This is a genomic window from Knoellia sp. LjRoot47, from assembly GCF_964253435.1.
Lineage (GTDB): Bacteria > Actinomycetota > Actinomycetes > Actinomycetales > Dermatophilaceae > Knoellia.
In genome coordinates, this window is sequence record NZ_CAXUQS020000001.1 from 558,460 (window position 1) to 612,543 (window position 54,084).

Sequence of the window (54,084 nt, forward strand, 5' to 3'; positions counted from 1 at the left end):
GAGGACGACCGTCGCCGCGCCGGTGAGCGAGGTACGGGCGACGTCCTTGGTCGGGCGCTTGTCGGTGCCGGTGAAGTGACCGGTGAGCCACAGGATGATCGCCGCGAGGACGATGCCGATGACGACGGCGAGGATCGCGGTGATCCGCGGGTTGCCGTCGAGCGCGCCGATCGCCTCGTCACGCGAGCCGAGCTCGCCGAACGTCGCGGGGAGGTAGACCCACGCGGCGATGCCGGAGAGCACGGCCGCGATGGCCGCGGAGATGTAGAAGCCGCGGTTGATGGCGTCGAGCGCGCTCTCGCCGCCGCGGGCCTTCGTGATGAAGACACCGATGAGGGCCGTGATCGCACCGATCGCCGGGACGAGGAGCGGGAACACGAGGCCGTAGGCCCCGAAGGCCACGGAACCGAGGATGAGAGCGGCGACGAGCATCACGGCATACGACTCGAAGAGGTCGGCCGCCATGCCCGCGCAGTCGCCGACATTGTCGCCCACGTTGTCGGCGATCGTCGCGGCGTTGCGGGGGTCGTCCTCCGGGATGCCGGCCTCGACCTTGCCGACGAGGTCGGCGCCGACGTCGGCGGCCTTGGTGAAGATGCCACCGCCGACACGCATGAACATGGCGAGCAGGGCGGCGCCGAAGCCGAAGCCCTCGAGGACCTTGGGCGCGTCGGCCTTGTAGAGGAGGACGACGATCGAGGCGCCGAGCAGGCCGAGGCCGACGGTCGCCATGCCGACGGTGCCACCGGTGCGGAAGGCGATGCGCATGCCCTCGTCGCGACCGTTCTCACCCCGCGAGGCAGCAGCCACGCGGACGTTGGCCTTGGTGGCCAGCTTCATGCCGAGATAGCCGATCGAGGCGGAGAACAGCGCACCGACGATGAAGAACCCCGAGCGACCGAGCTTGACCCCCCAGTCGGGTGCCGGCAGGAGGAGCAGGAGCCCGAAGACGAGCACGACGAAGATGCCGAGCGTCTTGAACTGACGGGTGAGGTAGGCCTGGGCCCCCTCCTCGACAGCGGCGCCGATCTCGCGCATCTTGTCTGTTCCGGTGTCCGCACGTAGGACCTGCTGCCGGAACACGAAGCCCATGACGAGGGCGATCACGGCGATGACCGCGACCCCCACGACGAGCGTGACGTTCGATCCGGTGAGGTCCAGCGTGGAACTCGCCTCGGCTGGTGCGAGCGCGAGTGCAGCCATTCCATCCTCCTTGACGGGTGCGCGCCGTCGAGGCCCGGGACCGAATGCCCACAGGCAGGCGCGGGGTGGACCTTACCCGGTGACCCACGTCACAAGAAGGGCCGGGACCTCGGTGTGACTGCTCTCACCCCGGGTCGCGGTCGACGGTAGCGCCGCAGGTCAGGCGGTGGCGCCCGGGTCCGCGACGTCGTCGCCGAAGGCGGCGAGCGCGTCGTCGACGGAGTCGTGGAGGGGGAGCACCCGGTCGAGCCCGGTGATGCCGAAGAGGCGCAGGATGCGCTCGTCGGTGCAGACGACGCGCAGCGACCCGCCGACCTTGCGCAGGGCCTTGAGCCGGCCGACGAGCACACCGAGGCCGGTCGAGTCGATGAAGGTCACGCCCTGGAGGTCGACGACGACCCGGGTCTGTGCTTCGGCGACGCGCTCCTCGAGCGCGGACCGCAGCTGCGGCGCGGTGTAGACGTCGACCTCACCGGACACGGTCATGATGGCGACGTCTTCGCGGTCGGTCCTCGACAGGCTGAGCTTCACTGGGGCCGGCTCCTCGTTCTCACGCATCCGACTTTCGGATGTTTCCTCCGTGCAGCTCATTCGCGGCGGCCAGGGAGCCGGCAGCGGTGTCGGTGCACGGCCATACCGTAACCCCATGTCGTCATCCGCCGAGCCGACTGCGCTTCTTGCCGCCCTCGCGGCCGGGGAGCGCAGTACCCGCCTGCGCCACGTCGAGCACCTGCCCGCGCGCGCGGCGCAGGTGGCACCGTGGCCCGAGTGGGTCGCGACGCCCGTCCTCTCGAGCCTCACGGGCAGCGGCATCGCCCAGCCCTGGTCGCACCAGCGCGAGGCGATGGACCTCGCGCACGCCGGCTCGCACGTCGTCCTGTCGACCGGCACCGCCTCGGGCAAGAGCCTGGGCTACCTCGTGCCCGCGCTCTCTGCGGTGGTCGACGGGCTCGACGCGCCGACCGGCCGCGGGGCCACCGTCCTCTACGTCGCACCCACCAAGGCCCTGGCCGCCGACCAGCTCGCCCGGATCGAGGCGCTCGCGATACCCGGTGTGCGCGCGGCGACCTACGACGGCGACACCCCCACCGACGGGCGCCGCTGGATCCGCGAGCACGCCAACGTCATCCTCACCAACCCCGACCTGCTCCACCACTCGCTGCTGCCGGGGCATTCGCACTGGTCGCCGTTCCTGCGTGCCCTGCGCTACGTCGTCATCGACGAGTGCCACATCTACCGGGGTGTTTTCGGTTCGCACGTCGCGTCGGTGCTGCGGCGGCTGCGCCGGGTGGCGGGCCGCTACCGCTCGCAGCCCACCTTCGTGCTCGCCTCCGCGACCGTCTCCCACCCCGCGTCACACGCCTCAAGGCTCATCGGTATGCCGGTCAGTCCCGTCGAGGTCGACGGCTCACCTCGCGAGGCGCTCACCTTCGCCCTGTGGGAGCCACCGATGGTCGACGAGGCACGCCGGTCGGCGACGACGGAGGCGGCCGAGCTGCTCGCCGAGCTCGTGGAGCGCGACGTGCAGACCTTGGCGTTCGCCCGGAGCCGCGCCGGGGTGGAGGGCCTCGCGTCGTCGGCGCGTCGGCGCCTGGGGCAGGTGGGCGGGACGGCCGGGGCGACGGTCGCGGCATACAGGGGCGGTTATCTCCCGCAGGAGCGCCGCGAGCTCGAGCGCGCGCTGCGCGACGGTGAGCTGCGCGGGCTCGCGGCGACCAACGCGCTCGAGCTGGGAGTCGACATCAGCGGGCTCGACGCGGTCCTCATGGCGGGGTGGCCGGGGCGGCGGGCCAACCTCTGGCAGCAGGCCGGACGTGCAGGTCGGTCGGGGCGGGAGTCGCTGGCGTTGTTCATCGCCGCCGACGATCCGCTCGACACCTACCTGCTCGACCACCCCGAGGCGATCTTCGGGGCGCCGATCGAGTCGACGGTCATGGACCCGTCCAACCCGCACGTGCTCGCGCCGCACCTCGCCGCCGCCGCGCACGAGCTGCCGCTCACCGAGGCCGACCTGCCGATGTTCGGCACCGGAGCCCGCGGCGTGCTCGACCTGCTCGTCGAGCGCGGGATCCTGCGTCGACGGCCGACCGGCTGGTTCTGGGCTCGTGACGACCGGCCCGGCGACCACGTCAACCTGCGCGGGACCACCGAGGTCGTCTCGATCGTCGAGCGCCGCAGCGGTCGCGTGCTCGGCACCATCGACGAGGCCTCGGCGCACTCGCAGGTCCACACCGGAGCGGTGCACGTGCACCAGGGCGACCCGTTCGTCGTCACCGACCTCGACCTCGACGCGGCGACGGCGACGGTCGTGCGCGGCGACCCCGGTTGGAGCACGCACTCGCAGTCGCGCAGCTCGTTCGAGATCCTCGGCGCGCAGCGGACGCACCAGTGGGGTGAGGTCGAGGTCTGCTACGGCTCCGTGCGCGTCACCAACCAGGTCACGTCTTTCCTGCGACGACTCCCGTCGGGTGAGGTGCTCGGCACCCACCCGCTCGACCTGCCCGAGCGCTCGCTCGTGACCCGGGGCGTGTGGTGGACGATGCCGCTCGACCTCCTCGAGGCCGCAGGGATCGAGGAGGCTCACATCCCCGGCGCCGCGCACGCCGCCGAGCACGCGGCCATCGGCATGATGCCGCTCGTGGCGACCTCGGACCGCTGGGACATCGGCGGGGTCTCCACCGACCAGCACCCCGACACCGGGCTGCCGACGATCCTGGTCTACGACGGGTACCCCGGCGGCGCGGGCTTCGCCGAGCGAGCCCACACCGCGTTCGGCGAGTGGGTCGAGGCGACCCGCGACGCCATCGCGCGGTGCCGGTGCGAGCGGGGCTGCCCTTCGTGCGTCCAGTCACCCAAGTGCGGCAACGGCAACGAGCCGCTCGACAAGGACCGCGCCGTCCGGCTGCTCGACGTCGTCCTCATGTCGCGGCCCGGCTGAGTCGTGGCCGGCTGAGGTTCGGCCCTGCTGAGGTTGGGCCCGGCTGAGTCGCGGCCCGGCTGAGTCGCGGCTCGGCCCGGAGGTCGCGAATCGGGTGCGCTGATCAGCGAGAACGCCTCCAGATCGCGCTAGCCTCGCAGGCGTGATCATCCTCGGACTCATCCTCGTGCTGCTGGCCATCGCTGCTGGAATCCTCCTCTTCGAAGGGACCCGGGCGCTGACCGACGGCGTGGACATCGACGTGCTCAACGGCACCGTCAGCCTTCCCCCGCTGGCCCTGCTCATCACGGGAGCAGCGGTCATCACGATCTTCTGGCTCGGGTGGGCCCTCATGCGCGCGGGCATGCGGCGTGGGTCGCGACGCCGTCGTGAGGCCAAGGAGCAGGCCGCCCTGGCCGAGCAGCGTCGCGTCGATGACGAGCGGCGCATGCAGGAGGAGTTCGCGCAGCACGAGCGCAAGCTCGCCGAGGAGCGACAGCTCCGGGAGCAGGAGACGTCCACCTTGCGTCGCGACGCCGACCAGCGCGTCGAGGAGCAGCATCTCTCGACCGAGGAGGCGCGTCGTCGCGCCGAGATCGCCGAGGCGCGCAATGCCGAGGGCCAGAACGTCGAGGGCGCCCACTCCACCGGTCGCACCGGCGACGCGCGCGTCGCCGACGACTCGACGTCCTCGACCCGCGAACTCCCCCGCGAACCTCGCGCCTGAGCTTTCAATCCCGCACGCCTGACTGCCCGCGGCCAGCGCGGCAGAGCACCTGGATGGCCAGCCCCTGAACGACCGACCAGGCCTTGTCGGGCCCATGTTGCGATGTCGGCTGACACTGTCCGCGCGACGGCGCAGGATGGCACCGACAACGGCCCGGCAAGAACCACGTCTGACCACCTGAGCAAGGGGGCAGCCGAGCGATGGTCCTCGCGGGGAGTCGGGCACCCGACCTGAGCACCCCCGTCAGGGCGCGCGCATCGGCGCCGGTCCGGCTCGCGCTGACGCCGTGGCCACACGTGGGACCCCGGGCCAGCGGCCGGGGACGTCTTTGGCCACCCGGACCCTCAAGGACTCGGCGGTCTCCATGCGGCAGGACGTCAGGCGTGCGCCGTTGCGCGTCGCCAGGTCCGACGCTCGTGAGCACGGGTCGGCCGTGCCCTGCTGCAGGGCCGTCGCTCCGGCCAGCGCGGCGAGGTCGGCCGCTGCACGAGCGCGGTGGGCGGCAACTGCGGCGGACGCGACCTGGACTCCGGCGAGGATCACCACGAGGAGCACCCCCAAGGCGGCGGTGACGAGGACCGTCCCGGAGCCACGTTCCTCCCGCCGGGACTCGAGACCGACCCGGCGTCTCACGGCGAGTCCTCGGGCACGGCATGGGCCACACCATGTGGTCGAGCGCCGACGCCGAGCCCCGACAGCACCGCCGGGAGGTCTGCGCTCACCTCGGCCCGGACCCTCTCGGCGCCGACCTCGAACGAGATCCGCGCGCCGTCTGGCGCCTGGTCGGCGACCTGTCGCCGGACCTGCTCGACGTCCTCTCCCCTGGCAAGGAGGCGAGCTCCGGTCCGGGCGGCGTCGACGCACCGGAGGTGGTCCGTCAGTGCTGCCACCGCTCCGAGGCCCAGGGTGAGGACGAGGACGAGCGCCGGCAGGGCCACGGCGATCTCCGCCGTGACCATGCCGGCCTCGCGCCGTGCAGGTCGGGTCACGTGCCCGTGCCGAGGGCGGCGGTGATGACCTTGGCCAGCGCCGACTTCACCGGGCCGGACTTCACGACCACCATGAGGACCGCAGCGAACGCGCATGCGGCGAGCGTGCCCACGGCGTACTCCGCGGTCGTCATACCTGCCTCGGCGGACTGCTTGAGGTGCGCCAGTCGGCGCGAAAGACGGTGTGTCACAGGAGAGCTCCTCGATCGGTGCGGGGTGGTTCCCCGCGTCGACTCGAGTCCAGCCGACGGGTGGGCTGAGGGCCACCCACAAGATGCCGACCTGTGGACGGGCGGGCCTGCTCGGAGGAGGTGTGGACGACGGCGCCCGGTCTTGCGGCAGCGCCTGTCACTGCCGGATCGTCCTCCGTTGCGGCGGCGACAGGGTGCCCCGACGTGACTGGTTTCGGTGCAGCGACTGGTTGCGCTGGTGACGACGCCATGCACCCACCCCGTCCCCAGGAACCCGTCAGCCGGAGCCGAGGCTGACACCGGCGAGGTGGAGCACCACCGGCACGACCGTGGTGCCCACGAAGCCTGGGAGGAAGCAGACGCCCAGCGGGAGAACGAGCAGCACCCCTGCGCGCTGCACGGCCGTCTCCACGCGCGAGGCCTCTTCTCGGCGCATCCGCTGGGCCGCCGCGAGGACGACGCCCGCCGGGGCGGCGCCCGACTGCTCAGCCGCCTGCCATGCGAGCGATGCGGACTGCCAGCCGTCGCCGACGTGTCCCCATGACGTCGCGGCATCCTGCCCCCAGCGATGGGCGCTCGCAACGATGCGCAGCTGGCGTGCCACGGCCTCTGGCACTCGATCGGCGACCGCCTCGAGCGACTCGACCGGACCGAGCCCCGACCGCAGTGCCAGCGCACACAGGACGAGGGCGTCGGCCGCCTCGTCGACGGTGGGCCGGGCCGAAGCTCGTCGGGCACCGGTTGCGTCGACGCCGTCCGCTTCCACGTTCCCCTCGGCGGGTCCCTTCGGCTCCGCCGCCGACGGTCCGCCACGACCGGGCCACAGGAGCACGGCTGCGACGACGAGGACGAGGGCAGCAGCGAGCATCAGCCGATCTCCGCCGGACGCAGCGCCCGTCGCACCAGACGTCGCGACCAGAGCCACCCGACGCCGGTGAGAAGGCACCCCACCGCAGCGGCGACCAGAGGGGCGGGGCCGCCGTAGACGTCCGTGACGGGCAGGCCCAGCAGCACGGTCACCATAGGTCCGGACAGGGGCAGGACGGTGAGGAGCCACATGGAGGCGCGGGGACCTGCGGCGAGGACCGTGCGACGGTCGTCGGCGGCCGCCCGCTCGCGCAGGACGTCGGCCGAGGTACGGGCGGCGGGTGCTGCGGCGATCCCGAACTCGTCGGTGAGCTGCCACGCCGCGGCGAGGAATCTCAGGTCGGGGTCGCCCCGCGCCTCCTCGGCGAGGCACGAGCCGACGCCGTCACCCCGCGCGTCGACCTCGGCGAGCCGATCCGCCAGGTGGCCCATCTCGCGCCGGGACGCCCCCTCCCCGACCGTGCATGCCAGTCGCGCGGCCTCGGCGGACGGCAGCCCGGCGTCGAGGCCGACCGCGGCGAGCTCGGCGAAGTCGGCCACCCACCCGCGGCGTGCGCGTCCGAACCGCACCTCCCGCCCGAGCAACAGGCGCATCCGCCCGAAGGCCCGGGCACCACCGTCGGATGCTGCGTAAACAGGTCCGCCCGACGCATCCGGTCCACCCGCCGAGCCGGCCCTCGACGACGCGCTCCGCACCACTGGCCGACCACGCGGCCACAGCACGACCGCGAGGACGACGAGCGACACGACGAGCACCGTCATGCCACTCTCCCGGCACCGGCGCCAGGACCGGCGCCAGCACCGGCTCCAGCACCGGCGCCAGCACCGCTCCCCGAACCCACCACCGTCCCGATGCCCACCTCGTCAGCGCGACCAGGAGACGGGACAGGTCCAGCGACACCACCGCCGAGTCGGTCGTCGAGCAGCTGCTCGAGCCGCGCGGCTCCGGGTCCCCGCACGACCCGCTCGATCTCCGGCAATCCCGCCGCGAGAACCTCGCCCGACGCTCCCGCGCCCGTCGCCCCCGCGCCCGGCGTTTCCGCGATCACGCCCCCGCCTCCAGCACGCGCGCCCACCACGAACGCCTCGTCCACGACGACCTCGGACCCCGTCCAGCGGGTCACCCCGACCGCCCGAACGTGACGTAACCCGCCGGTCCGGCCGACGTCGACGACGACCTGCACCGCACCCCGCAGCTGGGCATGGACCGCCTCGCGTCGCAGGCCGGCGAGCGCACCGAGGGCCTCGATGCGCGCCGGCGTCTCGGCGAGACCGCTGGCGTGCAGGGTGCCCGCCCCTCCGTCGTGCCCGGTATTGAGGGCCGACAGGAGCTCGCGGACCTCTGCCCCGCGCACCTCACCGACGACGAGCCGGTCCGGGCGCATCCTCAGCCCCTGCCGGACGAGGTCGACCAGGGTCACGGCGCCCACGCCCTCGACGTTCGGCGAACGCCCCTGCAGACGCACGACGTGCGGGTGGGTCGGGTCGAGCTCGCGCACGTCCTCGACGACGACGATGCGCTGGTCCGGTGCGCAGTCCGCGAGCAGCGCCCCGAGCACGGTCGTCTTGCCGGCGCCGGTGCCACCGACGACCAGGAACGACAACCGGGCCGCGACCACCCGTGCCAGCACCGAAGCCAGCCCCGCGCCCACCGCCCCCAGCCGGCGCAGCCCGTCGACGCCGACGGGTTGGCGTTGCGACACCCGCAGGCTGAGATGTGTCCCCGACTCCGCGAGCGGCGGGAGGATCGCGTGCAGACGCACGCCGCCGGGCAGGACCCCGTCGACCCACGGCTGCGCCTCGTCGAGACGCCGCCGGGCCAGCCCCGCCAGACGGGTCGCGAGCGCGCGGGCGGCCACGGGCTCCACCACCTGACCCGTGGCCTCCAGACCGCCTCCACGATCGATCCAGACCGAGCCGTCACCGTTGACGAGGACGTCCGTGACGCCGGGCGCGCCGACCCACCGCTCCAGGGGTCCGAACCCAAGCACCCGCTCGCGCAGGAGCTCGCCCTCGGCCGCCGCGCCGTCCGCTCCGAGCTCGACGACGTCGCCCGCCAGCTCCGCGATGACCCCGGCATCGGGCGCACGCCCACCCCGGATCGCCGCCTCGACGCCGGGCCATCTCTCCTGGGCACCGGCCGAGCGGTCCACCGCACCGCCACTCACGCCGCACCACGCCCGAGCTGCTCCACGAGGTCGAGCACGACGCCGTCTGCCCTGTCGCGCAACGTCCCTCGCAGACCCGGCCAGTCACCGCGCTCCCCGTCGCGTCGCACGCGGGCGTCGTCACGCACGTGCGCGAGGTGGGCCACCCCGAGGTGCTCGATCACCTCCGCCAGCTCGGCCGACACCGCTCGCTCCCCGCGCGTCACCATCCCCACACGTGCCTCCCCGCCCGCCCCCGGGTCCGGCATCGACACCCTCGCCAACACCGCCTCGGCGTCCGCCAGCTGTCGGGCCCGCAGCCCCGCCACCACGTGCACGGCGTCAGCACCCTCGACGAGCCGCCCGGTCACCGCCACGTCCACCCGACCGTCGACCACCACTGGCACCTCCCCGCGCAACGACCCGACGACGTCGAGCACCGCCGAGTCGGGCACCACCTCACCTCGCCCACCGGCGGACAGCAAAGGCACCTCGCCGCACGGCAGCGCCGCCAGCAGCCGCGAGCACGACGCCGCCCCCCGCAATCGAGCAAGATCGGGCCATCGCAGCCCGGGCACGTGCTCGGTTCCGCAGGTCATGTCGAGCCCTCCCCCGCGGACGTCACCGTCGACGAGGACGCACTCGCCGAGGTGCAGCGACAGGCGCCAAGCGAGCGCGGCCGCCCAGGTCGAGGCACCCAGGCCACCGCTGGCGCCGAGGACCACGATCAGTGGAGCTGCGAGAGACGTCATGCGGCCACCGTGACCGCCGACGGACCCGGCCGACCACCCCACGAGAGGGATCTGTGGACAGGGCGGACGGCATACGAGGGCTGTGGACAACCGCGTCCCCAGCGCAGGAGGAAAGGCGACGGCCCCGGTCGGGGGGAGGACCGGGGCCGTCGGGTGGGCCGAGCTCCGGGGGGGGAGGAGCCGGACCACCCTTCGCTACGACCCCGAAGGGGAGCGATGCGTCAATCGTCGCCGATCCGGTCCCCCGGTGCAAGGCAAGGACGAAAACTCAACCAAATCTGGTCAGTGGGTAGTCATCACGACGATGACGCCCCTACCAGAGGGGCGTCATCCGCCGCGGGTGCTCGGGGCGACCAAGCGTGCATCTCATCGCCGTCGTACCGGGTCGAGCCCGGACGGACCGGTCCATCAGTGGACTGCCCGCGCGTGGGTACCCGTCGCGTCCCGCGGTTGTTCTCGAGATCGGATGGTTCCCGAGGGCCTGTCCGATGGCTCCTGTCTACTCTCCTGCGACAGGCACGACAAGACTTGACATTCGTCAGGTGAGGCGGCCGGCGAGCACCGCGTCGGCGATCCGCTCGCCCTCCTGTGCGCCCGCGACGATCGCGTCGCAGCAGTGCGTCAGCCAGAGCCCGACGCCTGCGGCGTCACCGCGCGTGTATGCCGTGAGCCCACCGAGGTAGGCCGGCCCACCTCCCGTGCCGTGCCCCATCTCGGGTACGGCGACGCCGGTGGGGTCCAGCCCTCCGGCCTGGATGACAGCGCGCTCGACGGCGCGGGCGACGACGCCGTTGCCGCGGGTGAACGGCCGTGCGGTGACGATCTCGGCGTGTGCGAGCGCGGCGACGATCGGCACCGGAAGGCTGGCGGCGTTGGCCAGCACCTCGACGACGCGGGCGAGCCGCTCCCGGGCCTCGGCGGCCGGCGGGGCGGCACCGATCTCGACGAACTCCCGGCTGTCCTCGCCGTCGAGCCGGGGACGGCCGAGCTCGGAGTCGGGGACGAGTCCGGCGGCTGCGGCGGTGTGGAGCCGGGCCAGCGCCTGCATCGGCGCGGTGAGGACGACCGGCCCGAGGCGTTCGGTCTCGGCGGTGGCGGCGATGACGCCGCGCATGACCTGTTCGACGGGGTCCATCTCGTCGTGCCAGGTCACGGCGCCGCGCATGAGGTCGCGGACGATCTCGACGGAGAGCCGGGCGCCGTCGAGCTCACCGCTGGCGCGGGCGCCGCGGACCCGCGACTCGGCCGCGGCCTCGGGGATGCGGCGGCGCAGGGCGTTGTGCCATCGGAGCTGCGTGCAGGCCTCGCGGGCCGCGTCGACCTTGTCGGCGACACCGGGCAGGGACGCGAGGGCGGTGACCGCGGAGGTCACCTCGGAAGGGGTCTGGGGCACGGCAGGCGGCCTCAGACGCTCTCGGGGGCGTCCGGCATACCGGCGTCGGGCGACGGCGCACCGGCGTCGGGCGGCGGCGCAGCAGCGTCGGCAGACGGCATACGGACGCCGGCGAGCTGGCGCGACTGGGCCACGACGCGGTCACGCGAGTCCCAGATGACGGCGTCCTCCTCGAAGAGCCCACCGATGACGTTGCGGGTCGTGATGCGCATGCGCAGCCAGCCCGGCGCCGGACGCGAGCGGACGTGGCCGGAGAACGCGATCGTCGGCGCCCAGCCCAGCGCGCCGAACGTGAACGTCACCGGCGGCATCGCGTCGAGGAAGAACGGCAGCGACAGCGCGTCGGGCTCGCGCCCATCGGCGAACCGGATCCACGCGCGCATCTCGCCGTCGCGGGCGGGCTGGCCGAGCGCCCAGCCGACCGTGGCGGGGTCGATGCGCATGTCGAGGCGGTCGAGGATCCGGATCTTCTCGGCGAACCCTCCGCGGGCGGCCGGGACGCAGACCTCGGGGTCGGGCAGCTCGGGCGGCGCCTCCATGAGGTGGACCGGCTCGCTGTTGGCGTCGAGGTCGGCGAAGGTCGCGGTGTGTCGCACACAGGTCGTCTCACCCTGGGTCAGCGTCACCTCGGCCGTGGAGAACGAGCGGCCGGTGCGCAGGACCTGCGTCTCGACGCGGGCCGGACCGGGCTGGGCTGCCGCGAGGAAGGTCGTGCTGAACGCGACCGGGTCCTGGTGGCTGTCGACGGCGTGGAGTGCCTCGGCCGCGGCCTTGGTCGCGAGCGACATGAGCAGCCCGCCGTTGACGGCCTCGCCGATGACCCAGCCCTCGCCGAGCTCGGCCCGTCCGTCAGTGAGGGTCAGGGCGTCGTCGAACTCGGTCATGGCTCGACAGCGTATGCCGTCGGCCCACCTCGTCCGTGCGGGTGTGGGCAGCGCCGCAGCCGCCTACCCTTGCGCCCATGACAGCGTCGTTCCACGTACCCACCGCCGTGGTCGTGGCCGGGGCGATGCTGCTCCTGGGGCTCGGCGTGTGGGCGGCCGGGCGCGGTCGGCGGCGTGGGTTCCTCTCGACGGTCGACCGCGTGACGTACTCGACGCTCCACACCGCCTCCCTCGCCTCGCGCCACCTCTCCGACGGGCTCACCCCCGAGGCCGCCGAACGCGCCGGGCGACACCTGCTCGCCATCCTCGGCGCCAGCTCGGTGGCGATCTGCGACGCCTCCGGCGTGCTGTCGTGGACCGGGCCCGGCGACCACCACGCACCCGACGCCCACGGCCACGCCTCCGAGAGCCGCACCTCCGCGGCGCCCTCGGTGCTCGGCTCCGACGTCATCACCTGCAGCGACCCGGACTGCCCGGTGCGCGCCGCCGTCACCGCCCCGCTCATCGCCGACGAACGCGTCGTCGGGACGCTCACGGCATACGCACCGGCTGCGTCCGCGGGTCTCGCGCGGGCGACCGGAGAGCTGGCCCGCTGGGTCTCGGCCGAGCTCGACGTCGCCGAGCTGGGGCGGGCGCGCACCCGCGCGATGGAGGCCGAGCTGCGGGCGCTGCGGGCCCAGATCAGCCCCCACTTCATCTACAACTCGCTCGGTGCCATTGCCTCGTTCGTGCGCACCGACCCCGAGCGGGCACGCGAGCTGCTGCTCGAGTTCGCCGACTTCACCCGCTACTCGCTGCGCCAGGGCGGGCCGTTCACGACGCTCGCGGAGGAGCTGCGCAACGTCGAGCGCTACCTCGTGCTCGAGCAGGCCCGCTTCGGCGAGCGGCTCCAGGTCTCCCTGCTCATCGCGCCGGAGGTGCTGCCCGTGCGCATCCCCTACCTCGCGGTGCAGCCGCTGGTGGAGAACGCCGTCCGTCACGGCCTTGCGTCCAAGGAGGGCATCGGCCACGTGACGATCAGCGCGTCGGACCAGGGCGGCGAGGCCGAGATCTCGGTCGACGACGACGGGGTGGGGACCTCGCCGGAGTCGGTGCAGCGGATCCTCGACGGGGTGTCCCGGGCGGACTCGATCGGGCTCGGCAACGTCGACGCCCGGCTGCGCCAGATCTACGGTGACGACTTCGGTCTCGTCGTGGAGACCGCCGAGGGCGCCGGGACGCGCGTGAGCTTCCGCGTCCCCAAGTACGCCCCCGGGGTTCACACCGAGTGACCCACACCGCCCCCTCGTCCGTGGATATCCTCGACGCCATGGCCAGTGCCGGCACCCTTCGAGCCCTCGTCGTCGACGACGAGCTCCCCGCCCTCTCGGAGGTGAGCTATCTCCTCGACTCCGACGACCGGGTCGGCGAGGTGCTCACCGCGACGAGCGGCACTGAGGCGCTGACCATGCTCGAGGAGCACGACGTCGACGTGATCTTCAGCGACATCTCCATGCCTGGGCTCGACGGCATCGCACTCGGGCGGGTGCTGGCCCGCTTCGCCTCTCCTCCGCAGCTCGTCTTCGTCACCGCGCACGACCAGCACGCTGTCGATGCCTTCGCGCTCGCCGCGACGGACTACGTCATGAAGCCGGTGCGTTCGGAACGACTGCGTGAGGCCGTCCGTCGCGTCGTGGCCAAGCAGGACGAGGCCGGTATGCCGGCCGCCCCAGAGCGCGGGGCCCCTCCCCTTCTCGAGTCCGGTGCGCCGGGTGTGGTGGCCGCCGGCTCCTCTTCCTCCTCCGACCTCGCGCCGGCCGAGGACGAGACGATCCCGGTCGAGCTCGGCGGGGTGACCCGCTTCATCAGCCGGTCGCAGATCCGGTGGGTCGAGGCGTCCGGCGACTACGCCCGGCTGCACACGGCCGACGGCAGCCACCTCGTGCGCATCCCGCTCGCCGTGCTCGAGGAGCGTTGGGGCCCAGCCGGATTCGTCCGCATCCACCGGTCCACTCTCGTCGCGCTCGGTCACGTCACCGAGGTCCGGATGGACCACGGGCGGTGCGCGGTCATGGTCGGCGACGTGGAGCTCCAGGTGAGCCGACGGCATACGAAGGGCCTGCGCGACGTGCTGCTGAGGCGACCCGGCTCGAGCGGCTGATGGTGCCCGAGCGCGGCGACACCCCGGCCCGGGTGCGGGTCACGAGCTCGCGGCGTGGGGCGCGCACGGCGCGGACCCGGCCGCTGTCCACCGACCTCGACGAGCAGACCGAGCTCGGGGACGTCTATCTCGACGGGCTGCGGCGGGCGCAGCTGCGGCTCGGGCTCACCGTGCTCGGGCTCATGGTGCTGGCGCTGGGTGGCTTCCCGGTGCTGCTGTCGCTCATCCCGTCGACGCGGACGATGACGCTGGCCGGCATTCCGCTGCCGTGGCTCGTGCTCGGGGTTCTCGTCTATCCGGCGGCGTGGCTGCTCGCGCGCGGCTACGTCCGGCAGGCGGAGCGGATCGAGGCGGAGTTCGCGGACATCATCGGGGCGGGGCGAGATGTCTGACACGTTGTCGGTCGTCGCGGTCGCGATCGTGTGCGTGACGACGGTCGTCGTCGGCGGGTTGGGGCTGCGGTTGTCGCGGCGGACCTCGGACTTCTACGTCGCGGGGCGGACGGTGTCGCCGAGGCTCAACGCGAGTGCGATCTCGGGCGAATACCTCTCTGCCGCTTCCTTTCTGGGGGTTGCCGGGCTGATCTACGACCAGGGCGTCGACCTGCTGTGGTTGCCGGTGGGCTACACGCTGGGCTACCTCGTGCTGCTCGTCATGGTGGCGGCGCCGATGCGGAGATCGGGGGCGTACACGCTGCCCGACTTCGCCGAGGCACGGCTGGGGTCGGTGTTCGTGCGGCGGCTCGCGGCGGTCCTCGTCGTGGCGATCGGCTGGATGTATCTCGTGCCGCAGTTCCAGGGAGCGGGGCTGGCACTGGAGCTCGTCACGGGAGCGCCGCAGTGGGTCGGGTCGCTGTTGGTGGCGGTCGTCGTGGCGGCCGCCGTCGGTGCCGGTGGGATGCGGTCGATCACGTTCGTTCAGGCAATGCAGTACTGGATCAAGCTGACCTGTCTGGCGGTGCCGGCGTTCGTGCTCCTGGCGCTCTGGTTGCGTTCTGGCGCAGGGCTGCCCAGCGTGTCGGACGCGTGGTCGCTGCCGTTCTCGCCGAAGTCCGCCGACGACCACCCCCACTACCGGACGGCGTCGATGATGCTCGCCCTCTGCCTCGGGACGATGGGGCTGCCGCACGTGCTCGTGCGCTACTACACGAACCCCGACGGGGTCGCGGCGCGGCGCACGACGGTGTCGGTGGTCGCGTTGCTCGGGGTCTTCTACCTCCTGCCCCCTGTGTATGCCGTCCTCGGGCGAGTGCACCTGCCGTCGCTGCCCGCGGGGGTCCGGTCCGACACGATCGTGCTCCAGCTGCCCGAGCGGGTGGTGTCTGGTCTTGGCGGGGACGTGCTGACGGCGATGTTGGCGGGTGGGGCTTTCGCTGCGCTGCTGTCGACGGCGTCGGGGCTGGCGATGTCGGTGACGGGGGTCCTGCACCAAGAGCTGCTGAGGCCCCAGTTGTCGCGGCTCACCGGAGGGGACGCGTTCGGGTTCGGTGGGTTCCGGCTGGCGGCGGTGGGTGCGGTGCTGGTGCCGTTCGTCGTGGCGCGCTACGTCGAGCAGATCGGGATCGCGACCACGGTCGGGTTTGCGTTCTCGTTGGCGGCGGCGACGTTCGCTCCGTTGTTGATGTTGGGGGTGTGGTGGCGGCGGCTGTCTCGGGTGGGGGCTGTGGCAGGGCTGGTCGTGGGTGCAGTGGCGGCGACCACGGCGGCGCTGACGACGTTCGTGGCGGGACCCCTGGACGGGTGGCCGGGCGCGCTGTTGGCGAACCCGGCGGCGTGGTGCACACCGTTGGCGTTCGCGACGGCGGTCATCGTGTCGTTGGCGACCCCGGCTTCGGTACCCCGCGACACGGCCCGGGTCATGGTCCGGCTCCACACGCCCGAACAGGTCCACCTGGCCCGCAGCCGCGTCCCCGACTGAGTCCAGGAACACGTCTGATCAGGGATGCCGACATTCGGTCATGCCGTACCGGGCCGGCGGGAGATCCGGTGGGTCGGTCTCGCTCGCGGACGCGGTCAAGACCGTGCAGGGGGATCGTGCTTGTCGTTGACGCCAGCGTCATTGCGGTCGCGTTGGCTGATGACGGCCCGGACGGAGATACCGCTCGCCTCCGGCTGCGCGGTGAGACGTTGCCCGCGCCAGAGCTGGTCGACCTCGACGTCACCTCGGTGCTGCGTCGTCAGAACCAGATGGGGATGCTCGACGGTCGCCGGGCAGGCTTGGCCATGACCGACCTGGGGGCGCTGCCGATGCACCGCGCCGGGCATCTGGCGCTGCTGCCGCGCTGCTGGGAGTGGCGGGACAACCTGACGACCTACGACGCCGCCTACGTCGCACTGGCCGAGGCGCTGGACGCAACACTGCTCACCGGCGACCGGCGACTCGCCAATGCGGCCGGCCCCACCTGCCCCATTGAACTGCTCAGAACGCTGCGCCGTTGAGCGAGGAGCATTCGTCCGCAAGTGCCGCAGACCGTGCTCGCCTCCTCACAGGGCGACGCGTTCATCTCCTCCGTTCAAAGGGGCGCACCTCGCCGAGAACGGCCCCGTGGTGGCCGTTGACGATCACTCGAGGTGACCCTCGCTTGGTCGAAACGAGGACGACCCGGCCGTGCCAAGGCACCATGACCGTCCTGTTGTCGAGCGAGAGCGACTCCACGTCGGCGCTGGTCCGTAGGACGACGTAGCGAATCCAGCGACCGCTCCACGGCCACCGAACCGCTCCCCCTTGGTCGTCCTGGATCCCGCCGCCGCCATCGACCGCGACCAGCCCGGGGTCAATCTCGGTATCCGCGGTCTCCGACAAGTGAAGGGCGGCCGGCAGTCGGGTGGGGCGTGGGGCGAGCAGGTCATCCTCGGCAGAAGCACCGCCGCCGCCAAGCAGATGCCAACTCGCGCCACGCTCGCTCAGGACCCACGTCTCAGACAGGACACAGCCGACCCCACGGCGGGCGAACAGGGTGACCGCCACGTCGCCTGCGACGTCGACCGCCATCGGAGCGAACCGACGACGCCGGCTCAACCGAGACACCGGTTGCAGATGCCCGGACTGAATCAACTGGACGCTCTCAGTGAACGCGTCGTAGGCCACGGCCACATGCTAGGAGGACAGTGACTCAACATCGCTCCATTGGGAGTGACGTCCGACGTTGCCGCTGTCGGTGTGGCTGAGGAGGCGAGCGTCGTACCGTCCCGTACATGCCACAGGGTCGGAGCGCCTTCGTGGCTACAGTCGCGGCAGCCCGTCGGGGACACTGGGGGAACACCGACCGTAGTTCCGACAAGGAGTCACTGATGACCGAGGGAACCGTCCGTTGGTTCGATACCGAGCGGGGGTTCGGCTTCATCGCCCTCGGGCAGGATGACGCAGAGGACCTGTACGTGCATGCGTCCGAGGTCGTCAGCGACGATGCGGTGAAGCTGCTCCGCGAAGGACAGGTGGTCGAGTTCGAGATCGGCGAGGGGGACCGAGGTCCGCAGGCACGCCGCGTCCGGGTCACGGCCGACCGAGCCGCCGATACACCACTGGGCGTGCTTGGCACCGTCGCCTGGTACGAGCCCGCCAAGGGGTACGGCTTCATCACCCCAGACGAGGGTGAGACGCAGATCTTCGTGCACAGCTCAGCCATCGTGGGAGGTGGCGTGGTCTCGGAGGGGCAGCGGGTGGCGTTCCTCGTCATCGACGGGGAAAAGGGGCCGCAGGCTGACCATTTGCTCCCCCTGGCCGCCCAGGCCGCGCAGCAGGCTGTGGCGCATGACGGGGCGGACGGCACGGTCTCCTGGTACGACGGGGTCAAGGGCTTCGGGTTCATCGCCCCCGACTCGGGCGGCCCCGACCTCTTCGTCCACGTGCGGGAGCTGGCCGATGGGCTCGCCGAGCTCAGCGAGGGGGAACGGGTGACGTACGAGATCGTCGAGAGCGAGAAAGGCCCGCAGGCCCGCAACGTGCGCCTGGCACGCAGCGCGACACCGCGGGGCGCGTCGACCTCAGCGACCCGCACCCGATCCAGTCACCACGAGGCATCCCGCGTCCCCGCGCGCGGCGGCGAGGGAGTGGTCGCCCGCTATGACGCGGAGCGCGGGTTCGGCTTCATCGTTCCGGACGCCGGAGGCGCGGACCTCTTCGTGCACGTGTCGGTCCTCCTGGGCACCGACGCGCTGCACGAGGGCGATCGCGTGAGGTTCCAGGTGCGACAGAGCGATCGGGGACCGCAGGCCAACCGTGTCGAACGTGTGTGACCCGGAGCCCGACCCGGCGGAGCTCGCCATCAGGGGGTGGGTTCGCTGCCCCGCCTAGAGTCGAGACATGGACCCTTCCCCGATCACCCTCGGCTCGGTCAACATCGAGGCCGCCGATCCCTTGGCTCTGGTGGAGTTCTGGGCAGGAGTCACCGGTGCCACTCCATCGGTCAACGAGGGTTCCGCCTACCTGCCACCCGTCGGCCCCGGTGGCTTCGCGATGTTCTTCCAACCACTGACCGCGCCGCGCCCGGCCCATGTGCCCGTCCACCTCGACCTCACCGTGCCATGGCAGACGCGCAGCACCGAGGTCGACCGGTTGGTCGCGCTCGGCGCGACGAAGAAGTGGGACGTCCTGGACGAGCACCCGCACGTCAGATGGACGACCTTGGCCGACCCCGAGGGCAACCTCTTCTGTGTCGCCGAACACCCGCCCGCAGCCGAGGCCTCTGCCTGACGTCACGGGCCCACTGGGCAGGACCGGGTTGCGCCATGACAACGAGATGAGCACGACGACCTTCCCCGGGGGGGGTGCCCGAACCTAGACTCCGCCTGTGATCAGACTGCTGGTGGTCGGCGGCGCCGTGACGGCGCTTCTCGGCGCGGTGCTGATCCCGCTGCCCGGTCCCGGCGTCCCGCTGCTCGGCATCGGCGCGTTCGCGTTGGCGGCTGGCACCCTGCACCACCTCATGGCGCGGCAGGGGACGTGATGCCGTCCAACGTGGACAAGAGCGCCCTGCTGATCCTCGTCATCCCGACGGCAATCGTGGCGGCGGGGCTGGTGTGGGCACTGACGACCGGCGACCTCAGCGTCATTGCCTCCTTGCTGCTGGTCGTCGGAGCGATGGTCTGGGGGTTCGTGCGCGCGCGAGTCGCGCGGCGCAACTCCGCGACCCACTCGAGGTAGGAGCTCGAAAGAGCTCCGCCTGCCGCGATCCACCGGGGTCAGGTCGGCCACCGCGCGTCGCACGCGCGCGGCAGGCCACGCCTTCCGGGTGTCCCGCGATGCCTCGACCGAGCCACTGACGACGCCCTGTGAGCGGAGGAGGATGCGAGTCGTGGGGGCAGCTCTACAGGCAGGAGAGGCCCATGTCGAACAAGCAGAACATCGACGCCCCGCACGAACGTCGGCCGTTGCAGGCCCACGGCCACATGGACGTCGTCACGCTCGACGGTGGCTTCACCTTGGGCCGTGGCGTCTTCGAGGCCGGCTGGCGCTGGTCGGACGACGTCAAGCCGATCACCGGCACCGACTCGTGCCAGGTCCATCACACGGGCTTCTGCCTGTCCGGGCGGATGACGGTCAAGCCCGACGACGGCGAGGAGTTCAGCATCGAGCCCGGCGACGTCCTGGACATCGACCCGGGGCACGATGCGTGGACCGACGGTGACGAGCCGTGCATCCTCATCGACACCGGCGTCGCGGCCTACGCCAAGCCTGCCTAGCGCGCCAAGCGCCTCACTCCGACAGTCGCTGCCGCGCCGCGAGGTTGCGAAGCACCTCCGACGGCGTCAGGTCGTAGCCGGTCGCCCCGCGACCGCTCCAGTTGAGTCCGACGAGGACCCCGTCCCGCTCGAGAATCTTCAGCCAGTGCTCACGCCACCGATCCCCGTCGATCTCGACGACCTCGAACACTGCGTAGTCCGGGACCGTGTCCACGATGCGTTGCGCCCGGCTCCGCTTCGACCAGAACGGCTGGGCTCGTTGCCCGCTGCCGTTGAAGGGCTGGGGATACCCGCCGTCGTCCTTGACCGTGAACACCACATCGTCGGCGAGGAACTCGCGATAGAACGCATCGGCCTGTGCCGCAGCCACACTCATCGTTCACCCCTGCTCATGGAGTCATCCTTGCCACTGCCCGTCAGTCGTGCCAGTAGGACGCGGGAGCGATCGACACACCCTCGGCCACGAGCCGCTCGTCCTCCGGGTCATATTCCGCCCCTTCGACGAGCTCGCTCGGATCGCGCGAGGCCATCGACCAGACGCAGAAGCCAGCGTCGTAGACCCGCCCGATGTCGACTGGACGGCTCGTGAACCCCGCTCGCTCGAGATCGCCGTGGACGTCCTCCATGAGGCGGAACGTCAGCTGGATCTCCCCGAGGAACACCTCAGCAGCCCCTTCCCCGTGGAACACCTCGACGAGCGCCACGACCCCGCCGACGTCGTAGTGGACGGAGAAGTTCGGTTCGGTGTCGTCGTAGAACGCCCGGTCGTCGTCTCTGGAGCTCGGCTCGCCCATCACCGACTCGACGTCGGTGCGGGAGTCCCCGATGTGCACGCCGGGGATCCCGACCCCCGGGGAGACCTGCACGCCCACTCTCGGGCGCTCAGGCGACGGCATCGCGCGCGGCCTTGAACGCGTCGACGCAGCGCCGCACGTCCGCCTCCGAGTGCGCAGCCGACAGCTGGACCCGGATCCGCGCCTTGCCCCGCGGCACCACCGGGAATGAGAACGGGATGACATAGACGCCGTCAGCCAGCATCCGGTCGGCGATCTCGCCCGCCAGCCGCGCACCGTCGTCACCGGGGAACATCACCGGCGTGATCGGGTGCGTGCCGGGGAGCAGCTCGAACCCGGCCTCCTCCATCAGCCCACGGAACAGCACCGTGTTCTCCGACAACGCATCCCGCGCCGACGCGGACGACTCCACGAGCTCCAGAGCCTTCAAGGAGCCGGCCACCACACCGGGAGCCACCGAGTTCGAGAAGAGATACGGACGCGAGCGCTGGCGCAGCAGGTCGACGATCTCCCGGTGCGCGGCGACATAGCCACCGGACGCCCCACCCAGCGCCTTGCCCAGCGTCCCCGTGATGATGTCGACGCGGTCCATGACCCCGAACTTCTCCGGCGTCCCGCGCCCACCCTCACCGACGAACCCCACGGCGTGAGAGTCGTCGACGAGCACCATCGCCTCGAACTCGTCGGCCAGGTCGCAGATCTCGTCGAGCGGCGCGAAGAACCCGTCCATCGAGAACACGCCATCCGTGACGATCACCTTCCGGCGAGCACCGGCAGCCACCGCCGCCTCGAGCTGCGTCCGCAGATCGGCCATGTCGGCGTTGCGATACCGGTAGCGAGCCGCCTTCGACAGCCGGATCCCGTCGATGATCGACGCGTGGTTGAGCTCGTCGCTGATGATCGCGTCCCCGGCGCCGAACAGCACCTCGAACACGCCACCGTTGGCGTCGAAGCACGACGAGTAGAGGATCGTCGCCTCCGTCCCGAGGAACTCCGAGAGCGCGCCCTCGAGCCGCGAGTGCTGCGTCTGCGTCCCGCAGATGAACCGCACCGACGCCATCCCGAAGCCCCACTCGTCGAGCGCGTCCTTCGACGCCACCACGACGTCCGGATGGTCGGCGAACCCGAGGTAGTTGTTGGCGCAGAAGTTCAGCGCCTCACCGCTGCTCGTGCCGACGTGCGACGACTGCGGCGTGGTGAGCTCGCGCTCGCTCTTCCACAGTCCGGCGTCCTTGATCTCGGCCAGCGTCGCGGTGAGCTCGTCCTTGACGGATCCGTACACGGCATACCTCTTCTTCGTCGCTTGTGGCGGTCAACCCCGAGCGTATGCCGTCCGCGCACCGACGCACGCCGCGCCCGATCCGAGCCACGAACCGCCGCCAGGAACCCTCAGCCGGACAGCTCCTCGAGCATCTCCCCGACGTCCGCCACGAAGTCGCGGCCGGCGGGCGTGAGCACCTCGAGGTGCTGGTGCGCCGCCTCGAACAGTCCGAGCGCACGGGTGCGGGACTGCTCGACCCGCGCCTCGGCATCCTCCGCCGTCATGGCGTCCTCGTCCGCCCCGGTGGCGGCGTGACCGAAGAACACGGCGAGCGTGAGATACGCGTGCATCGACGTGAGGACCCGGTCCACCGACCACTCGTGGTGCAGCGGGTCGTCCTCGTGCCACGTCGGCGTCACGAGCGGCGAGCTCTGCGGGCGGAAGCCGGGCGCGAACAGCGGCGAGATGTAGTCGATGTCGAGCAGCTTGAGCTGGGACGACTCGTGCACGAGCAGCTCGGCCAGATCGATGCCGCTCCGGATGGCCTGCGGTGAGACGACGACGACGCCGGCGAGCCCCGGCAGCGTCAGCGCGCTGAACAGGTGCCCGGCCCCGTCGAAGTCCCCGACGACGACGACGCACGTGTGCGCGAGAGTGCTATCCGCCAGGTCCGGGGCGACCTGCACGGCCAACCGGTTGGCCGCCTCGAGCAGTGCCACCTGCTCTGCGTCCGGGCGCCGGAGCCGAAGCCCCGGCAGGCGTCGAAGCACCTGGTCCTCGAACCGCGAACCAGCGGCGGATCCCTCGGCTGCGCCCAGCCAGACACAGCCGGACCCACGCTCACGACGCGCGAAGACGGTCGAGAGCCCCGGGTCACCGAGCAGCGTGAGCTGCTCGCCCGAGGCCGCGTCGGCGGCGGCGTGGAGCAGCTCGTCGAGCAGGTCCTCGCCGATGCTGTCGAGACCTCGGACGGCACCGGTGCCGTCCTCGATGGTGCGACGCAGGAGCGAGTCGCGCAGCACGACCCGGGTGCGCGCTCCGTCGAGGGTCCGCAGCACCTCGAGCAGGTGCTGGGCACCCTGCGACTGCGCGCCGAGCAGGGTGAGCAGCTGGACGTGGACCCGGGCCACCCGCGTCGAGATGAAGTCATGGCTGCCGAAGGGCGTACCCGAGGCGAGACGCTGCTCGACGGCCGAGAACGCCGTGACCTCGCCGGGCGGTGACGACATGCCCGCCGCCTAGGACCGCGGCGTCGAGGGCACCTCGGTGATGCCGTCCGGGTACCAGTAGGCGTGGGCGCGCGGAGCCCGAGCGACGGACCCGCGAGACGCCCGATGCTCCTCCGCGTGCGCCGTCTCGAGCCCCCTCAGGATGACGTCCATGACGTCGGCGCCGACGCCGGCCATGGTGCTCGTGGAACCGGTCGCGTTCGTGGAGCCGTAGCCGCTCATGAGGTCCTCCGATCGTCGGTGCCCTCGCCACGGCGGCCGAGATCCCCTGCGAGCCCCACTCACCTGAGGGGGCGAAGGCACCGTCCAGTCTCTGCCCGCCCCGCCGCCGCGCGACATGGGCCGTCCTGCCCACCTCGCCGGTCCCGGCGCACTAGTCCCGGACCAGTCACCGCACCCCGATCCCGTATGCCGTTCGCCCACCTCCCCCGGTCGCGCGCCGGGCGCCCTCTGGTTACGTTCGACGCATGCTGACACTGCGCACGCCTGCGACCCTGCTCCTCGGAGGGGTGCTCGCGCTCTCCCTCGCCGCCTGCGGGTCCGGGTCCTCCGACGACGCCGGCACGAGCGGATCGGAGTCGTCGACGAGCGACACGAGCGCATCGGGCTCCTCCCCGAGCCCGACGCCGAGCAACAGCGGCATCGTCCCGGAGAACACGTGGGCCTCCGTCTTCAAGAAGGCGATCCCGCCGCTGGCCGACAAGAGCGACGAGCAGGTCGCGGCCGCCGCCAAGAAGGTCTGCACCACGTTCGAGGCGAACCCCGACGAGGCAACGGCCAAGGCGATCCTCGCCGACCTCGGCACCACCCTGGCGCTCGACCCCACACAGCAGCAGATCTTCGCCTCCGGAGCCGTGACCCACTTCTGCACCGGACAAGCGGACGAGTGGACCAAGGCCTCGCTCGGCTGACCCGCTCCGCCGTCGCGGGACTGGCGGCGGACGCAAAATCCGTTGTGCCGCACCCGCTCGACGTGAGAGCGTCGACGCGGTCCTGTCCCCCACGAACGGAACGACGTTGCTCCTCTGAGGTTTGCCGCCCTCGTCACCTCGGTGACCCCCGCAACCTTCCTCTGGAGCACCTATGTCCTCGCGCCCGTCCCTGTCCGTCACGGACCTCACCTTCTCCTGGCCCGACGGCACCCCGGTCCTCGACGGCCTCGGCTTCACCCTCGGCCCTGGCCGTTCGGGCCTCGTGGGCCGCAACGGCTCCGGCAAGTCCACCCTCCTGCGCCTCCTCGCGGGTCACCTCACACCCCGGTCCGGGACGATCCGGTATGCCGGCTCGCTCGGCTACCTGCCCCAGGACCTCACCCTCCGCGTCGGCTCACGAGTCGACGACGTCCTCGGCATCGGTGAGACCCGTGCGGCCCTGCGGGCGGTCGAGGCCGGCGACGTCAGCGAGGCGGTCTTCGAGGCCATCGGCGACGACTGGGACGTCGAGGAGCGCGCTGCCGCCCTGCTCGACCGGCTCGGTCTCCGCCTCGGGCTCGACCAGCTCGTCGGCGAGGTGTCCGGTGGTGAGGCCGTCCTGCTCGGGCTCGCCGCCGAGCTGCTCGTCGAGCCGGACGTGCTCCTGCTCGACGAGCCGACCAACAACCTCGACCGGGTCGCTCGCACCCGGCTGCACGGCGCCGTGGAGGCGTTCTCGGGCGTCCTGCTCGTCGTCAGCCACGACCGCGAGCTCCTCGAGCATGTCGACCAGGTCGGCGACCTCCACGACGGCGGGATCCGTTGGTACGGAGGCGGGTTCACGGCATACGACGAGGCCCTGGCAGGTGAGCAGGAGCGCGCCGAGAGGAGCGTGCGCACGGCCCGGGCCGACGTGCGGCGGCAACGGCGCGAGCTGTCCGAGGCCCAGACCACGCTGGCTCGGCGCGAACGCTCCGGCAACAAGGTGTCGGCCACCGGCGGCCACCCGAGGATCGTCATGGGCGCGTGGAAGCGCAAGGCGCAGGTGGCCGCGGGCAAGCACCGTGGCCTGCACGAGGACAGGCTCGCCACCGCGCAGGACGAGCTGGCCGCTGCGGAGGAGGCGGTCCGCGACGACGCGGTGATCCGCGTCGACCTGCCCGGCACCGAGGTGCCGAGCGCGCGGGTGGTCCTCACCCTGGACCGCCTCGTCCTGCCCCACGGAGACCACGAGCCGCTCGACCTCGAGGTTCGCGGGCCCGAGCGCATCGCCCTCGTCGGTCGCAACGGCGCGGGCAAGACGACCCTGTTCCGGACCATGACCGGACAGCTCGAGCCGGCATCGGGCCGCCTCGACCTGCGCGTGCCTGCACGGCTCCTCCCCCAGCGGATCGACGTCCTCGACGACGACCTCTCGGTGGTCGACAACGTCGCTCGGTTCGCCCCGGACGCCGACACCAACGCGCGCAGGGCCCGTCTGGCCCGTTTCCTCTTCCGCGGACGCGCAGCCGACCAGCCGGCGGCGACGCTGTCGGGCGGGGAGCGGTTCCGCGCAGCGCTCGCCGCGCTGCTGCTCGCCGAGCCCGCACCGCAGCTGCTCCTGCTCGACGAGCCGACCAACAACCTCGACCTCGCGAGCATCGACCAGCTCGTGAGCGCGTTGGAGAACCACCGGGGCGCGCTCGTCGTCGCCAGTCACGACGAGGCGTTCCTGGATCGGATCGGCATCACCCGGACGGTCGACCTCAGTCGAAGAGCGGCTGGGTGAGGGCGTGCCACGTCGCCGGGCCGACCACACCGTCGGACGGCGGGGCGAACATCGCTTGGAAGTCACGCACCGCGGCCTCGGTCAGCGCACCGAACGACCCGTCGACGGTGAGGCCACCGGGCACGAGGGTCTGCACGGCCTTGACCGCCTCACCGCTGTCGCCACGACGCACCGTGGCGACGAGCGAGGGCCAGTCGAGCTGTCCGAGCGTCGTGCCGAGGTCGGTGCCCCGCAGCGTGCCCTGGAAGGCGCGGACCGCCGCGCCGCTGGCGGGCCCGAAGCTGCCGTCGGCGGCGATCGTGGCACCGCGGGCGCGCAGCAGGTGTTGTGCGGCGAGCACCCGCCAGTTCGAGTCCTGCGTCGCTCCGCGCTTGACGAGCGGCCACGGGCTCGGGCCCGGGCTGAACGTGCTGAGGAAGGACCATGTCTCCGGTCCGGTGACCCCGTCCATGTCGAGGCCCCACTGGCGCTGGACCTCGGTGACGCGCTCGGCCGTCGCCGGGCCGTAGGAGCCGTCCACGGCCAGCGGGTCGAGCCCCGGTGACGACACGAGACCGAACTGCTGGACGGCGCGGACCGCGTCGCCCGAGGAGCCGGCCCGGGTGGTGACGACGAGCTTGGCCCACGTGGCAGGTCCGACGACACCGTCCGCCGTGAGCCCCGACGCCGACTGGAACGCCATGACGGCGGCCTTGGTCGCCGGACCGAAGGACCCGTCCGGGGCGACCGTGCGGCCGTGGGCGCGAAGGAGGTACTGGATCCCCTTCACGGCGGGCGAGGTCGCACCGGACGCGGCCGTTCGCCAAGGCTTGGTGTTCATGGGGGACCTCCTGCGTCGTCGACCTCCGCGGCTGGAGGTCTCCGCCCTAGAAGAGTCCCACCGCCGGGTCCCAGATACATGGCGTTCGGCGGATCCAGCCGCCAGGTGCCCGCCTCGCCACCGGGCGGCCGGACCGCCTCGGCTCAGCTCGGCTGCCCGCGGCATGCCGCTACTCCTGAGGGAGTACGCGGGACCAGTCGCCCGCTCCTGTGCAGTGCTCCACCCCGACGCAGCAGTGCACAGCACCCTCCGCGCGCCTGAGTGCTGCGCTGCACGCCCACGGACCAGTGCACAGCACCACCCGCGTAGGTGCGCGAGCAGCTGTCCGGCCGCGCACGTCAGCTCCAGTCGAGGACGACCTTGCCGCACTCGCCCGAGCGCGCGATCTCGAAGCCCGTGGCCCACTCCTCCGCCGGGAAGCGGTGGGTGATGACGGACTGGACCGCCTGGCGAAGCTCGGGGCTCGTGGCGAGCATCGAGCCCATGAGGTACCAGGTCTCGAACATCTCGCGGCCGTAGATGCCGCGGATCGTGATCATGTGCGTGATGACCCGCCCCCAGTCGATCGGGTACGGGTCCTTGGGCAGGCCGAGCATCGCGACGCGGGCGCCGTGGTTGAGGTTCGCGAGCATGTCCTCGACCGCGCGCGGCGCACCGGACATCTCGAGCCCGATGTCGAAGCCCTCGAGCATGCCGAGCTGCTGCTGCGCCCACGCGAGGTCCTGCCCCTCGGCGACGTTGACGCAGAGGTCGGCGCCGGCCCCGCGCGCGAGGGCGAGCCGGGACGAGCTCATGTCGGTGACCGCGATCCGGCGCGCACCCGCGTGGCGGGCGATGGCCACCGCCATGACACCGATCGGCCCCGCGCCCGTGACGACGACGTCCTCGCCGACGACCGGCCACTGCAGGGTCGTGTGGGTGGCGTTGCCGAGCGGGTCGAAGATCGCGCCGAGGTCGGGGTCGAGGTCGGCGGGCTGCACCCAGGCGTTCATGGCGGGGATGACGACGTAGTCGGCGAACGCGCCGTCGCGGTTGACCCCCACTCCCACGGTCTTGATGCAGAGGTGGCGGCGACCGGCGCGGCAGTTGCGGCAGTTGCCGCAGATGAGGTGGCCCTCGCCGGACACCCGGTCACCGACGGAGACGTGGTCGACGAGCGAACCCACCTCGACGACCTCGCCGTAGAACTCGTGACCGATCGTCATCGGCGCGTTGACCACGGATGCCGCCCAGTCGTCCCACTGCTCGAGGTGGAGGTCGGTCCCGCACAGCCCGGCCCGCAGGACGCGGATCTTGACGTCGGCGTCACCGCACTCGGGCTCGGGGACGTCGATGAGCTCGAGTCCGGGACCGGCGGTGGTCTTCACGAGTGCGCGCACGGCGCCCATCATGCCGCCCCTTGCATGGCTAACGTTGTTAGCCTAGACTGGCTAACAACGTTAGCCTTACGGAATCGCCGCACAGGCTTCTCCCCCGCAGGAAGGTCCCCCATGTTCACCCACGAGATCCGCCGATCGCTCGACATCGCCGCCACCCCCCGACGGGGTCTGGGACGTCCTCGCCGACCTCGCGGCATACGACGAGTGAAACCCCTTCATCCGCGAGGCGAGCGGGACGTTGGAGGCCGGCCAGCGACTTGCCGTGACGATCTCGCCGGCCGCCGGCAAGCCCATGTCCTTCCGCCCGCGCGTGCTCGTCGCCGAGCCCGGGCGCGAGCTGCGCTGGCTGGGACGCGTCCTCGTGCCGGGCCTGCTCGACGGCGAGCACTCGTTCACGCTCGACCCGGTCAGCGGCGGCACCCGCCTCACCCACGCCGAGCGCTTCTCGGGCGCGCTCGTGCCCTTCGTCAGGCGAACGCTCGACGTGGGTGACGACTTCGCGGCGATGAACGACGCGCTCCGGGACCGGACCGAGACCGGCGCTACTCTCGGCCGGTGACCTGCCCTCCCGAGCTCGACCCCGCGCGTCTGCTCACCCCGAGGGCACGCGAGGTGCTCACGGCGGCCCGCGTGGTCCTCGAGCGTGAGGGCTGGCAGACACTGACGATGCGCACGCTCGCCGACGAGCTCGGCATCGCGGCGCCCTCGCTCTACAAGCACTTCGCGAGCAAGGACGCGCTGCGCACCCAGCTCATCGCCCTGGCGCTCAAGGAGTTCGGCGAGGCGGTGCGACCCGTGACGACGGTGGCGACGCTCGTCCGGCGCTACCGCGACGTCGCCGCCGACAACCCACAGCTCTACCGCCTCGCGACGAGCGGCTCACTCGACCGCGAGGCCCTGCCACCGGGGCTCGAGGAGTGGTCGGGCAGCCCGTTCTTCGAGGCGACCGGCGACCCGCACCGGGCGCAGGCGCTCTGGGCCGCCGCCCACGGCATGGTCGTCCTCGAGCTCGACGGGCGCTTCCCGACCCGCAGCGCGCCCGAGGCGACGTGGCGCGAGCTCGTCGCCCACTTCAGTTGAGGCCGCCGACCCTCGCGAGCCGCTTGCCGAAGCACTTCACGTAGGGGGACTCGGCGTAGTGCCCGAACGGCACCACCGGCTCGTAGCCGGACGACTCGTAGAGCGCGATCGCGTCGGGCTGCATCGTCCCCGTCTCGAGCACGAGGCGCTGCACCCCGGCCTCGGCACCCGTCGACTCGAGGTGTGCCAGCAGTTGCCGTGCGAAGCCTCGCCCGCGCACCGATGTCGACACGAACATCCGCTTGACCTCCGCCACCCGGTCCCCGTCGAAGCGTTCGTCGAGCTCGGGCCGCCACCGCCAGCCGCCCATCGCGACGGGCTCACCGCCGACGAGCCCGAGGGCGAACAGCCCGCGTGGCGCACTGAACTGCAGCGGGTCCACCGGCGACTCGTCCGGCCCGCCGTAGATCGCGACGTAGTGCGCCTGGACCTCGTCGACGAGCCGCTGCACCCGGTCGTCCGCGAACGGCACCTCGACGAGCACCAGCTCTCGCCCCTGCGTTCGGTCCTGCGATGACCCCGACGACTCCACCCGCACATCCAACCCCACGCCCGGGGCGACCTGCACGTATGCCGTGCGCCCCGACCGTTCGCCGCACCTCACCTGCCGCTCGGCGCAGCCGCGCGACGTGACCTGCGCCACCGAACGAGGCCCGGCACCCGCCCGCCGAGAGACGGGCGCGGCAGGCTCGCGGACGGCATACCGGCTCCTCGACAGTGTGAGGCGAACCCGGCGGATCCTTGAGCTGCCCGGGACCGACCACTGGAGGTGCACGTGAGCAACGACGCTCGCATCCGTGGTGACGAGGACCCCTACGTCGCCATGCAGACCACCGACGAGTTCCAGGCGCTGCGCAAGAAGTTCCGCAGCTTCGTCTTCCCGATGACGGCCTTCTTCCTCGTCTGGTACTTCGTCTACGTCCTGCTGTCGACCTTCGCCCCCGGCTTCATGGGGACCAAGGTCGTCGGCAACATCAACATCGGCCTCCTGTTCGGACTCGGCCAGTTCGTCACGACGTTCGCGATCACGTTCATCTACGCCCGCTGGGCCAACCGTGAGCTCGACCCGCTGGCGGACGCCATCGGTGCGCGGCTCGACGGCGTGAAGGAGCACTGACCGATGGCCTCCCTGACCTCCGTCCCGAGCCTGCCCGCCCTGCCCACCGAGGCCGCGACGAGCGTGGGCTCCCCCGCGCTCAACATCGCGATCTTCGCGGGCTTCGTCATCGTCACGCTCGTCGTCATCGTCAAGCTCGCCAGCGGCAAGAAGAGCGCCGGCGAGTTCTACACCGCGAGCGGTGGCTTCTCCGGTCGACAGAACGGTGTCGCCATCGCCGGTGACTACCTCTCCGCCGCGAGCTTCCTCGGCATCGCCGGTGCCATCGCGCTCCAGGGCTACGACGGCTTCCTCTACTCGATCGGGTTCCTCGTCGCGTGGCTCGTTGCGCTGCTGCTCGTCGCCGAGCTCATGCGCAACACCGGGCGGATGACGATGGCCGACGTGCTGTCCTACCGCCTCAAGCAGCGGCCGGTCCGCATTGCGACCGCGACCTCGGTCCTCGCCGTGTCGTTCTTCTACCTGCTCGCCCAGATGGCCGGCGCCGGTGGCCTCGTGTCGCTGCTGCTCGGCGTCAAGGGTGAGGGCGCGCAGAACATCGTCATCGCCGTCGTCGGCATCGTCATGATCGCCTACGTCCTCATCGGTGGCATGCGTGGCACGACCTGGGTCCAGATCATCAAGGCCGTCCTGCTCATCGCGGCCACGGCGATCATGACCGTCTGGGTTCTCGGCAAGTACGGCTTCAACCTCTCCGGGCTGTTCCAGGCCGCGGTCGACAACAACCCCAAGGTCGGCGAGAAGCTGCTCGAGCCCGGCGTGAAGTACGGCGTCAACACGACGACCAAGATCGACTTCATCTCGCTGTCGCTCGCGCTCGTCCTCGGCACCGCCGGTCTGCCGCACGTGCTCCAGCGCTTCTACACCGTCCCCACGAGCAAGCAGGCCCGCAAGTCGGTCGAGTGGGCCATCTGGCTCATCGGCGGCTTCTACCTGCTCACCCTCGTCGTCGGCTACGGCGCCGGCGCCCTCGTCGGCCCGGCCGAGATCAACGCCGCACCGGGCAAGGCCAACTCGGCCGCGCCGCTGCTCGCGTTCCACCTCGGTGGCAGCCCGTTCCTCGGCATCGTCTCGGGCATCGCCTTCGCGACGATCCTCGCGGTCGTCGCCGGACTGACGATCACGGCGAGCGCGACGTTCGCGCACGACATCTACAAGGAGGTCATCAAGAAGGGCCAGACGACCTCCGACAACGAGGTGCGCGTCGCCCGGATGTCGGCCGTCGCGATCGGCGTCATCGCCATCCTCGGTGGCATGTTCGCCAAGAGCCAGAACATCGCCTTCCTCGTGGCGCTGGCCTTCGCGGTGGCGGCCTCGGCGAACCTGCCGACGATCCTCTACTCGCTGTTCTGGAAGCGGTTCAACACCCGCGGCGCACTGTGGTCGATCTACGGCGGCCTCATCTCGACGATCGTCCTGATCATCTTCAGCCCGGTCGTCTCCGGCAAGGCGCCGCTGCCCGGCACGACCGTGAGCCCGTCGATGATCACCAACCCGGGCATCGACTTCTCGTGGTTCCCGCTCGACAACCCGGGCCTCGTCACCATCCCGCTGGCCTTCTTCCTCGGCTGGCTGGGCACCGTGACGAGTGCGGAGCACAACGCGCAGAAGTACGCCGAGATGGAGGTCCGCTCCCTCACCGGCCACGGCGTGGCCAAGGCGCTCGACCACTGAGCACCTGACGCACCACCCGCGGTCTCACTGCGTCCGCAACCCTGGTCACCTTTCCGACCAGGGTTGCGGACGCAGTCGTGTGTATGCCGCGTGCATGCCGCGTGTATGCCGTCCGCGCCCCTCCGCGTGTATCTGACGGGGCACCCCGCCCTCCTCTCCATGTCAACCGAGGAGGACGGCATACGCGTCTTCCCGGTAGCACCAACCCCCGAGGAGGACACCATGAACCGCACCACCGTCCGTCGCAGCGCCGCCGCCCTCGCCCTGGGCCTCGTCGCCGCCACCGCACCCGCCGCCGTCGGCGCGTCGAGTGCCACCGCCGCGCCCTACTGCGGCATCACGTGGGGCTCGCTCCCCAAGTCGTCCGCGGTGAGCACGCTGCCCGCGGTCACCGGCGTGAGGGCAGGCCGCCACGCCTGCTACGACCGCCTCGTCATCGACCACAAGGGCCGGGCCACCGGCTTCGACGTCCGCTACGTCTCGCAGATCACGGCGGACGGCTCCGGCAACGTCATCCCCACCCGCGGCGGGGCCAAGCTGCAGATCATCACGCGCGGCACCCGATACGCCGCACCACCGGCCATGCCCAACGTCACCGGCTACACGACGTTCCGCCAGGTCGTCTGGGCCGGCTTCTTCGAGGGCCAGAGCACCGTCGGGCTCGGGGTCCGGGCACGGCTGCCGTTCCGGGCCTTCACGCTCTACGACAGCGCGACCAACACGAGTCGCCTCGTCGTCGACGTCGCCCACCAGTGGTGACAACCCTCTGACGACTTATTGCCCGTTTGGGCCCCGACCGCGGTCCAGAACCGTTGCTGGGGGTAGCCCAAACGGGCAATAAGTCGTTGCCGGGTCCAGCGGCGTCGTCATGCGCCGTCGGGCGCCCTCAGGCGTCCGTGGGCGCGACGAGACCGCGCTCGACCGCCTCGACCCGCAGCTTGGTGGCGAGGTCGTCGTCGACGGTCTCGAAGAACGAGCCGACGACGTCCTCGAGCTCGTCGAGGCCCTCGGCGCAGAAGAGCACCGGCTGGTACTGCGTGATGTCGTAGTTGAGCGTCCCCATGTCCGCGAGGTCGAGCGAGCGCAGCTCCATGTGCGCGAACTCGTCCATCTCGCCGTAGCTGCTGAGGATGCCGGCGCCGTAGGCCTTGACCTCGCCGTGCTCGCGCATGACGCCGAACTCCATCGAGAACCAGAAGACGTCGGCGACGAACTTCATCGCCTCGTCGGTCTCCACCCGCAGCGACGCCTGGCCGGCGGCCTCGGTGATCCGCGCGAACCGCGGTGAGGCGAGCTGGTTCCCGTGGCCGATGACCTCGTGGATGATGTCCGGCTCGGGGGTGTAGAGCGGCTGGCTGCCGTGGCGGAGGTACTGCGTCGAGTTGAACGTCCGCGCCCCGAGGTCGCCGTAGAAGTCGCGCAGCGGCACGAGGCCGGGCGCGGCGACGTAGGTCCAGCCGGTGATCGGCTCGAGCAGCTCGCTCACCTCGTGCAGCTGCGGCACGTGGTCAGTCGGCAGCCGCAGGGCGTGCTTGGCGGTGAGGTACTCGCTGTGCGCGTACTTCTCGTGCTTCGGCGCGAGCTCGGCGCTCACCGTGCGCCAGATCTCGTGCTCGGCATCCGTGTAGTCGATGACCGGGATCGGTTCGCCGCGCGTCCAGGACAGGGCCGCGCCCGCGATCTCGCCGCGTCGGGCCATGTAGGCCGGGTCGTTGCGACCGGGGTGGTTGTCGCTCAGGTGGACCTCGACGGTCCCGTCCTCGTGCCGGGTCACGGGCGAGTACAGCTGGCCTTCTTCGAACATGGCCCACCTCCTTGTGGTGCGTGTTGACCACAGGGAAGCAGAATGATGGGCAGAGCGGAACCGTTGCCTGACACGCTGGGCACAGAGTGCACGTTCCGTCCACTGTCCGCGACGGCATACCCGACACTTTGCTCAGTTTCGAGCAGGCGCAGGTATGCCGTCCGCCCACCCCTGTGGACAACTCGAGTCGCGCTCCGCGGCTTTGTCCCTAGACTCGAATCCAGTCCTTGACACACGAACGGGTGGGGAACTTCCGTGAACAAGACCTGGGGCCGTGCTGTGGCCGTGCTCGCCGTCGGCGCCGTGATGCTGTCCGGGTGCACCGGCGACGACGAGCCGACCGCCGCTCCGACGCCGTCGGGCTCCCCGCCCGCGCCGTCCCCGACGGTGTCGCCGTCGAGCTCTGGGTCGGCCAGCGCGAGCGCGAGTGGGTCGCCGTCGTCGTCGGGTGCGGAGGTCCCGGCAGCAGCCAAGGCCCGCACCGAAGCCGGCGCACTTGCCTTCCTCGACTTCTTCGTCGCGGAGGTCAATCGCGGCCAAACATCGCCTGGGAGCGTCGACTTGTCCACGCTCAGTGACAAGGACTGCATTGCCTGCAAGAAGCTGCAGGGCAATTTGCAGGAGTACGTCGACAACGGATGGTCCGTGAAGCAGGCCCCTGTCGTCATCTCCAACGCCGCTCTGGCCAACGCGCCGAACGAGGAGCGCGTAATCGTGAACTTCACGTACAAGCAGTTGCCCGTCGCCTACTACAAGGACGGCACCGAAGTAGGAAAGCTCAAGGCGACAACGACCAAGAATGCTGCCGCCCTTCGGTGGGGCGGTGCTGCGTGGCAGATCTATGACATGGAGGAGCTGTGAGAAGCCGGCTCCTGCTGATTGGCTTCACTACGATGCTGCTCCTCGCTGCTCCTACGTCGCGGGCGGTTGCTGACGGCGATGGTCCGGGGACGGACGGTGGCTTCACGGGCGGGGGCACGCGAGTCATCCTCACGCTTGAGGACATCCGCAAGGCCAAAAGCGATGCAGCAGCGGCCGTGGGGAAGCCGGGTCCTCGGTGGCAGTACCGGACCCGCCTCAACTGCGGCGCGAACGGTGGCGACGCGGGGTGCGCGACGGCTGGTCGGGCGTGCACGAACGGCCAGTTCCAGGCCGTCGTCCTGCGCCGCCTCGTCAACGCCGACGGGACTTCCGTCACCGGCCCGCAGGGCATCTGGTCGACGTGGGGCGTGACCTGCTTCCCCAACGAGCTCCCCGGCAGCAACCTCCCGACGATGGCGATGATCCAGCAGGCGTTCCGCGACATCGACTTCACCCAAGGCGGGCTGAGCATCCAGCCGGTCGGCAACGTCACCCTGGTCAACCTGCCCACCTTCTTCGAGGCCGACTGGCCCGAGACCGGGGTGGGACCGGACGAGGTCGACACGAGCACCCTCCTCGGCTACCGGCTCGAGATCCAGCCGATGGTCCGGTCACTCACCTACGTCTACGGCGACGGCAACAGCAGCGGACCCACGCAGTCGCTCGGTGGCCCTCACCCGGACGGCGACATCCGCTGGACCTACACGCGAGCCGGCGCGATGTCGACCAGGCTCGACACGACCTACGGAGCCCGGTTCCGCCTGCAGGGTGGGGCGTGGATGACGATCCCCGACACCGTGACGGTCCAGGGCACGCCGATCACCCTCACCGTCCGCGAGGCGAAGGCTCGCCTCTACGAGTGAGGCTGGTCACGCGGCCTTCGTCGCCCGGCGACAGGTGAGCACGGTCGCGGTCACGACCAACAGCACGGCCAGCACGACGGCCACCCAGATCCAGCCGGTGTAGACCTGCGGCGCCGTCCTGACGATCTCGAGCCCGTGCTCTCGAACGTGGTCGACGAAGCCTCGCCCCACCACGGGCGCAGCCTTGCCCGGGTCGGCGAGCTCCCCCGCGCGCAGCCCGCTGAAGCCGATCCACAGACTGGTGGACACGACGACCGCCGCGAGCCAGGTGAGGACGACCCGCACCACGGCGAGGATCGTCGGCGCGACCCGGTCCGCCGTCGCGGCCCAGAAGGGCAGGGCCACGGCGATCGCCAACAACAGACCACGGGACCACGTCGCCGGCGACAGACCGGCCACGAGTGCGATGAACGACGCGGCCGAGACGACGCCCTTCGTCGCGCGCGCCCCCACACCCAGACCGACCAGCATGCCGATCGCCGCCAGCGCGGCGAGGACGACCCGCTCGCCGGGCGCGAACGTGATCGAGCCGTCCGCGAGCACCCAGGCGACTGCGGTGAGCGCGACCGCGATGACGAACTTCGGCCAGGGTGACGCGACGAGCGCCGAGACGACGGCGCCGGCGACCAGACACCCGAGCAGCACGACTCCCCCGCTGATCGGCGCGACGCCGCCGGACATCTGCACCAGCGGCAGGTGCATCCACGGCCCACGACCGGAGAACCCCGTGGGCCACCACAGGACCACAGCGAGAACCACCGCGACGAACGGCCAGAGGCGACGCGCCACGGCGCGTGGATCGCGCGGCCCGGACGCGGGTGTCGCGGTGACCTCGTTCCGGGTCCGTGAATCGCTCATGCCGGGGAGGTTACTGCGCGTCAGGGTGAGGGACGTCGATCATGTGCCGCTCGTCGCACCACCCGCAGGGGCGAGGACCGGGGTCGGACCGAGGCGTCGGCCCGCTCCGCCCTCAGGCGGTCCTCTGCGTGGCCCGCGTCCTGACGGCGTTGGCGATCAGCGCGAGAGCGATGGCCGCGACGATCGTGATCCAGAACATCGGGGTGTCGATCTCGGGCGCCGTCGTGACGATCTCGATGCCGCGCTCCCAGATGAAGCTCACGAAGCCGCGGCCGATGTCGAGCGCCGCCGCCTTCGGGTCGGCGAGCGCACCGACCTCGAGGGAGGCGAAGCCGGCCCACAGGCTCATCGAGAAGACGACGGACACCAGCCAGACCGCGACGACCCGCGCCAGCGCGATCGCCGTCTCCGCGGCCCGCTCGGAGGTGGCCACCCAGAACGGCAGCGCGAGCGCGACGGCCAGCAGGAGACCACGGGGCCAGGTGGCCGGGGTCAACCCGGCGAGCACCGCAAAGAGGGTGGCGGCCGGGAGCATCCCACGCATGGCCTGCGAACCGACCACGAGACCGAGCAACATGCCCAGCCCGACGAGCCCGGCCAGCACACCCCGCTCGCCGCGGGCGAACACCACATCGGTCTCGGTGAGCATCCACGCGGCCGCCGTGAGGGCGACGGCGATGGCCAGCCTCAGCCCCGGCGTCGACACGAGCGCAGCCACGAGCGCGGCCGCGACGAACGACCCGAGGAGGAGCTCGCCACCGCTCAACGGGACGATCCCGCTGTCGGTCTGCATGAGCGAGAGGTGCATCCACGAGGCGCGCCCGGCGAAGCCCGCCGGCCACCAGAGAGCGACGGCCAGAGCCGTCGCAACGAACGGCCACACCTGCCGCGCTCGTACCGTCAAGTTGCCCATGCCCGGACGCTACTTCGCGTCCGTTTGCCCTAGACGGGAATGGTCAAAGAGTGCCGCAGGTCGCACCGCTGGTCGTACCATCCCGCTCACCGCGCCGCTGGCCGCAGCACACCCGCCTCCGGGCGACGATCGGGCACCCGTGGTTGATGCCGGTCCACGAACAGGGTTGGCTGGGACCCAGTGTCGTGCTGCGCCACGCGCCCGCCCCCAATGACGAGGAGCCCCGAAGTGACCGACGAGAACCTCTCCAGCCACCTGGCCGAGCTCGACCTCTCACCCAGCGACGAGATGCGGTCGCAGGCGGTCGGCAGCGAGGACCTCTTCACCGAGGCCGACGCCGACCGCGAGGCCTTCTGGGCGACCCAGGCCCGCGAGCGCCTGACGTGGAGCAAGGACTTCGACCAGACCCTCGACTGGAGCGGCGCCCCCTTCGCCAAGTGGTTCGTCGGCGGCGAGCTCAACGTCGCCTACAACTGCGTCGACCGTCACGTCGAGGCCGGCAACGGCGAGCGCGTCGCCCTGCACTTCGAGGGCGAGGGCGGCGACACCCGCACGGTCACCTACGCGCAGCTCAAGGACGACGTGTGCCGCGCGGCCAACGCGCTCACCGAGCTCGGCGTGGAGAAGGGCGACCGGGTCGCGATCTATCTGCCGATGATCCCCGAGGCCATCGCGACGATGCTCGCCTGCGCCCGGCTCGGCGCCCCGCACTCGGTGATCTTCGGCGGCTTCTCGGCCGAGGCCCTGCGCACGCGCATCAACGACGCCGAGGCCCGCGTCGTCGTCACCGCCGACGGCCAGTGGCGTCGCGGCAAGGCGGCCCCGCTCAAGCCCGCCGTCGACGAGGCCCTCGCCGGTGGCGACACCCCGGTCGAGAAGGTGCTCGTCGTCAAGCGCACCGAGTCCGACGTCGAGTGGACCGACGACCGCGACGTCTGGTGGCACGACCTCGTCGACGGCCAGAGCACCGAGCACACGGCGGAGCCGATGGACTCCGAGCACCCGCTCTTCATCCTCTACACGTCGGGCACGACCGGGAAGCCCAAGGGCATCTTCCACACGACGGGCGGCTACCTGACGCAGACGGCATACACGAATGCCGTGGTCCACGACGTCCACCCGGAGACCGACGTCTACTGGTGCACCGCCGACATCGGCTGGGTGACCGGCCACTCCTACATCGTCTACGGGCCGCTCGCCAACGGCGCGACGCAGGTCCTCTACGAAGGCACCCCGGACACCCCGCACCAGGGTCGCTGGTGGGAGATCGTCGAGAAGTACAAGGTGTCGATCCTCTACACCGCGCCCACGGCGATCCGCACGTTCATGAAGTGGGGCGCCGACATCCCGGCGAAGTTCGACCTGTCGAGCATCCGCGTCCTCGGCTCGGTCGGCGAGCCGATCAACCCCGAGGCGTGGCTCTGGTACCGCAAGAACATCGGCGGCGACAAGGCCCCGATCGTCGACACGTGGTGGCAGACCGAGACCGGCGCGATCATGATCAGCCCGCTCCCCGGCGTGACGACCCTCGAGCCCGGCTCGGCGCAGCGCCCCATCCCGGGCATCAGCGCCGAGATCCTCGACGACGAGGGCCAGCCGTTCACCGAGCCTGACAAGGTCGGCTACCTCGTGCTCACCCAGCCGTGGCCGTCGATGCTCCGTGGCATCTGGGGCGACCCGGAGCGCTACAAGGAGACCTACTGGAGCCGGTTCGGCGAGAAGTACTACTTCGCCGGCGACGGCGCGAAGTACGACGACAAGGGCAACATCTGGCTCCTCGGTCGCGTCGACGACGTCATGAACGTCTCGGGCCACCGCCTCTCCACCGCCGAGATCGAGTCGGCGCTCGTGTCGCACCCGTCGGTCGCCGAGGCCGCGGTCGTCGGTGCCACCGACGAGACCACCGGTCAGGCCGTCGTGGCGTTCGTCATCCTGCGTGGCGGTGCCGAGGACCACGGCGACGAGACGGTCCAGGAGCTGCGCAACCACGTGGCCAAGGAGATCGGCCCGATCGCCAAGCCGCGCCAGATCATGGTCGTCCCCGAGCTGCCCAAGACCCGTTCCGGCAAGATCATGCGCCGCCTCCTCAAGGACGTCGCCGAGAACCGCGAGGTCGGCGACGTCACGACCCTCGCCGACAGCTCGGTGATGAACCTCATCCAGCAGGGCCTGTCGAAGGACTCCTCCGACTGAGACCCGAGCGCGACTGATTGCCCTTTCCAGCGCGAGGAGCGCAGCGACGACCGCTGGAAAGGGCAATCAGTCGCAGGTATGCCGTGCCGTCGGCTTCCCGGGTCAGCGCGCGGCGGCCGCCTCGGCCTCACGCGGGCCGACGCCGGTGAGCTCGGGCAGGGCCGCGACGAGGTCGGCGAGCTCCGGCGTCGCCTCGGCCTGCGCCACGGCGTCACGCAGCGCCCGGTCGTGCAGAGGACGCGCCTTGCGCAGCAGCGCACGCCCGGCCGGGGTCAGCTCGGTGTAGATCCCGCGCCGGTCGTCGGCGCAGAGGATCCGGGTGAGGAGCCCACGGTCCTCGAGGCGGTTGACCAGACGCGTCGACGCGCTCGGTGACAGCGCAGCCGCCCGCGCAAGCTGTGACATGCGCATGTGCCAGCCGTCCTGGCGCGAGAGCGAGTCGAGGACGCTGAACTCGACGACCGACAGCTCGTGCCCACCCTGCAGCGCTCGCTCGAGCTCGGTCTCGATCATCTGGTGCAGCGCGGCGAGCCGTCGCCAGCCCTGGGTGCGGACCTGCACCGCGTCGTCGGAGATACCCATGGAGCGATCATAGCGCCGTTTTGCAATATCCCGCGCGTGCAACTAACGTGCAGCCAGTAGTTGCACACGCGCTATATCTCACCATGGAAGGAACGCAGTGACCACGTCGCTGGCACCACGGCACGACACGTCGACGACGGCTACGACCAGCCGCCGCCTTCCCCTCGGCCTGCTCGCCCTTGCCGTCGGCGGCTTCGGCATCGGCCTCACCGAGTTCGTCATCGCAGGGCTCCTCCCCGAGGTCGCGCGAGACTTCGAGGTCACCGAGACCGCTGCCGGGTGGCTCATCTCCGGCTACGCGCTGAGCGTCGCCGTCGGCGGCATCGGCCTCACCCTTGCCGCGGCTCGCCTGCCCCGCAAGCACGTGCTCCTCGGCCTCATGGTGCTCTTCATCGTCGGCAACCTCCTCTCCGCGGTCGGCACGTCGTATGCCGTGATGATGACCGGGCGTGTCGTCGCGGCCCTCTGCCACGGAGCGTTCTTCGGCATCGGCTCGGTCGTCGCGGCCGGCCTCGTGAGCAAGGATCGCGCCGCGAGCGCCATCGCCCTGATGTTCGCCGGCCTGACCACCGCCAACGTGCTCGGCGTCCCCCTCGGAACCCTCCTCGGCCAGGCGTACGGCTGGCGCTCGACCTTCTGGGCCATCACCGCGATCGGCGTCCTCGCGCTCGTCGCCATCGCCGCCCTCGTCCCGGCCTCCGTCAACGCCCGCCCCTCCGCGACCGGAGACGACGACGCGAGCGAGCAGCACGGCATACGCCACGAGCTGTCGGCCTTCGCGAACCGCCAGGTGTGGTTCTCCCTCCTCGTCACCGTCCTCGGCTTCGGCGGGATGTTCGGCGCCTTCACCTACATCGCGTTCACGCTCACCGAGGTCTCGGGCTTCGCCAGCAGCTCGGTGCCGTGGCTGCTCGTCCTCTTCGGCGTCGGCCTCTTCGTCGGCAACCTCGTCGGCGGTCGCGCGGCGAACCGCTCCGTGCCCCGCACGCTCGCCACCGTGCTCGCTCTGCTCACCATCGTCATGGTCGGGTTCGCACTCACCGCGCAGTCGCAGGTGCTCACCCTGCTCTCGCTCGTCCTCATGGGCGCCTTCGGCTTCGCGACCGTGCCCGGGCTCCAGCTGCGGATCATGACGTATGCCGGGTCCGCCCCGACCCTCGCGAGCGGCGCCAACATCGCCGCGTTCAACGTCGGCAACGCCCTCGGCGCGTGGCTCGGCGGCGTGACCATCGCCGCGGGCCTGGGCTACGTCTCGACGATCTGGGCCGGAGCCGCGATGGCCGCGGCGGCGCTGGTGACACTGCTCGTGGCCGAGCGCGTGCGGTCGTGAGCGCGGTGACGCACCGATAGAATCGATGGCAGGTGCGCCGGGAAGTCTGGTCGGCAACGACGCCGCCGACCCCGAAAGGGCACCATGATCTCCCCCGCCGCACGCGACCGTCTCTTCCGACGTCCGAGCTGGACCGAGGCCCAGACCGTCGCCCGAGCGTTGCGGACCGAGACCGTCGGTGGCGCGATCCTGCTCGTGGCGGCCGTCGCAGCCCTCGTTTGGGCGAACTCGCCCTGGCGCGACGCGTATGCCGGCCTGCGCGAGACCACGGTGGGCTACGCACCTTGGCACCTGGAGCTGACCCTGGGCCACTGGGCGGCGGATGGGCTGCTCGCGATCTTCTTCTTCGTCGCGGGGCTCGAGCTCAAGCGCGAGTTCCTCGTCGGCGACCTGCGCTCACCGGCGAAGGCCGCGGTGCCGGTCGTCGCGGCAGCAGCCGGTGTGGCGGTGCCGGCCGTGCTCTTCACCGTGACCGTGCTCGTCTCCGGGGCCAAGGGTGATGCGCTGCGGGGGTGGGCGATCCCGACGGCGACCGACATCGCCTTCGCCCTCGCGGTGCTCGCCGTCATCGGTTCGTACCTGCCGTCGGGGCTGCGGTCGTTCCTCCTCACCCTCGCCGTGGTCGACGACCTCATCGCCATCACGATCATCGCCATCTTCTACACGCAGGGGCTCGAGCTCGTCCCGCTGCTGCTCGCGCTCGTGCCACTGGCGGCGTTCGCCTTCCTCGCCCAGCGGCGGATCGTCGTGTGGTGGCTGCTCGTGCCGCTGGCGTTCGCCGCGTGGGCGCTCGTCCACGCGTCGGGGATCCACGCGACCGTCGCGGGCGTGCTCCTCGGGCTCACCGTGCCGGTCCGCCCCCGGTCCCACGTGCCCGTGGTGTCGACGCTGTCGGCCGAGACCGACGTGGCAGAGCGTCTCGAGCACCGGCTTCGCCCGCTGTCGGCGGGGTTCGCAGTGCCGGTGTTCGCCTTCTTCGCCTCCGGTGTCACCGTCGTCGGCGGTGGCGCCGGCGCGGCACTGCGTGACCCCGTGGCGATCGGCATCGTCGTCGGGCTCGTCGTCGGCAAGGTCGTCGGCGTCCTCGGCAGCACGTGGCTGATGGCCCGGTTCACCCGCGCCGAGCTCGACGACGACCTCACGTGGACCGACGTCATCGGCCTGGCCCTGCTCACGGGTGTCGGGTTCACCGTGTCCCTCCTCGTCGGCGAGCTGGCCTTCGGCGCCGGGTCGGAACGGGACGAGCACGCCAAGATCGCGGTCATGGTCGGCTCCCTCCTCGCCGCGGTCCTGGCCTCGGCCGTGCTGCGGCGCCGCAACGCGGTCTACCGGCGGATCGCCCTCGCCGACGCGGTGGACGATGACGGCGACGGGGTGCCCGACGCGTTCCAGCGGCGTTCACCCCGGGACGCACCCGAGTGACGGGGCGCGCGATGGGTAAGGTCGGTGCAGACCTCCCGAAAGCCTCCCGACCTGCGAAGGTGAGCAGCATGACAACCGGAACCGGACCCGAGCGGACCATCGGCCAGCTCGTGGCCGACGCCACGCACGACGTGCAGGGCATCGTCCGCAGCGAGATCGCCCTGGCCAAGGCCGAGGTGTCCGCGGGCGCCAAGGTCATGGGCAAGGGCGCCGGGCTCCTCGGTGCCGCCGCGTTCGTGGGCCTTCTCGGGCTGATCTTCCTGTTCCACACCCTTGCCCGGGTCATCGCCGTGTGGCTGCCCGTGTGGGCGGGCTACGGCATCACGACGCTGTTCATGTTCATCGTCGCGGCCATCCTCGGTCTCATGGGCAAGAAGTCCCTCGAGAAGGCCAAGCCCGCACCGAGCCGCGCCATCGCCGAGGCCCAGCAGACGATCGCCACCCTCAAGTCCTGACCGGGCCACGTGTCCGACTTGTTGCGAGTTCGCAGAGTCGCTCGTTGCCCTCGCAACTCTGCGAAGTCGCAATAAGTCGGAGGTGGGTCAGGTGCGGTTGCGCATCCAGTCCGAGAGCACGTGCTCGGGGATCGGCCGCTCGACCGTGGCGTCCCACGGCTGGGTCAGGCCGCCGAGGTCGAACACGGCGCCGAGCAGCAGCGCGGTGAACCCCCAGACGAACAGGCCCCCGGCCTCGAACCCCGGTCCGCGGTAGCCCGACGGGTGCGCCACGGTGAAGCGCCGCTGCGGGTCGAGCAGCTCGGCGAGGGGTACCCGTTCGACCCGCTCGACCTCACCGGGGTCGACGACGCTCACAGGTCCCGGCACCGGCCACCAGCCGAGCACCGGCGTGACGGCGTTGCCGCTGGGGGTGAGGAAGAGCTCGGGGAGGGCCCCCACGACGTCGACGCTCGCCGGCACGACCCCGACCTCCTCGTGGGCCTCACGCAGGGCGGCATCCACGGGTCCGGAGTCGGTCGGGTCGACCCGCCCGCCGGGGAAGGACACCTGGCCGGGGTGGGCGCGCAGCGACCTCGACCGGGCAGTGAGGACGACGTCGGTCTCGCCGTCGTCGCTCGGCCCGAAGAGCATGAGCACGGCCGAACGACGGTCCACCTCGTCGGGTGGGGCGAACGTCGAGAACGCCTTCGGCCGGTCCTCGGCGATCGTGTCGAGCACCCGCGCCATCCAGTCGGGGCGGGCAGCGGTCACGCCGGCTCCCCGGCCGCCGTGGCAGCGTCGTCACGGGCCCTCTCACCGGGCAGCGGTCCCGGCGGCGGGTCGGGCAGCTCGGCACCGGGGGCCAGCTCGTACTTGAGCAGTGCCAGCGCCTTGACCGGATCCGTCTCGCCCTCGCCGTAGGACGGGCACCACCGGGCCACCGGGCATGCGCCGCACGCAGGCTTGCGGGCGTGGCAGGTCCGCCGTCCGTGGAAGATCAGGACGTGGCTGAGCATGACCCAGTCCTTGCGCGGGAAGAGCGCACCGATCTCGTGCTCGACCTTGACCGGGTCGGTCTCCTCGGTCCAGCCGAACCGGCGCGCGAGCCGTCCGAAGTGGGTGTCCACGGTGATCCCCGGCACGTCGAAGGCGTTGCCGAGGACGACGTTGGCGGTCTTGCGGCCCACTCCGGGCAGGGTCACGAGGTCCTTGAGACGGCGCGGCACCTCACCGTCGAACCGCTCGACGAGGGCCTGGCTCAGCGTGATGACCGAGTTGGTCTTGGCTCGGAAGAACCCGGTCGGCTTGAGCACCTCCTCCATGGACACCCGGTCGGCGGCGGCGAGGGCCTGCGCGGTGGGCCAGCGCGAGAACAGGATCGGTGTCACCTTGTTGACGGTGACGTCGGTGGTCTGGGCCGAGAGGACGGTGGCGACGAGCAGCTGGAGCGGCGTCTCGAAGTCGAGCTCTGCGTGCGCGTAGGGATAGCGGTCGACGAGGGCGCGATAGATCTTGCGGGCCCGGCGCGTTCGAGCGACCGGTGACTCTGCGGCATACGCAGCGGGAGAGGCAGGCACGCACGCCAGACTACGGCCGAGCACCGACGGTGGCGGCGCACGCCGTCACCCGCCGGGGCGAACGGCGACGTGGCACACTGTGCCCCGTGGATCACGACATCGTGCGCAAAGCCCCGCTGTTCGCGGCCCTCGACGACGAGGCGGCCGCAAGCCTCATCTCGTCCATGACGGCCCAGCACATGGAGCGCGGTGACGTGCTCTTCCACGAGGGAGACCCGGGCGACCGGCTCTACGTCATCGGCGAGGGCAAGATCAAGCTCGGCCGCTCCTCCGCGGACGGCCGCGAGAACCTCCTCGCGATCCTCGGCCCGGGCGAGATGTTCGGCGAGCTCAGCCTCTTCGACCCGGGGCCCCGCACGGCCACCGCCACCGCCGTCGCCGAGACCCAGATCGTGGGCCTCACGCACGACCAGCTCAAGGCGTTCCTCGGTGAGCGTCCGGGTGTCGCCACGACGCTGCTCGCCGCACTGGCTCGCCGCCTGCGCCGCACCAACGAGTCGCTCGCCGACCTCGTCTTCACCGACGTCCCCGGTCGCGTCGCCAAGGCGCTCATCGACCTGTCCGACCGCTTCGGTCGGCCCGTCGAGGGTGGCGTTATGGTGAGCCACGACCTCACCCAGGAGGAGCTCGCCCAGCTGGTCGGCGCCTCCCGCGAGACCGTCAACAAGGCTCTCGCCGACTTCGCGACCCGCGGCTGGCTCAAGCTCGAGGCCCGCGCGGTCCTCGTCCAGGACATGGAGCGCCTGCAGCGCCGCGCGCGCTGACCTGCTCCGAGGGCTCAGCGGATCCCCAGGTAGTCCAGCTGCGCGCGGATGCTCATCCGCGCCGCCGGCCACACCTCCCGCGGCACGTCCGCGTAGACGCGCGTCAGCACGCCCTCGACCGGGTCGGCCTCGCCGGCCGCACCGTCGGTCAGGGCCTGACGCACCTGCTCGAGCCGCTCCTGCCGGTGCGTGCTGTAGAACGCGACCATCGCGGCGGCGTCCGGCACGACGGGGCCGTGGCCGGGCAGGATGCGGGTCACCTCTCCGTTGCCCGTGAGGTCCGCGATCCGTTCCAACGACGCGAGGTATGCCGCGAGCTCACCATCCGGGTGCGCGACCACCGTGGTGCCGCGCCCCAGGACCGTGTCGCCCGTGAGCAGGGAATGGTCGGCCGCGAGCGCGAACGAGACGGAGTCGCTCGTGTGACCCGGTGTGGCGACGACCCTGATCTCGAGTGCGCCCGCCGTGATGACGGAGCCGTCGGAGAGGTCGTCGTGGCCGCGGCCGACGGCCCGGGTGCGAGTCCCCGTGAGCTCGGCGAAGCGGGGCGCCGCCTCGGCGTGGTCGTGGTGGCCGTGGGTGAGGATCGTCTCGGTGACGCGTGCGCCCATCGAGGCGACCGTGTCGACGACCCGGGCGAGGTGCCCCTCGTCGAGCGGTCCGGGGTCGATGACGACGGCCTCGGTGCCGCCCGGCTCGAGCAGGACCCAGGTGTTGGTCCCGTCGAGTGTCATCGGGCCCGGGTTCGGCGCGAGGACGCAGTGCGCCCGCTCCGTGACCTGCCCACCGGCCCACGCCTGCTCACTCATTCCCCCACCCTGCCATCCGGAGCGGTGGGACGCCGAGCGGTGCACGGTGCGCGGCAATCGAGGCTCTGCTCCGAGATACTGAGCCTGCAGCCGGCCGGAGCGCAGCCTCTTGCCGCGCGTCGTGCACGCCTGTGGAGAACCCGACGGCGAGCAGCCCCGGATCGAGAACCATGTCCTTGTGAACGTCGCGACGACCCTCGAGCGGCTCGGAGGCTGGGCCACGTGGGTCGAGCTGCGCCGCCACCACCCACGCCGGGCGGTCGAACGGGCAGTGCGCGAGGGCAGAGTGGTCCGGGTCGGCCACAACCGCTACACCCTGCCGGGCACCGTGACAGCACTGGTCGACGCCCTCCGAGTGGGTGGAAGCCTCAGCCACATCAGCGCCGCCCTGCATCACGGCTGGAAGGTCAAGACCGTCCCGGAGGTCACGTGGGTCACTCTCCCTCGGGCTCGGGGGACGTTGCGCCGGAAAACCTCCGGGGTCCATGTCCACCGCAGCGACCTGCCCGTTGGCTCCTCCCGGGCACGGGTCACGGACCCGTTGCGCACGGTGCTCGACTGCGCCCGCATCCTGCCCTTCGACGAAGCCCTCACGGTGGCCGACTCGGCCCTCCGCTCAGGCAAAGTGGCACGCGACGAGCTTCGGCGGGCAGGCGCCGCCGCCCGCGGGCCCGGAGCTGCGCAGGTTCGTCGGGTCGCTACCCATGCCGACAGTCGAGCGGCGAACCCCCTCGAGTCCGTGCTCCGTGCACTTGCCATCGAGGTCGGGCTCGCCATGACCCCGCAGCTCGAGGTAGCCGAGTCAGGGCTCTACGCAAGGGCTGACCTCGGCAACGAAGACCTTCGGCTGCTCCTGGAGGCCGAGGGCTACGAGACCCACGGCACCCGGCAGGGCCTGCGACGGGACTGTCGTCGTCACACCGACTTCGTCGTTCACGGGTGGACGTCGATGCGTTTCGCCTACGAGCACGTCATGTTCGAGCAGGACTGGGCGAGGTGGTCGCTCGCGGCGTGGCTCGCCCGTCACCTTGGCCAGCCGGTGCCCGCCCGACCGAAGCCTCAGTGGCGGCGCGCCGCCTGATCACGATGCGCGGCAACCGGCATGGGTCGCGGGGTGGGGGCCCCAGTCCTCAGCGTGGACAGTCGAGGGGCGACGCCCGTTGCCGCGCAGGGTGCCCACCTGTGCCGACGGGGTCAGGGGATGTCGGAGCGCATGACGAGCCGGTCGCCCAGGTCGACGAGCTCGGGCGAGACCGCAGTGAGCACCGGCCGGTCGGCGAGGAACTCCTCGGCCGACCCGAACTCGGCGAGCTGCTCGAGCATGACCACGGTCGGCGGCAGCATCACCGCACGTCCTTCGGCGTATGCCGTGAGCAGGCTCCGTGGGAGTACCCAGGCGTCGTGGTCGGTCTCGGTCGAGGTCCCCTCGGCAAGCTGGCCCTCGGGGAGGGCTGCCGCGAAGAACCACGTGTCGAACCGACGCTTCTCGAACGGCGGGGTGATCCAGTGGGCCCGCGGGACGAGGTCGGCCACCGAGAGCCGCAACCCGCACTCCTCCTCGACCTCACGCACGGCCGCCGACAGCAGGGGCACGGCCTCGTCGGGGCCGACGCCCATGGCATCGGCCAGCTCGCTCACCGCACCCGCGTCGAGCTCCGCACGTGCATCCTCGGGGTCGACACCGCCGCCGGGGAAGACGTACATCGACGGCGCGAATGCCATCGTCGACACCCGGCGCTGGACGAACACCGCCGGCCCGTCGACTGTGTCGCGCACGACGAGCACGGTCGCGGCGCCCCGGGGCTCGAGGGGCTCACCGGGTGACGCGAGCCAGGCGCGCGCGTTCGCGACCCACGCGTCGGAGCGCGGGGCAGCGAACTCGCGCCACGGCATACGGAAGGAAGGGTCAGTCGGCGACGTGGACGATGATCTCGACCTCGACGGGGGCGTCGAGGGGGAGAACAGCGACACCCACGGCCGACCGGGCGTGCACACCCTTGTCGCCGAAGGCGGTGCCGAGCAGCTCACTGGCACCGTTGACGACGCCGGGCTGGCCGGTGAAGGCCGGGTCGGAGGCGACGAAGCCCACGACCTTGACGACACGCTCGACCTTGTCGAGGTCACCGACGATCGACTTCACGGCGGCGATGGCGTTGAGGGCGCAGAGCTGCGCGAGCTCCTTGGCGCGGTCGGGGGTGACGTGTCCCTCGCCCTCGCCGACCTTGCCGGTCTCCGCGAGCTGCCCCGACACCATCGGGAGCTGGCCGGACGTGAAGATCCGCGACCCGTCCTGGATCGCGGGAACGTAGGCGGCCACGGGGGCGGCCACCTCGGGCACGGTCAGGTCGAGCTCGGCGAGACGGTCCTCGACTGCACTCATGGTCAGGCTCCCTTCGGACGCTTGAGGTAGGCCACGAGGCCGTTGCCATCGGGGCCGGACACGACCTGCACGAGCTCCCAGCCGTCCTCGCCCCACTGGTCGAGGATCTGCTTCGTCGCGTGGATCATCAGCGGCACCGTTGCGTACTCCCACTTCTGCATGACGCCCACCCTAGTGCCGCCCGCCGTAGGCTTGCGCCGTGCCCTCATCCACCCTCACGGACCTCTCGGCAGCCCGGCTGCACGTCATCACCGGCAAGGGAGGAGTCGGCAAGACGACCGTCGCCGCCGCCCTCGCCCTCGCCCTGGCCAGCACCGGCAAGCGGGTCCTCCTCGTCGAGGTCGAGGGGCGCCAGGGCCTCTCGCAGACGTTCGACGTGCCGCCGCTCGGCACCGACGAGGTCAAGCTCGTCTCCCACCCGAGCGGCGGCGAGCTCTGGGGCCTGTCCGTCGACGCCAAGGCCGCGCTGCTCGAGTACCTCCAGCTCTTCTACAAGCTGGGCCGGGCGGGCACGGCGCTCGAGAAGGTCGGCGCGATCGACTTCGCGACGACGATCGCGCCCGGAGTGCGCGACGTGCTCCTCATCGGCAAGGTCTACGAGGCCGCGGGCCGACCCAGGGGCGGGCGCGGTGGCGGCAAGAAGGGCGGCGACCTGCACTACGACGCCGTCGTGCTCGACGCACCCCCGACCGGGCGCGCGGTCCGCTTCCTCAACGTCAACGCCGGCGTCGCCGACGTCGCACGCATGGGCCCGATCAAGTCACAGGCCGACTCGATCACCCGCATGCTCCACGACCCGCGCACGCTCGTGCACATGGTGACCCTGCTCGAGGAGATGCCGGTGCAGGAGAGCCTCGACGGCCTGCGCGACCTCGCCGACGTCGGGCTCCACCTCGGCGCCATCGTCGTCAACCAGATCCGCGAGCCCCGGCTCACGCCCGCCCACCTCACGGCGCTCGAGGGCTCCGACGACGACCTCGACGAGCTCCTCCGCACCGAGCTCACCGCGGCCGGGCTTCGGCCCACGGGTCCCATGGTCAAGGGCCTCGTCCAGGAGGGGCGTGACCACGCCGAGCGCCTTGGACTCCAGGACGAGATGGCCAAGGAGATCGCCGACGCCGGCCCGCCGGTCATCGAGCTGCCGGCCCTGGCCGGCGGCATCGAGGAGGGCGGGATCGCCGTCCTCACCGACGAGCTCCTCGACCAGGGCGTCGCCTGATGGCCGCGCGGACGTCCGCCCCCTCGAAGGCACCGAAGACCCCGACGAGACTCGATGTCGACGGCCTGCTCGCCGACCCCGATGTCGGGATCATCGTCTGCTGCGGCAGCGGTGGCGTGGGCAAGACCACGACGGCCGCCGCCCTGGGCATCCGCGCGGCCGAGGCGGGACGCAAGGTGGTCGTGCTCACGATCGACCCCGCCCGCCGCCTCGCTCAGTCGCTCGGCCTCACCGAGCTCGACAACACCCCGCGCCCCGTCGCCGGTGTCGACCTCGCGGCGGGCGGGTCGCTCGACGCGATGATGCTCGACATGAAGCGGACCTTCGACGAGGTCGTCGAGGCGCACGCGACCCCCGACAAGGCCGCCCAGATCCTCGAGAACCCCTTCTACCAAGCCGTGTCGAGCTCGTTCGCCGGGACGCAGGAGTACATGGCCATGGAGAAGCTCGGCCAGCTCCGCACGCAGGCCGAGCGTGACGGCACCTGGGACCTCATCGTCGTCGACACTCCCCCGTCCCGGTCCGCCCTCGACTTCCTCGATGCTCCGAAGCGCCTCGGTTCGTTCCTCGACGGACGCTTCGTCCGCCTGCTCATGGCACCGGCCAAAGCGGGAGGCCGTGCCTACCTCAAGGTCTTCAGCGTCGGTGTCGACCTCGCCCAGCGCACCCTCAGCCGGGTCCTCGGGGGGCAGATGCTCCAGGACGTCCAGACCTTCGTCGCGGCGCTCGACACCATGTTCGGCGGGTTCCGCGAGCGCGCCGACGTCACCTACGCCCTGCTCAAGGAGGACACGACGGCGTTCGTCGTCATCGCCTCACCGGACCGCGACGCCCTGCGCGAGGCCGCCTTCTTCGTCGACCGGCTCGGACAGGAACGTATGCCGCTCGCCGGCGTCGTCGTGAACCGCCTCCAGTCGCTCGGCGCCAGCGCGCTCTCGGCCCCGCGCGCCGAGGACGCCCTCGACCAGCTCACCGAGGCCGGTGAGGAGGACTCGCTCACGGCGGGCCTGCTGTCGCTCCACGTCGACCTGGCGTCGTCGGCTGCCCGGCAGCACGGGTTCGTCTCCCGGTTCGCCGCCTCGCACCCGCACGTGCGGCTGTCGACCGTTGCGGCGTCGGCCACCGACGTCCACGACCTCGACGGGCTCCGAGAGGTCGGCGCACTGCTCGCCGGCAGCTGATCCACTGGCCGGGCCCTCGGGATCCAGACGTCCGGGGACGAGAAGGCCGGGGACAAGAAGGCCGGGCCGGCCCACGAAGGGGCCGACCCGGCATACGTCGGCGGGTCTCAGCTCTGCTGCGTGCGACCCAGCGTCTTGTTGAGGACGTCCTTCCACGAACGGACGTCGGGGTGGCGGCGGAGCAGGGCACGGCGCTCTCGCTCCGTCATCCCTCCCCAGACGCCGAACTCGGTGCGGTTGTCGAGAGCATCGGCGAGGCAGTCGAGGGCGACGGGGCAGCCACGACACACGATCTTGGCGGCGCGCTGCTCCTTCCCCTGGACGAAGAGTGCATCAGGGTCGGTGCCCACGCAGGTGCCGCGGGTGGACCAGTCGGACGTGCTGGTTGAAGCAGTGGCAGGAGCTGATGTGATCGTCATGCGATTTCCCTTGGCTGGGCCATTCCCTCCCGAATGGCGCTACTCGAAAACTAGGGAGTAGGGGCAACGTGCGCTATGACGATTCTGGGGACTAGTCACATAGTTCCTTATGACTAGTTACTTCCTAGCCCTTCTTCTGTTGACGTGCAGGAATGCTCCACGGCCCGGCGTTCCAGGGGGGTCACATGTTCCCGCGTTACCCTGCGGGTATGGAAGGTCGTGCCCAAAACCTGCCCCACGTGCTCCGTCTGCTGCTGGGGCTCGTCGTCCTGAGCACCCTCATGGGGCTGCTCATGGCGGGCATCGCCATCCCCGCGATCGGCGCCGGCGGAAGCGCCACGACGACGGGGGTCAAGGCGTTCAACGACCTCCCCAGCGAGTTCTCGATCTCGCCGCTGGCGCAGCAGTCCAAGATCCTCAGCGCGGACAAGAAGCTCATCGCCAACCCCTACGACGAGAACCGCATCATCGTCCCGCTCACCAAGATCTCGCCGTGGATGCAGAAGGCCCAGATCGCCATCGAGGACTCCCGCTTCTACGAGCACGGGGGTCTCGACGTGCGCGGCTTCACCCGCGCCATGGTGTCGAACTTCTCGAGCGGTGACGTGCAGGGCGCCTCGACCATCACCCAGCAGTACGTCAAGATCACGCTCCAGGAGAACGCCCTGCGTCGTGACGACAAGGACGCCGCGCAGGCCGCCGTCGCCAAGACCTACACCCGCAAGCTGCAGGAGCTCAAGTACGCCCTTGACGTGGAGCGCAACTACACCAAGGAGCAGATCCTCGCGGGCTACCTCAACCTCGTCTACTACGGCGACCAGGCCTACGGCGTCGAGGCGGCGGCCCAGAACTACTTCGGCGTCCCCGCCGCCAAGCTGACGCTGGGCCAGTCCGCGCTCCTCGCGGGCATCGTCCAGCAGCCGACCAAGTACAACCCGGTCATCAACCCCAAGCAGTCGCAGTCGCGCCGCAACGCCGTGCTCGACCGCATGCAGGCCCTCGGCCTGGCCACCCCCGTCAACGTCGCCGCGGCCAAGAAGCAGCCGGTCGCCAAGATGCTCGGCAACCGCAAGCCGCCCAAGGGCGTCTGCCAGCGCTCCAGCCAGCCGTTCTTCTGCGCCTACATGATGGAGTACCTCCAGAAGTCGCCGCAGATGGCCGTCCTCGGCAAGACGCCGGCCGAGCGCCTCAAGAACATCAACCAGGGCGGCCTGACGATCAACACCACGCTCGACACGAAGCTGCAGGCCGCGACGATGCGCGAGCTCACCAACGCCGTCCCGATCGGCAACAAGAGCAACCTCGGTGCAGCCTCGACCGTCCTCGAGCCGGGCACCGGCAAGGTCCTCGCCATGGCCCAGGCCACCGACTTCGGTGACAGCCAGCTCAACCTCAACGTCGACCAGCGCTACGGCGGCAGCCAGTACGGCTACCAGTTCGGCTCCACCGCCAAGATGTACGCCCTCGTCACGGCCCTCGAGTCCGGCATGCCGCTCGACGCCACGGTCACCGCGCCGGTGGCCTCGCCCGAGGACTCGCACGTCTTCACCAACAAGGACATGCACGACAAGTGCCGCACCGCCAAGGAGGGCTGGCCGGTCAAGAACGACTACAAGAGCGGCGGCACGCTCACGCTCGCCAAGATGACCGCCGAGTCGATCAACACGTCGTTCGCGCAGCTCACCATCGACCTCGGCGCCTGCAAGGTGCACGAGACGATGAACCGGATGGGTCTGCACCAGGGCGACGGCAAGCCGATCGACACGGCGATCCCCGCCGTCGCGCTCGGCGCCGGCGTCGTCACCCCGATGACGATCGCCTCGTCGTACGCCACCCTCGCCGCGCGCGGCAAGTACTGCGAGCCCACCCCGATCGCCTCGATCACGACGTCCAACGGCAAGGTCATCAAGGTCCCGCCGACGCCGTGCAAGCAGGTCATCCGGGCAGACGTCGCCGACGGTGTCAACCAGCTCCTCAAGGGCCCGCTCTACGACAGCCGCGGCACCGCCGAGGGCTCGTGGACGGTCAAGGACCGCCCGGCCGCCGGCAAGACGGGAACGACCAACAACCACAACCAGTCGTGGTTCGTCGGCTACACCCCGCAGCGCGCCGCCTCGGTCTGGATCGGCAACGTCAAGCCGGCCAAGGCCAACGGCGAGCTGCTCACCCTCAACCGCAAGACCTTCGGCAAGTACGGCTACAAGCGCAGCGTCTTCGGTGGCACGGTGGCCGGCCCGGTGTGGGGCAAGATCATGAAGGCCGCGACCGACGGCCTGCCCATCGTCCCGTTCACCCCTCCGTCGAGCGCCGTGCTCAACGGCAACTACGTCCCGCTCCCGGACGTCGTCGGCGACAGCGTCGAGACGGCCACGGAGAAGCTCGAGGGCGCCGGGTTCAGGGTGCGCGTCGGCAGCCGCGTCGACAGCACCGTGCGCGAGGGTCGGGTCGCCATGACCGCGCCCAAGGCGCGGGCACCCAAGGGCGGACAGGTCACGCTGCTCATCTCACGCGGCTACCAGCAGCCGGTGTTCCGCTACGACCCGCAGCC

General features: G+C 71.1%; 61 protein-coding genes (2 of these 61 cut by a window edge). 30 read left to right on the forward strand and 31 right to left on the reverse strand.

The features are described from left to right. On the reverse strand, positions 1-1,203 hold the start of the coding sequence (locus ACSQ11_RS02840; RefSeq protein ID WP_436002845.1) for a sodium-translocating pyrophosphatase. It extends 1,242 nt beyond the left edge of the window; the window shows 1,203 of its 2,445 coding nt (coding positions 1-1,203); it begins with the start codon at positions 1,201-1,203; the stop codon falls past the left edge of the window. Between the two features lie 159 nt (positions 1,204-1,362). Continuing rightward, positions 1,363-1,761, reverse strand: a complete 399-nt coding sequence (locus ACSQ11_RS02845) for an STAS domain-containing protein (protein WP_436002847.1) — start codon at positions 1,759-1,761, stop codon at positions 1,363-1,365. 88 nt (positions 1,762-1,849) lie between these two features. Here ACSQ11_RS02845 and ACSQ11_RS02850 point away from each other — a divergent pair, with 88 nt between their 5' ends. Beyond that, positions 1,850-4,141, forward strand: a complete 2,292-nt coding sequence (locus ACSQ11_RS02850; protein WP_436002849.1) for a DEAD/DEAH box helicase — start codon at positions 1,850-1,852, stop codon at positions 4,139-4,141. 142 nt (positions 4,142-4,283) lie between these two features. Then, entirely contained in the window at positions 4,284-4,847 is a 564-nt protein-coding gene (locus ACSQ11_RS02855; protein WP_436002850.1) for a hypothetical protein, read from the forward strand. Positions 4,848-5,090: 243 nt separating this feature from the next. Here the strand turns inward: ACSQ11_RS02855 and ACSQ11_RS02860 are convergent, their stop codons facing one another. The 9 genes from ACSQ11_RS02860 to ACSQ11_RS02900 all read right to left on the reverse strand — a co-directional run bounded on the left by ACSQ11_RS02860 (position 5,091) and on the right by ACSQ11_RS02900 (position 12,070). Then, positions 5,091-5,480, reverse strand: coding sequence for an Rv3654c family TadE-like protein (locus ACSQ11_RS02860; RefSeq protein WP_436002852.1), 390 nt, complete (start codon positions 5,478-5,480; stop codon positions 5,091-5,093). Further along, positions 5,477-5,836 (reverse strand): TadE family type IV pilus minor pilin, encoded by a 360-nt coding sequence (locus tag ACSQ11_RS02865; RefSeq protein ID WP_436002854.1) that lies wholly within the window; start codon positions 5,834-5,836, stop codon positions 5,477-5,479. The genes ACSQ11_RS02860 and ACSQ11_RS02865 overlap by 4 nt, the downstream gene beginning before the upstream one ends. Beyond that, positions 5,833-6,027, reverse strand: a complete 195-nt coding sequence (locus tag ACSQ11_RS02870; RefSeq protein WP_147064331.1) for a DUF4244 domain-containing protein — start codon at positions 6,025-6,027, stop codon at positions 5,833-5,835. Before ACSQ11_RS02870 ends, ACSQ11_RS02865 begins: the two co-directional genes overlap by 4 nt. A 277-nt stretch (positions 6,028-6,304) precedes the next feature. After that, positions 6,305-6,895: a type II secretion system F family protein gene (locus ACSQ11_RS02875; RefSeq protein ID WP_436002857.1), complete on the reverse strand. Its 591-nt coding sequence runs from the start codon at positions 6,893-6,895 to the stop codon at positions 6,305-6,307. Beyond that, positions 6,895-7,656 (reverse strand): type II secretion system F family protein, encoded by a 762-nt coding sequence (locus ACSQ11_RS02880; RefSeq protein WP_436002859.1) that lies wholly within the window; start codon positions 7,654-7,656, stop codon positions 6,895-6,897. Before ACSQ11_RS02880 ends, ACSQ11_RS02875 begins: the two co-directional genes overlap by 1 nt. Next, positions 7,653-9,047, reverse strand: a complete 1,395-nt coding sequence (locus ACSQ11_RS02885; RefSeq protein ID WP_436002861.1) for a TadA family conjugal transfer-associated ATPase — start codon at positions 9,045-9,047, stop codon at positions 7,653-7,655. Before ACSQ11_RS02885 ends, ACSQ11_RS02880 begins: the two co-directional genes overlap by 4 nt. Before the next feature lie 11 nt (positions 9,048-9,058). Beyond that, positions 9,059-9,793, reverse strand: coding sequence for a hypothetical protein (locus ACSQ11_RS02890; RefSeq protein ID WP_436002863.1), 735 nt, complete (start codon positions 9,791-9,793; stop codon positions 9,059-9,061). 538 nt (positions 9,794-10,331) lie between these two features. Beyond that, positions 10,332-11,186 (reverse strand): Fic family protein, encoded by an 855-nt coding sequence (locus ACSQ11_RS02895; RefSeq protein ID WP_436002865.1) that lies wholly within the window; start codon positions 11,184-11,186, stop codon positions 10,332-10,334. 11 nt (positions 11,187-11,197) lie between these two features. Then, positions 11,198-12,070 carry a thioesterase family protein gene (locus ACSQ11_RS02900; protein WP_436002867.1) on the reverse strand — a complete coding sequence of 291 codons (873 nt, stop codon included), beginning with the start codon at positions 12,068-12,070 and terminating at the stop codon, positions 11,198-11,200. A gap of 77 nt (positions 12,071-12,147) precedes the next feature. On the opposite strand from ACSQ11_RS02900, the gene ACSQ11_RS02905 reads away from it, so the two are divergent. The 5 genes from ACSQ11_RS02905 to ACSQ11_RS02925 all read left to right on the forward strand — a co-directional run bounded on the left by ACSQ11_RS02905 (position 12,148) and on the right by ACSQ11_RS02925 (position 16,648). After that, positions 12,148-13,341: a sensor histidine kinase gene (locus ACSQ11_RS02905; RefSeq protein WP_436002869.1), complete on the forward strand. Its 1,194-nt coding sequence runs from the start codon at positions 12,148-12,150 to the stop codon at positions 13,339-13,341. A 38-nt stretch (positions 13,342-13,379) separates the two neighbouring features. Then, entirely contained in the window at positions 13,380-14,210 is an 831-nt protein-coding gene (locus ACSQ11_RS02910) for a LytR/AlgR family response regulator transcription factor (RefSeq protein WP_436002872.1), read from the forward strand. Beyond that, entirely contained in the window at positions 14,210-14,602 is a 393-nt protein-coding gene (locus ACSQ11_RS02915) for a hypothetical protein (protein WP_436002874.1), read from the forward strand. Before ACSQ11_RS02910 ends, ACSQ11_RS02915 begins: the two co-directional genes overlap by 1 nt. Next, positions 14,595-16,127, forward strand: coding sequence for a cation acetate symporter (locus ACSQ11_RS02920; RefSeq protein ID WP_436002876.1), 1,533 nt, complete (start codon positions 14,595-14,597; stop codon positions 16,125-16,127). Before ACSQ11_RS02915 ends, ACSQ11_RS02920 begins: the two co-directional genes overlap by 8 nt. A 116-nt stretch (positions 16,128-16,243) precedes the next feature. Continuing rightward, complete coding sequence (locus ACSQ11_RS02925) at positions 16,244-16,648, forward strand: type II toxin-antitoxin system VapC family toxin (protein ID WP_436002878.1); 405 nt, start codon at positions 16,244-16,246, stop codon at positions 16,646-16,648. A 61-nt stretch (positions 16,649-16,709) separates the two neighbouring features. On the opposite strand, the gene ACSQ11_RS02930 is transcribed toward ACSQ11_RS02925, so the two are convergent. Continuing rightward, on the reverse strand, positions 16,710-17,297 hold the full coding sequence (locus ACSQ11_RS02930; RefSeq protein ID WP_436002880.1) for a hypothetical protein: 588 nt from the start codon (positions 17,295-17,297) through the stop codon (positions 16,710-16,712). A 203-nt stretch (positions 17,298-17,500) separates the two neighbouring features. On the opposite strand from ACSQ11_RS02930, the gene ACSQ11_RS02935 reads away from it, so the two are divergent. The 5 genes from ACSQ11_RS02935 (at position 17,501) to ACSQ11_RS02955 (ending at position 19,891) form a co-directional block, all read left to right on the forward strand. Then, on the forward strand, positions 17,501-18,445 hold the full coding sequence (locus tag ACSQ11_RS02935) for a cold-shock protein (protein WP_436002882.1): 945 nt from the start codon (positions 17,501-17,503) through the stop codon (positions 18,443-18,445). 67 nt (positions 18,446-18,512) lie between these two features. After that, the gene (locus ACSQ11_RS02940) at positions 18,513-18,902 is read left to right on the forward strand and encodes a VOC family protein (protein ID WP_436002884.1); all 390 of its coding nucleotides are present in this window, start codon (positions 18,513-18,515) and stop codon (positions 18,900-18,902) included. A gap of 97 nt (positions 18,903-18,999) precedes the next feature. After that, positions 19,000-19,155 (forward strand): hypothetical protein, encoded by a 156-nt coding sequence (locus ACSQ11_RS02945; RefSeq protein WP_436002886.1) that lies wholly within the window; start codon positions 19,000-19,002, stop codon positions 19,153-19,155. Further along, complete coding sequence (locus tag ACSQ11_RS02950; protein WP_436002888.1) at positions 19,155-19,352, forward strand: hypothetical protein; 198 nt, start codon at positions 19,155-19,157, stop codon at positions 19,350-19,352. The genes ACSQ11_RS02945 and ACSQ11_RS02950 overlap by 1 nt, the downstream gene beginning before the upstream one ends. A 182-nt stretch (positions 19,353-19,534) precedes the next feature. Further along, on the forward strand, positions 19,535-19,891 hold the full coding sequence (locus ACSQ11_RS02955; RefSeq protein ID WP_436002890.1) for a cupin domain-containing protein: 357 nt from the start codon (positions 19,535-19,537) through the stop codon (positions 19,889-19,891). Positions 19,892-19,904: 13 nt separating this feature from the next. Here the strand turns inward: ACSQ11_RS02955 and ACSQ11_RS02960 are convergent, their stop codons facing one another. From ACSQ11_RS02960 to ACSQ11_RS02980, 5 genes are all read right to left on the reverse strand, one after another. Further along, on the reverse strand, positions 19,905-20,267 hold the full coding sequence (locus ACSQ11_RS02960; protein WP_436002892.1) for a DUF2750 domain-containing protein: 363 nt from the start codon (positions 20,265-20,267) through the stop codon (positions 19,905-19,907). Between the two features lie 40 nt (positions 20,268-20,307). Next, a complete protein-coding gene (locus ACSQ11_RS02965; protein WP_436002894.1) occupies positions 20,308-20,757 on the reverse strand; it encodes a hypothetical protein in 450 nt (149 codons plus the stop codon). A gap of 16 nt (positions 20,758-20,773) precedes the next feature. Continuing rightward, complete coding sequence (locus ACSQ11_RS02970; RefSeq protein ID WP_436002896.1) at positions 20,774-21,967, reverse strand: glycine C-acetyltransferase; 1,194 nt, start codon at positions 21,965-21,967, stop codon at positions 20,774-20,776. A gap of 107 nt (positions 21,968-22,074) precedes the next feature. Continuing rightward, positions 22,075-23,175 carry an aKG-HExxH-type peptide beta-hydroxylase gene (locus tag ACSQ11_RS02975; protein WP_436002898.1) on the reverse strand — a complete coding sequence of 367 codons (1,101 nt, stop codon included), beginning with the start codon at positions 23,173-23,175 and terminating at the stop codon, positions 22,075-22,077. A 9-nt stretch (positions 23,176-23,184) separates the two neighbouring features. Continuing rightward, positions 23,185-23,397: a hypothetical protein gene (locus ACSQ11_RS02980; protein ID WP_436002900.1), complete on the reverse strand. Its 213-nt coding sequence runs from the start codon at positions 23,395-23,397 to the stop codon at positions 23,185-23,187. 245 nt (positions 23,398-23,642) lie between these two features. Here ACSQ11_RS02980 and ACSQ11_RS02985 point away from each other — a divergent pair, with 245 nt between their 5' ends. After that, positions 23,643-24,086: a DUF732 domain-containing protein gene (locus tag ACSQ11_RS02985; RefSeq protein WP_436002902.1), complete on the forward strand. Its 444-nt coding sequence runs from the start codon at positions 23,643-23,645 to the stop codon at positions 24,084-24,086. 172 nt (positions 24,087-24,258) lie between these two features. Next, a complete protein-coding gene (locus tag ACSQ11_RS02990; protein WP_436002904.1) occupies positions 24,259-25,854 on the forward strand; it encodes an ABC-F family ATP-binding cassette domain-containing protein in 1,596 nt (531 codons plus the stop codon). Here the strand turns inward: ACSQ11_RS02990 and ACSQ11_RS02995 are convergent. Next, positions 25,832-26,674: a peptidoglycan-binding domain-containing protein gene (locus ACSQ11_RS02995; RefSeq protein ID WP_436002906.1), complete on the reverse strand. Its 843-nt coding sequence runs from the start codon at positions 26,672-26,674 to the stop codon at positions 25,832-25,834. The two genes, ACSQ11_RS02990 and ACSQ11_RS02995, sit on opposite strands and share 23 nt — an antisense overlap. 338 nt (positions 26,675-27,012) lie before the next feature. Beyond that, positions 27,013-28,053, reverse strand: a complete 1,041-nt coding sequence (gene tdh / locus ACSQ11_RS03000) for an L-threonine 3-dehydrogenase (RefSeq protein ID WP_436002908.1) — start codon at positions 28,051-28,053, stop codon at positions 27,013-27,015. Positions 28,054-28,315: 262 nt separating this feature from the next. On the opposite strand from tdh, the gene ACSQ11_RS03005 reads away from it, so the two are divergent. Together ACSQ11_RS03005 and ACSQ11_RS03010 are read left to right on the forward strand one after the other, a co-directional pair. Beyond that, the gene (locus tag ACSQ11_RS03005) at positions 28,316-28,612 is read left to right on the forward strand and encodes a hypothetical protein (protein WP_436002910.1); all 297 of its coding nucleotides are present in this window, start codon (positions 28,316-28,318) and stop codon (positions 28,610-28,612) included. After that, a complete protein-coding gene (locus ACSQ11_RS03010) occupies positions 28,609-29,133 on the forward strand; it encodes a TetR/AcrR family transcriptional regulator (RefSeq protein WP_436002912.1) in 525 nt (174 codons plus the stop codon). Before ACSQ11_RS03005 ends, ACSQ11_RS03010 begins: the two co-directional genes overlap by 4 nt. On the opposite strand, the gene ACSQ11_RS03015 is transcribed toward ACSQ11_RS03010, so the two are convergent. Then, positions 29,126-29,776 carry a GNAT family N-acetyltransferase gene (locus tag ACSQ11_RS03015; protein WP_436002914.1) on the reverse strand — a complete coding sequence of 217 codons (651 nt, stop codon included), beginning with the start codon at positions 29,774-29,776 and terminating at the stop codon, positions 29,126-29,128. The two genes, ACSQ11_RS03010 and ACSQ11_RS03015, sit on opposite strands and share 8 nt — an antisense overlap. 132 nt (positions 29,777-29,908) lie before the next feature. Here ACSQ11_RS03015 and ACSQ11_RS03020 point away from each other — a divergent pair, with 132 nt between their 5' ends. From ACSQ11_RS03020 to ACSQ11_RS03030, 3 genes are all read left to right on the forward strand, one after another. Further along, positions 29,909-30,250, forward strand: a complete 342-nt coding sequence (locus tag ACSQ11_RS03020; RefSeq protein ID WP_436002916.1) for a DUF485 domain-containing protein — start codon at positions 29,909-29,911, stop codon at positions 30,248-30,250. Between the two features lie 3 nt (positions 30,251-30,253). Continuing rightward, positions 30,254-31,924, forward strand: coding sequence for a solute symporter family protein (locus ACSQ11_RS03025; RefSeq protein ID WP_436002918.1), 1,671 nt, complete (start codon positions 30,254-30,256; stop codon positions 31,922-31,924). 222 nt (positions 31,925-32,146) lie between these two features. Then, positions 32,147-32,683, forward strand: coding sequence for an AMIN-like domain-containing (lipo)protein (locus tag ACSQ11_RS03030; protein WP_436002920.1), 537 nt, complete (start codon positions 32,147-32,149; stop codon positions 32,681-32,683). A 127-nt stretch (positions 32,684-32,810) separates the two neighbouring features. Here the strand turns inward: ACSQ11_RS03030 and ACSQ11_RS03035 are convergent, their stop codons facing one another. Continuing rightward, complete coding sequence (locus ACSQ11_RS03035) at positions 32,811-33,728, reverse strand: phenylalanine 4-monooxygenase (RefSeq protein ID WP_436002922.1); 918 nt, start codon at positions 33,726-33,728, stop codon at positions 32,811-32,813. Between the two features lie 279 nt (positions 33,729-34,007). Between ACSQ11_RS03035 and ACSQ11_RS03040 the strand changes: the two genes are divergently transcribed. After that, on the forward strand, positions 34,008-34,589 hold the full coding sequence (locus tag ACSQ11_RS03040; RefSeq protein WP_436002924.1) for a DUF6318 family protein: 582 nt from the start codon (positions 34,008-34,010) through the stop codon (positions 34,587-34,589). Positions 34,590-34,765: 176 nt separating this feature from the next. Continuing rightward, a complete protein-coding gene (locus ACSQ11_RS03045) occupies positions 34,766-35,452 on the forward strand; it encodes a hypothetical protein (RefSeq protein WP_436002926.1) in 687 nt (228 codons plus the stop codon). A gap of 6 nt (positions 35,453-35,458) precedes the next feature. On the opposite strand, the gene ACSQ11_RS03050 is transcribed toward ACSQ11_RS03045, so the two are convergent. Together ACSQ11_RS03050 and ACSQ11_RS03055 are read right to left on the reverse strand one after the other, a co-directional pair. Further along, a complete protein-coding gene (locus ACSQ11_RS03050; protein ID WP_436002927.1) occupies positions 35,459-36,310 on the reverse strand; it encodes a hypothetical protein in 852 nt (283 codons plus the stop codon). A 112-nt stretch (positions 36,311-36,422) separates the two neighbouring features. Beyond that, a complete protein-coding gene (locus tag ACSQ11_RS03055) occupies positions 36,423-37,223 on the reverse strand; it encodes a hypothetical protein (protein WP_436002929.1) in 801 nt (266 codons plus the stop codon). 210 nt (positions 37,224-37,433) lie between these two features. On the opposite strand from ACSQ11_RS03055, the gene acs reads away from it, so the two are divergent. Continuing rightward, positions 37,434-39,416: an acetate--CoA ligase gene (gene acs / locus ACSQ11_RS03060; RefSeq protein ID WP_436002931.1), complete on the forward strand. Its 1,983-nt coding sequence runs from the start codon at positions 37,434-37,436 to the stop codon at positions 39,414-39,416. A 102-nt stretch (positions 39,417-39,518) separates the two neighbouring features. Here acs and ACSQ11_RS03065 read toward each other — a convergent pair whose 3' ends face one another. Then, positions 39,519-39,998 carry a MarR family winged helix-turn-helix transcriptional regulator gene (locus ACSQ11_RS03065; RefSeq protein ID WP_436002933.1) on the reverse strand — a complete coding sequence of 160 codons (480 nt, stop codon included), beginning with the start codon at positions 39,996-39,998 and terminating at the stop codon, positions 39,519-39,521. A gap of 97 nt (positions 39,999-40,095) precedes the next feature. On the opposite strand from ACSQ11_RS03065, the gene ACSQ11_RS03070 reads away from it, so the two are divergent. The 3 genes from ACSQ11_RS03070 to ACSQ11_RS03080 all read left to right on the forward strand — a co-directional run bounded on the left by ACSQ11_RS03070 (position 40,096) and on the right by ACSQ11_RS03080 (position 43,205). Beyond that, positions 40,096-41,328, forward strand: a complete 1,233-nt coding sequence (locus ACSQ11_RS03070; protein WP_436002935.1) for an MFS transporter — start codon at positions 40,096-40,098, stop codon at positions 41,326-41,328. A gap of 84 nt (positions 41,329-41,412) precedes the next feature. After that, positions 41,413-42,750 carry a Na+/H+ antiporter NhaA gene (nhaA, locus tag ACSQ11_RS03075; protein WP_436002937.1) on the forward strand — a complete coding sequence of 446 codons (1,338 nt, stop codon included), beginning with the start codon at positions 41,413-41,415 and terminating at the stop codon, positions 42,748-42,750. A gap of 68 nt (positions 42,751-42,818) precedes the next feature. Continuing rightward, on the forward strand, positions 42,819-43,205 hold the full coding sequence (locus tag ACSQ11_RS03080; protein ID WP_436002939.1) for a phage holin family protein: 387 nt from the start codon (positions 42,819-42,821) through the stop codon (positions 43,203-43,205). An 87-nt stretch (positions 43,206-43,292) separates the two neighbouring features. Here the strand turns inward: ACSQ11_RS03080 and ACSQ11_RS03085 are convergent, their stop codons facing one another. After that, on the reverse strand, positions 43,293-43,958 hold the full coding sequence (locus tag ACSQ11_RS03085) for an NUDIX hydrolase (RefSeq protein WP_436002942.1): 666 nt from the start codon (positions 43,956-43,958) through the stop codon (positions 43,293-43,295). After that, positions 43,955-44,764, reverse strand: coding sequence for an endonuclease III (gene nth / locus ACSQ11_RS03090; protein WP_436002944.1), 810 nt, complete (start codon positions 44,762-44,764; stop codon positions 43,955-43,957). Before nth ends, ACSQ11_RS03085 begins: the two co-directional genes overlap by 4 nt. 86 nt (positions 44,765-44,850) lie before the next feature. On the opposite strand from nth, the gene ACSQ11_RS03095 reads away from it, so the two are divergent. Next, complete coding sequence (locus ACSQ11_RS03095; RefSeq protein WP_436002946.1) at positions 44,851-45,528, forward strand: Crp/Fnr family transcriptional regulator; 678 nt, start codon at positions 44,851-44,853, stop codon at positions 45,526-45,528. Between the two features lie 14 nt (positions 45,529-45,542). On the opposite strand, the gene ACSQ11_RS03100 is transcribed toward ACSQ11_RS03095, so the two are convergent. Beyond that, entirely contained in the window at positions 45,543-46,337 is a 795-nt protein-coding gene (locus ACSQ11_RS03100) for an MBL fold metallo-hydrolase (protein ID WP_436002948.1), read from the reverse strand. 178 nt (positions 46,338-46,515) lie between these two features. Here ACSQ11_RS03100 and ACSQ11_RS03105 point away from each other — a divergent pair, with 178 nt between their 5' ends. Continuing rightward, positions 46,516-47,418 carry a type IV toxin-antitoxin system AbiEi family antitoxin domain-containing protein gene (locus ACSQ11_RS03105; protein WP_436002950.1) on the forward strand — a complete coding sequence of 301 codons (903 nt, stop codon included), beginning with the start codon at positions 46,516-46,518 and terminating at the stop codon, positions 47,416-47,418. Positions 47,419-47,531: 113 nt separating this feature from the next. Here ACSQ11_RS03105 and ACSQ11_RS03110 read toward each other — a convergent pair whose 3' ends face one another. From ACSQ11_RS03110 to ACSQ11_RS03120, 3 genes are read right to left on the reverse strand one after another with little or no spacing between them, the layout of a single operon-like run. After that, positions 47,532-48,230 (reverse strand): NUDIX hydrolase, encoded by a 699-nt coding sequence (locus tag ACSQ11_RS03110; RefSeq protein ID WP_436002952.1) that lies wholly within the window; start codon positions 48,228-48,230, stop codon positions 47,532-47,534. Positions 48,231-48,243: 13 nt separating this feature from the next. Further along, a complete protein-coding gene (locus tag ACSQ11_RS03115) occupies positions 48,244-48,717 on the reverse strand; it encodes a RidA family protein (protein ID WP_436002954.1) in 474 nt (157 codons plus the stop codon). 2 nt (positions 48,718-48,719) lie between these two features. After that, positions 48,720-48,878 (reverse strand): DUF4177 domain-containing protein, encoded by a 159-nt coding sequence (locus tag ACSQ11_RS03120; RefSeq protein WP_147064255.1) that lies wholly within the window; start codon positions 48,876-48,878, stop codon positions 48,720-48,722. Between the two features lie 38 nt (positions 48,879-48,916). Here ACSQ11_RS03120 and ACSQ11_RS03125 point away from each other — a divergent pair, with 38 nt between their 5' ends. Beyond that, entirely contained in the window at positions 48,917-49,936 is a 1,020-nt protein-coding gene (locus ACSQ11_RS03125) for an ArsA-related P-loop ATPase (protein WP_436002956.1), read from the forward strand. Next, on the forward strand, positions 49,936-51,117 hold the full coding sequence (locus ACSQ11_RS03130; protein ID WP_436002958.1) for an ArsA family ATPase: 1,182 nt from the start codon (positions 49,936-49,938) through the stop codon (positions 51,115-51,117). Before ACSQ11_RS03125 ends, ACSQ11_RS03130 begins: the two co-directional genes overlap by 1 nt. A gap of 107 nt (positions 51,118-51,224) precedes the next feature. Here ACSQ11_RS03130 and ACSQ11_RS03135 read toward each other — a convergent pair whose 3' ends face one another. Next, complete coding sequence (locus ACSQ11_RS03135) at positions 51,225-51,536, reverse strand: WhiB family transcriptional regulator (RefSeq protein WP_436002960.1); 312 nt, start codon at positions 51,534-51,536, stop codon at positions 51,225-51,227. Between the two features lie 209 nt (positions 51,537-51,745). Between ACSQ11_RS03135 and ACSQ11_RS03140 the strand changes: the two genes are divergently transcribed. Continuing rightward, on the forward strand, positions 51,746-54,084 hold the 5' portion of the coding sequence (locus ACSQ11_RS03140; RefSeq protein ID WP_436002962.1) for a transglycosylase domain-containing protein. 97 nt of this gene lie beyond the right edge of the window; 2,339 of the gene's 2,436 nt are visible here — the first part of the coding sequence; it begins with the start codon at positions 51,746-51,748; the stop codon falls past the right edge of the window.

What these genes read in the sequence shown, in the direction of transcription:
- ACSQ11_RS02955 (WP_436002890.1), top strand. Translation starts at nt 19,535, where the DNA reads ATGTCGAACAAGCAGAACATCGACGCCCCGCACGAACGTCGGCCGTTG.
- ACSQ11_RS02910 (WP_436002872.1), top strand. Translation starts at nt 13,380, where the DNA reads ATGGCCAGTGCCGGCACCCTTCGAGCCCTCGTCGTCGACGACGAGCTC.
- ACSQ11_RS02960 (WP_436002892.1), bottom strand. Translation starts at nt 20,267, where the DNA reads ATGAGTGTGGCTGCGGCACAGGCCGATGCGTTCTATCGCGAGTTCCTC.
- ACSQ11_RS02875 (WP_436002857.1), bottom strand. Translation starts at nt 6,895, where the DNA reads ATGCTCGCTGCTGCCCTCGTCCTCGTCGTCGCAGCCGTGCTCCTGTGG.
- ACSQ11_RS03110 (WP_436002952.1), bottom strand. Translation starts at nt 48,230, where the DNA reads ATGCCGTGGCGCGAGTTCGCTGCCCCGCGCTCCGACGCGTGGGTCGCG.
- ACSQ11_RS03100 (WP_436002948.1), bottom strand. Translation starts at nt 46,337, where the DNA reads ATGAGTGAGCAGGCGTGGGCCGGTGGGCAGGTCACGGAGCGGGCGCAC.
- ACSQ11_RS02980 (WP_436002900.1), bottom strand. Translation starts at nt 23,397, where the DNA reads ATGAGCGGCTACGGCTCCACGAACGCGACCGGTTCCACGAGCACCATG.
- ACSQ11_RS02850 (WP_436002849.1), top strand. Translation starts at nt 1,850, where the DNA reads ATGTCGTCATCCGCCGAGCCGACTGCGCTTCTTGCCGCCCTCGCGGCC.
- nhaA (WP_436002937.1), top strand. Translation starts at nt 41,413, where the DNA reads ATGATCTCCCCCGCCGCACGCGACCGTCTCTTCCGACGTCCGAGCTGG.
- ACSQ11_RS02880 (WP_436002859.1), bottom strand. Translation starts at nt 7,656, where the DNA reads ATGACGGTGCTCGTCGTGTCGCTCGTCGTCCTCGCGGTCGTGCTGTGG.
- ACSQ11_RS02975 (WP_436002898.1), bottom strand. Translation starts at nt 23,175, where the DNA reads ATGTCGTCACCGCCCGGCGAGGTCACGGCGTTCTCGGCCGTCGAGCAG.
- ACSQ11_RS02990 (WP_436002904.1), top strand. Translation starts at nt 24,259, where the DNA reads ATGTCCTCGCGCCCGTCCCTGTCCGTCACGGACCTCACCTTCTCCTGG.
- ACSQ11_RS03130 (WP_436002958.1), top strand. Translation starts at nt 49,936, where the DNA reads ATGGCCGCGCGGACGTCCGCCCCCTCGAAGGCACCGAAGACCCCGACG.
- ACSQ11_RS03065 (WP_436002933.1), bottom strand. Translation starts at nt 39,998, where the DNA reads ATGGGTATCTCCGACGACGCGGTGCAGGTCCGCACCCAGGGCTGGCGA.
- ACSQ11_RS02985 (WP_436002902.1), top strand. Translation starts at nt 23,643, where the DNA reads ATGCTGACACTGCGCACGCCTGCGACCCTGCTCCTCGGAGGGGTGCTC.
- ACSQ11_RS02950 (WP_436002888.1), top strand. Translation starts at nt 19,155, where the DNA reads ATGCCGTCCAACGTGGACAAGAGCGCCCTGCTGATCCTCGTCATCCCG.
- ACSQ11_RS02845 (WP_436002847.1), bottom strand. Translation starts at nt 1,761, where the DNA reads ATGCGTGAGAACGAGGAGCCGGCCCCAGTGAAGCTCAGCCTGTCGAGG.
- ACSQ11_RS02935 (WP_436002882.1), top strand. Translation starts at nt 17,501, where the DNA reads ATGACCGAGGGAACCGTCCGTTGGTTCGATACCGAGCGGGGGTTCGGC.
- ACSQ11_RS03055 (WP_436002929.1), bottom strand. Translation starts at nt 37,223, where the DNA reads ATGGGCAACTTGACGGTACGAGCGCGGCAGGTGTGGCCGTTCGTTGCG.
- ACSQ11_RS03050 (WP_436002927.1), bottom strand. Translation starts at nt 36,310, where the DNA reads ATGAGCGATTCACGGACCCGGAACGAGGTCACCGCGACACCCGCGTCC.
- ACSQ11_RS02890 (WP_436002863.1), bottom strand. Translation starts at nt 9,793, where the DNA reads ATGACGTCTCTCGCAGCTCCACTGATCGTGGTCCTCGGCGCCAGCGGT.
- acs (WP_436002931.1), top strand. Translation starts at nt 37,434, where the DNA reads ATGACGAGGAGCCCCGAAGTGACCGACGAGAACCTCTCCAGCCACCTG.
- ACSQ11_RS03025 (WP_436002918.1), top strand. Translation starts at nt 30,254, where the DNA reads ATGGCCTCCCTGACCTCCGTCCCGAGCCTGCCCGCCCTGCCCACCGAG.
- ACSQ11_RS03080 (WP_436002939.1), top strand. Translation starts at nt 42,819, where the DNA reads ATGACAACCGGAACCGGACCCGAGCGGACCATCGGCCAGCTCGTGGCC.
- ACSQ11_RS02905 (WP_436002869.1), top strand. Translation starts at nt 12,148, where the DNA reads ATGACAGCGTCGTTCCACGTACCCACCGCCGTGGTCGTGGCCGGGGCG.
- ACSQ11_RS03115 (WP_436002954.1), bottom strand. Translation starts at nt 48,717, where the DNA reads ATGAGTGCAGTCGAGGACCGTCTCGCCGAGCTCGACCTGACCGTGCCC.
- ACSQ11_RS02940 (WP_436002884.1), top strand. Translation starts at nt 18,513, where the DNA reads ATGGACCCTTCCCCGATCACCCTCGGCTCGGTCAACATCGAGGCCGCC.
- ACSQ11_RS03120 (WP_147064255.1), bottom strand. Translation starts at nt 48,878, where the DNA reads ATGCAGAAGTGGGAGTACGCAACGGTGCCGCTGATGATCCACGCGACG.
- ACSQ11_RS02915 (WP_436002874.1), top strand. Translation starts at nt 14,210, where the DNA reads ATGGTGCCCGAGCGCGGCGACACCCCGGCCCGGGTGCGGGTCACGAGC.
- ACSQ11_RS02900 (WP_436002867.1), bottom strand. Translation starts at nt 12,070, where the DNA reads ATGACCGAGTTCGACGACGCCCTGACCCTCACTGACGGACGGGCCGAG.
- ACSQ11_RS03035 (WP_436002922.1), bottom strand. Translation starts at nt 33,728, where the DNA reads ATGTTCGAAGAAGGCCAGCTGTACTCGCCCGTGACCCGGCACGAGGAC.
- ACSQ11_RS03135 (WP_436002960.1), bottom strand. Translation starts at nt 51,536, where the DNA reads ATGACGATCACATCAGCTCCTGCCACTGCTTCAACCAGCACGTCCGAC.
- ACSQ11_RS02995 (WP_436002906.1), bottom strand. Translation starts at nt 26,674, where the DNA reads ATGAACACCAAGCCTTGGCGAACGGCCGCGTCCGGTGCGACCTCGCCC.
- ACSQ11_RS02920 (WP_436002876.1), top strand. Translation starts at nt 14,595, where the DNA reads ATGTCTGACACGTTGTCGGTCGTCGCGGTCGCGATCGTGTGCGTGACG.
- ACSQ11_RS03030 (WP_436002920.1), top strand. Translation starts at nt 32,147, where the DNA reads ATGAACCGCACCACCGTCCGTCGCAGCGCCGCCGCCCTCGCCCTGGGC.